The sequence below is a fragment of the Serratia sp. CC22-02 genome, from assembly GCF_900182895.1.
Lineage (GTDB): Bacteria > Pseudomonadota > Gammaproteobacteria > Enterobacterales > Enterobacteriaceae > Serratia > Serratia nevei.
The window spans coordinates 1-48,843 of record NZ_FXUD01000003.1; the positions used below are offsets into that span (position 1 = coordinate 1).

General features: G+C 59.5%; 35 protein-coding genes, 2 rRNA genes and 1 pseudogene. 30 read left to right on the plus strand and 8 right to left on the minus strand.

All coding sequences use genetic code 11. From position 1 onward, the window contains the following. Both QOL81_RS11940 and rrf read left to right on the plus strand, forming a co-directional pair. Positions 1-92: ribosomal RNA gene (locus QOL81_RS11940) — 23S ribosomal RNA — on the plus strand; the annotation flags it as partial. 99 nt (positions 93-191) lie between these two features. Continuing rightward, positions 192-307 (plus strand): 5S ribosomal RNA (gene rrf / locus QOL81_RS11945). A 445-nt stretch (positions 308-752) separates the two neighbouring features. Here the strand turns inward: rrf and actP are convergent. The 3 genes from actP to acs all read right to left on the minus strand — a co-directional run bounded on the left by actP (position 753) and on the right by acs (position 4,772). Next, positions 753-2,414: a cation/acetate symporter ActP gene (gene actP / locus QOL81_RS11950; protein WP_060425186.1), complete on the minus strand. Its 1,662-nt coding sequence runs from the start codon at positions 2,412-2,414 to the stop codon at positions 753-755. Continuing rightward, complete coding sequence (locus tag QOL81_RS11955) at positions 2,411-2,722, minus strand: DUF485 domain-containing protein (protein ID WP_004930047.1); 312 nt, start codon at positions 2,720-2,722, stop codon at positions 2,411-2,413. Before QOL81_RS11955 ends, actP begins: the two co-directional genes overlap by 4 nt. Positions 2,723-2,813: 91 nt before the next feature. Continuing rightward, positions 2,814-4,772: an acetate--CoA ligase gene (acs, locus tag QOL81_RS11960; RefSeq protein WP_283439834.1), complete on the minus strand. Its 1,959-nt coding sequence runs from the start codon at positions 4,770-4,772 to the stop codon at positions 2,814-2,816. A 900-nt stretch (positions 4,773-5,672) separates the two neighbouring features. On the opposite strand from acs, the gene gltP reads away from it, so the two are divergent. Together gltP and QOL81_RS11970 are read left to right on the plus strand one after the other, a co-directional pair. Next, on the plus strand, positions 5,673-6,989 hold the full coding sequence (gltP, locus tag QOL81_RS11965) for a glutamate/aspartate:proton symporter GltP (RefSeq protein ID WP_015376334.1): 1,317 nt from the start codon (positions 5,673-5,675) through the stop codon (positions 6,987-6,989). A 274-nt stretch (positions 6,990-7,263) separates the two neighbouring features. Then, positions 7,264-8,607, plus strand: coding sequence for a condensation domain-containing protein (locus tag QOL81_RS11970; RefSeq protein ID WP_102985592.1), 1,344 nt, complete (start codon positions 7,264-7,266; stop codon positions 8,605-8,607). Between the two features lie 42 nt (positions 8,608-8,649). Here the strand turns inward: QOL81_RS11970 and QOL81_RS11975 are convergent, their stop codons facing one another. Together QOL81_RS11975 and QOL81_RS11980 are read right to left on the minus strand one after the other, a co-directional pair. Beyond that, entirely contained in the window at positions 8,650-11,745 is a 3,096-nt protein-coding gene (locus QOL81_RS11975; RefSeq protein ID WP_283439835.1) for an amino acid adenylation domain-containing protein, read from the minus strand. A 64-nt stretch (positions 11,746-11,809) separates the two neighbouring features. Beyond that, positions 11,810-13,420, minus strand: coding sequence for a condensation domain-containing protein (locus QOL81_RS11980; protein WP_283439836.1), 1,611 nt, complete (start codon positions 13,418-13,420; stop codon positions 11,810-11,812). Between the two features lie 534 nt (positions 13,421-13,954). Here QOL81_RS11980 and QOL81_RS11985 point away from each other — a divergent pair. The 3 genes from QOL81_RS11985 to QOL81_RS11995 all read left to right on the plus strand — a co-directional run bounded on the left by QOL81_RS11985 (position 13,955) and on the right by QOL81_RS11995 (position 20,316). Then, positions 13,955-16,048: a TonB-dependent receptor gene (locus QOL81_RS11985; protein ID WP_025304960.1), complete on the plus strand. Its 2,094-nt coding sequence runs from the start codon at positions 13,955-13,957 to the stop codon at positions 16,046-16,048. Positions 16,049-16,126: 78 nt separating this feature from the next. After that, positions 16,127-19,036 carry a condensation domain-containing protein gene (locus QOL81_RS11990; protein WP_283439837.1) on the plus strand — a complete coding sequence of 970 codons (2,910 nt, stop codon included), beginning with the start codon at positions 16,127-16,129 and terminating at the stop codon, positions 19,034-19,036. Between the two features lie 47 nt (positions 19,037-19,083). Continuing rightward, positions 19,084-20,316 (plus strand): YncE family protein, encoded by a 1,233-nt coding sequence (locus QOL81_RS11995; RefSeq protein ID WP_283439838.1) that lies wholly within the window; start codon positions 19,084-19,086, stop codon positions 20,314-20,316. 58 nt (positions 20,317-20,374) lie between these two features. On the opposite strand, the gene QOL81_RS12000 is transcribed toward QOL81_RS11995, so the two are convergent. Beyond that, positions 20,375-22,657: a TonB-dependent siderophore receptor gene (locus tag QOL81_RS12000; protein ID WP_060425198.1), complete on the minus strand. Its 2,283-nt coding sequence runs from the start codon at positions 22,655-22,657 to the stop codon at positions 20,375-20,377. Positions 22,658-22,941: 284 nt separating this feature from the next. Here QOL81_RS12000 and fes point away from each other — a divergent pair, with 284 nt between their 5' ends. The 11 genes from fes (at position 22,942) to QOL81_RS12055 (ending at position 37,366) form a co-directional block, all read left to right on the plus strand. Further along, entirely contained in the window at positions 22,942-24,321 is a 1,380-nt protein-coding gene (fes, locus tag QOL81_RS12005; RefSeq protein ID WP_195892974.1) for an enterochelin esterase, read from the plus strand. Then, positions 24,296-24,502 (plus strand): MbtH family protein, encoded by a 207-nt coding sequence (locus QOL81_RS12010; RefSeq protein ID WP_048325765.1) that lies wholly within the window; start codon positions 24,296-24,298, stop codon positions 24,500-24,502. The genes fes and QOL81_RS12010 overlap by 26 nt, the downstream gene beginning before the upstream one ends. Positions 24,503-24,534: 32 nt before the next feature. Further along, a complete protein-coding gene (locus QOL81_RS12015; RefSeq protein WP_283439839.1) occupies positions 24,535-28,479 on the plus strand; it encodes an enterobactin synthase subunit F in 3,945 nt (1,314 codons plus the stop codon). Positions 28,480-28,655: 176 nt separating this feature from the next. Next, positions 28,656-29,912: an enterobactin transporter EntS gene (entS, locus tag QOL81_RS12020; RefSeq protein ID WP_047729313.1), complete on the plus strand. Its 1,257-nt coding sequence runs from the start codon at positions 28,656-28,658 to the stop codon at positions 29,910-29,912. 212 nt (positions 29,913-30,124) lie between these two features. Beyond that, positions 30,125-31,330: an isochorismate synthase gene (locus QOL81_RS12025; protein ID WP_283439840.1), complete on the plus strand. Its 1,206-nt coding sequence runs from the start codon at positions 30,125-30,127 to the stop codon at positions 31,328-31,330. Positions 31,331-31,337: 7 nt separating this feature from the next. Next, a complete protein-coding gene (locus QOL81_RS12030) occupies positions 31,338-32,966 on the plus strand; it encodes a (2,3-dihydroxybenzoyl)adenylate synthase (protein WP_060425206.1) in 1,629 nt (542 codons plus the stop codon). Positions 32,967-32,969: 3 nt separating this feature from the next. Then, positions 32,970-33,830 carry an isochorismatase gene (locus QOL81_RS12035; RefSeq protein WP_283439841.1) on the plus strand — a complete coding sequence of 287 codons (861 nt, stop codon included), beginning with the start codon at positions 32,970-32,972 and terminating at the stop codon, positions 33,828-33,830. A gap of 242 nt (positions 33,831-34,072) precedes the next feature. Then, positions 34,073-35,092: a 7-bladed beta-propeller protein YncE gene (yncE, locus tag QOL81_RS12040; RefSeq protein WP_502950665.1), complete on the plus strand. Its 1,020-nt coding sequence runs from the start codon at positions 34,073-34,075 to the stop codon at positions 35,090-35,092. Positions 35,093-35,213: 121 nt separating this feature from the next. Beyond that, positions 35,214-35,831 (plus strand): DUF2238 domain-containing protein, encoded by a 618-nt coding sequence (locus QOL81_RS12045; RefSeq protein WP_060425212.1) that lies wholly within the window; start codon positions 35,214-35,216, stop codon positions 35,829-35,831. 229 nt (positions 35,832-36,060) lie between these two features. Next, on the plus strand, positions 36,061-36,888 hold the full coding sequence (locus QOL81_RS12050; protein WP_283439843.1) for a transcriptional regulator: 828 nt from the start codon (positions 36,061-36,063) through the stop codon (positions 36,886-36,888). Then, on the plus strand, positions 36,869-37,366 hold the full coding sequence (locus tag QOL81_RS12055; protein ID WP_060425214.1) for a hypothetical protein: 498 nt from the start codon (positions 36,869-36,871) through the stop codon (positions 37,364-37,366). The genes QOL81_RS12050 and QOL81_RS12055 overlap by 20 nt, the downstream gene beginning before the upstream one ends. A 58-nt stretch (positions 37,367-37,424) precedes the next feature. Here QOL81_RS12055 and QOL81_RS12060 read toward each other — a convergent pair whose 3' ends face one another. Next, a complete protein-coding gene (locus tag QOL81_RS12060) occupies positions 37,425-38,177 on the minus strand; it encodes a winged helix-turn-helix domain-containing protein (protein WP_060425217.1) in 753 nt (250 codons plus the stop codon). 416 nt (positions 38,178-38,593) lie between these two features. On the opposite strand from QOL81_RS12060, the gene QOL81_RS12065 reads away from it, so the two are divergent. The 12 genes and pseudogenes from QOL81_RS12065 to QOL81_RS12120 all read left to right on the plus strand — a co-directional run bounded on the left by QOL81_RS12065 (position 38,594) and on the right by QOL81_RS12120 (position 48,350). Further along, on the plus strand, positions 38,594-39,145 hold the full coding sequence (locus QOL81_RS12065; protein ID WP_283439844.1) for a fimbrial protein: 552 nt from the start codon (positions 38,594-38,596) through the stop codon (positions 39,143-39,145). Between the two features lie 90 nt (positions 39,146-39,235). Then, complete coding sequence (locus QOL81_RS12070; protein WP_283439895.1) at positions 39,236-39,778, plus strand: fimbrial protein; 543 nt, start codon at positions 39,236-39,238, stop codon at positions 39,776-39,778. 46 nt (positions 39,779-39,824) lie between these two features. Further along, positions 39,825-42,365 (plus strand): outer membrane usher protein, encoded by a 2,541-nt coding sequence (locus QOL81_RS12075; RefSeq protein WP_283439845.1) that lies wholly within the window; start codon positions 39,825-39,827, stop codon positions 42,363-42,365. 14 nt (positions 42,366-42,379) lie between these two features. Beyond that, complete coding sequence (locus tag QOL81_RS12080) at positions 42,380-43,138, plus strand: fimbria/pilus periplasmic chaperone (protein ID WP_283439846.1); 759 nt, start codon at positions 42,380-42,382, stop codon at positions 43,136-43,138. Positions 43,139-43,185: 47 nt separating this feature from the next. Continuing rightward, a complete protein-coding gene (locus QOL81_RS12085; protein WP_283439847.1) occupies positions 43,186-43,710 on the plus strand; it encodes a fimbrial protein in 525 nt (174 codons plus the stop codon). A gap of 13 nt (positions 43,711-43,723) precedes the next feature. After that, positions 43,724-44,218: a fimbrial protein gene (locus QOL81_RS12090; RefSeq protein WP_283439848.1), complete on the plus strand. Its 495-nt coding sequence runs from the start codon at positions 43,724-43,726 to the stop codon at positions 44,216-44,218. A gap of 57 nt (positions 44,219-44,275) precedes the next feature. Further along, positions 44,276-44,821: a fimbrial protein gene (locus QOL81_RS12095; protein WP_283439849.1), complete on the plus strand. Its 546-nt coding sequence runs from the start codon at positions 44,276-44,278 to the stop codon at positions 44,819-44,821. An 80-nt stretch (positions 44,822-44,901) separates the two neighbouring features. Next, on the plus strand, positions 44,902-45,558 hold the full coding sequence (locus tag QOL81_RS12100) for a fimbrial protein (RefSeq protein WP_283439850.1): 657 nt from the start codon (positions 44,902-44,904) through the stop codon (positions 45,556-45,558). A gap of 483 nt (positions 45,559-46,041) precedes the next feature. Beyond that, positions 46,042-46,881 carry a hypothetical protein gene (locus QOL81_RS12105; protein ID WP_283439851.1) on the plus strand — a complete coding sequence of 280 codons (840 nt, stop codon included), beginning with the start codon at positions 46,042-46,044 and terminating at the stop codon, positions 46,879-46,881. 197 nt (positions 46,882-47,078) lie between these two features. Continuing rightward, positions 47,079-47,306, plus strand: a pseudogene (locus QOL81_RS25800) (DDE-type integrase/transposase/recombinase); the annotation flags it as partial. A 97-nt stretch (positions 47,307-47,403) separates the two neighbouring features. Next, the gene (locus QOL81_RS12115; protein WP_283439852.1) at positions 47,404-47,940 is read left to right on the plus strand and encodes a helix-turn-helix transcriptional regulator; all 537 of its coding nucleotides are present in this window, start codon (positions 47,404-47,406) and stop codon (positions 47,938-47,940) included. Positions 47,941-48,065: 125 nt separating this feature from the next. Next, complete coding sequence (locus tag QOL81_RS12120) at positions 48,066-48,350, plus strand: hypothetical protein (protein ID WP_283439853.1); 285 nt, start codon at positions 48,066-48,068, stop codon at positions 48,348-48,350. A gap of 230 nt (positions 48,351-48,580) precedes the next feature. Here QOL81_RS12120 and QOL81_RS12125 read toward each other — a convergent pair. Further along, positions 48,581-48,843: hypothetical protein (locus QOL81_RS12125; RefSeq protein WP_283439854.1), on the minus strand; the 263-nt coding region annotated here is incomplete at its 5' end.

A 48,843-nucleotide genomic window follows, 5' to 3' on the forward strand; every position in this document is an offset into this window, starting at 1 on the left:
AACGTTTAAGACTAAGACGTTGATAGGCTGGGTGTGTAAGTGCAGCGATGCATTGAGCTAACCAGTACTAATGATCCGTGAGGCTTAACCTTACAACACCGAAGGTGTTTTTAGAGAGATTTTCAGCGAAGTTCCGAGATTGGTTCTGATGGCGACACGAGAGTGGCGCGGTTGGAATGAAACAGAATTTGCCTGGCGGCAATAGCGCGGTGGTCCCACCTGATCCCATGCCGAACTCAGAAGTGAAACGCCGTAGCGCCGATGGTAGTGTGGGGTCTCCCCATGCGAGAGTAGGACACTGCCAGGCATCAAATAAAACAACAAGCCTCATGCGAAAGCATGGGGCTTTTTGTTTTGTCTGTTATCTGGCGTTCTGCACGAGCATGGGCATGCGAAAGGCCCGTCGGGAACGGGCCTTAACGCCGCGTGCGGCGGCCCCGGAGGGGAGAGTCTCAGGATGAGACGAATTGTGTAGGACAAATCCGCCGGGAGCGGATTTGAACGTTGCGAAGCAACGGCCCGAAGGGGGGCGGGCAGGACGCCCGCCATAAACTGCCAGGCATCAAACCAAGCCGAAAGCCCTGAACTGACGTTCAGGGCTTTTTGCTATGCGTAATTTGCTATGCGTAAAATGCAAAAAAGCGCAGCTACGCTGCGCTGCTTTTCCCTGCTTCTCTCCGATAAACAGCCAGAGAAAAGGCCCCGAAGGGCCTTTGATTAGGGTGTGTTTGCTTTTTTCACTTATTATTCGGTTAATGCGAGCTGCCTTGAGAGATGCCCAGCCCGGTTTGCGAACGGACAAACTGAGCCCGGAAGCGTTCCCGCTCCTGCTGCCCGGCCAGCGAGCCGTCGGTGATCGAGAATAGCCAGGTACCGACAAAGGCCACGATCATCGAGAACAGCGCCGGATATTCATACGGGTAAATCGGCTTTTCATGGCCGAGGATCTGCACCCAGATCGTCGGGCCGAGGATCATCAGAATCACCGCCGTCAGCAGGCCCAGCCAGCCGCCAATCATTGCGCCGCGAGTGGTCAAACGCGACCAGTACATCGACAGGATGATGATAGGGAAGTTACAGCTGGCGGCGATCGAGAACGCCAATCCGACCATAAAGGCGATGTTCTGCTTCTCGAACAAAATCCCCAGCGCGATAGCGACCAGGCCGAGCACCACGACGGTGATCTTGGAGACCTTCAGCTCATCGCGCTCGGTCGCCTTGCCGTTTTTCATCACGCTGGCGTACAGGTCGTGGGAAACGGCCGAGGCGCCGGCCAGCGTCAGGCCTGCAACGACCGCCAGAATGGTGGCGAAGGCCACCGCCGAGATAAAGCCGAGGAAGAAGTTGCCGCCAACGGCATTGGCCAGGTGCACCGCCGCCATGTTGGTGCCGCCCAGCAGCGCGCCGGTGGCGTCTTTGAACGCCGGATTGGCGCTGACCAGCAAGATGGCGCCGAAGCCGATGATAAAGGTCAGGATATAGAAGTAACCGATAAAACCGGTGGCGTAGAACACGCTCTTGCGCGCTTCTTTGGCGTCACTCACGGTGAAGAAGCGCATCAGGATGTGCGGCAGACCGGCGGTGCCGAACATCAGCGCCAGGCCGAGCGACAGCGCAGAAATCGGATCGGAGACCAGGCCGCCAGGGCTCATGATGGCGATGCCTTTCGGATGCACCTTCACCGCTTCGGCGAACAGGGTATTGAAGTCGAAGTTGACCGACTTCATCACCATCAGCGCCATAAAGCTGGCGCCGGCCAGCAGCAGCACCGCCTTGATGATTTGCACCCAGGTGGTGGCCAGCATGCCGCCGAACAGCACGTACAACACCATCAGGATACCGACCAGGATCACCGCCACGTGGTAGTTGAGCCCGAACAGCAGCTGGATCAGCTTGCCGGCGCCGACCATCTGCGCGATCAGATACAGCGCGACTACCACCAATGAGCCGCAGGCCGACAGGGTGCGGATCGGTTTCTGCTGCAGACGGTAAGAGGCAACATCGGCAAAGGTATAACGGCCGAGGTTGCGCAGGCGCTCCGCGATCAGGAACAGAATGATCGGCCAGCCGATGAGGAAGCCGATGGAATAGATCAGGCCATCATAACCCGAGGTGTAAACCAGGGCGGAGATGCCGAGGAACGAGGCGGCGGACATGAAGTCGCCGGCGATCGCCAGGCCGTTTTGCAGGCCGGTGATGCGCCCACCCGCGGTGTAGTAGTCCTGGCGGGAACGGGTGCGTTTGGACGCCCAGTAGGTGATGTACAGTGTGGCGCCGACAAACAGGATAAACATCACGATCGCCTGGATGTTCAGCGGCTGACGATGCACTTCGCCGCCGATGGCGTCGGCATGGGCCAGACCGGGCAGCAACAGCAACGCGGCGGCGGAAAGGGCGGAGCATAAACGCTTCATTGTTTCACCTCACGCAGGATTTCTGCGGTGAGGCGATCGAACTCGCCGTTGGCGCGAAACACGTAGATCCCGGTCAAGACGAAAGAGATCACGATCAGCCCGACGCCGACCGGGATCCCGCGGGTGATGGTCGATCCGGCGGCGATCGGCGTGCCGAGCCATTGCGGATCGAAGGCGATCAACAGAATAAAGCCGACGTACAGTGCCAGCGTAATCAGCGAAAGCAGCCAGGCGAACCGGCCGCGTTTTCTCACCAGCTCTTTAAAGCGCGGGTTTTCTTCAATCCCTTGATAAATGGTGTCATTCATCAGAGTGTCTCCAGTAGGTATTGATAGAGTACGCCGCGCCAGGGCCGCTCAACGGCGCGTTATCCGAATGAGCGGCCTGAAGCGGCGTAAATTATGACGGCACTTTCATTGATTGTTTTTCTTCCAACAGCTTGTCGACTACGGCCGGATCCGCCAGCGTGGAGGTATCCCCCAGGTTGCTGGTGTCGCCGGCGGCAATTTTGCGCAGGATACGCCGCATGATCTTGCCGGAGCGCGTTTTGGGCAGCGAATCTGTCCAGTGCAGCACGTCCGGCGTGGCGATCGGCCCTATCTCTTTACGCACCCAGTTGCGCACTTCGGTATAGAGCTCCGGCGTCGGTTCTTCGCCGTGATTCAGCGTGATGTAGGCGTAGATCGCCTGGCCTTTGATGTTGTGAGGAATGCCGACCACTGCCGCTTCGGCGATTTTCGGGTGCGATACCAGCGCAGACTCGATCTCGGCGGTGCCCAGACGGTGGCCGGAGACGTTCAGCACGTCGTCGACGCGGCCGGTGATCCAGTAGTAACCGTCCTCGTCGCGGCGGGCGCCGTCACCGCTGAAGTACATGCCTTTGAAGGTCGAGAAGTAGGTTTGCTCGAAGCGGTCATGATCGCCAAACAGGGTACGCGCCTGGCCCGGCCAGGAGTCGACGATCACCAGGTTGCCTTCGCAGGCGCCTTCCTGCGGTGTGCCGACGTTATCGACCAGCGCCGGCTGTACGCCGAAGAAAGGCCGCGTGGCGGAACCGGCCTTCAGCTCGGTGGCGCCCGGCAGCGGGGTAATCATGAAGCCGCCGGTTTCGGTTTGCCACCAGGTATCGACGATCGGGCACTTTGCGTTGCCTATCTTGTTGTAATACCACTCCCAGGCTTCCGGGTTGATCGGCTCGCCGACCGAGCCCATGATGCGCAGCGAATCGCGTCGGGTGCCCTCGATCGCCTTGTCGCCTTCGGCCATCAGGGCGCGAATGGCGGTCGGCGCGGTATACAGAATGTTGACCTGGTGTTTGTCGATCACCTGCGACAGGCGATTGACGCCTGGATAGTTAGGCACGCCTTCGAACATCAGCGTGGTGGCGCCGCAGGCCAGCGGGCCGTACAGCAGATAGCTGTGGCCGGTGACCCAGCCCACGTCGGCGGTGCACCAATAAATGTCGCCGTCGTGGTAGTCGAACACATACTTAAAGGTCATCGCAGCGTACACCAGGTAGCCGCCGGTGGTGTGCAGCACGCCTTTCGGCTTGCCGGTCGAGCCGGAGGTATACAGGATAAACAGCGGGTCCTCGGCGTTCACTTCTTCCGGCGGGCAGTCGGCGGAGACGCCCTGGGTAAGTTCATGCCACCACAGATCGCGCCCTTCCTGCCAGTAACCCGGTTTGCCGGTGCGTTGGAATACCACCACGTTGTCCACGCTGACCACGCCGGGATTTTTCAGCGCATCGTCGACGTTCTTTTTCAGCGGCACGGCGCGGCCGGCGCGCAGGCCTTCATCGGCGGTAATGACCAGTTTGGCGTTGGAGTCGATAATGCGTCCGGCGACCGCTTCCGGCGAGAAGCCGCCGAAGATCACCGAATGTACGGCGCCGATGCGCGCACAGGCCAGCATCGCGACCGCCGCTTCCGGCACCATCGGCATATAGATAGCCACCACGTCGCCTTTTTTCACGCCGAGCTTTTTCAGCACGTTGGCGAACTGGCAGACGTCATGGTGCAGCTGTTTGTAAGTCACGTTCTTGGATTGGGTCGGGTCATCGCCTTCCCAGATAATGGCGGTCTGGTCGCCGCGCTCAGTCAGATGGCGGTCCAGACAGTTGGCAGACAGGTTCAGCGTGCCGTCTTCAAACCAACGAATGCTGACGTGGCCGGGATCGAACGACGTGTTTTTAACTTTGGTATAGGGTTTGATCCAGTCCAGGATTTTGCCATGCTCACCCCAGAAAGCCTCTGGGTCTTGAACCGACTGTTGATAATACTGTTGGTATTGTGCCGGATTAATCAGGGCGCGCTCTGCAATTGCAGAAGGAATAGCGTGTTTATGCAGTTGGCTCATAGCTTTTCTCCTTGAAGTTGTTAATGATATGTCAACTGAAGGTTAAGTATAGTTTGCTACGATTCTTTGTTTCTTTTTTGCGCGGCAGATCACGCAACAAAGATATTGATTTGTAATAGTTCTGTCGCATTTGCAGGACGTATCTATCTCTTTGGCGTTTAATTCATCATAAACCCGCGTTTTTAGCCAAAAACACTTATCTAAAGAACAAAAAAGAATAAAAAAAGACGAGACTGTTTGCCTCGTGATTAATCGCGTGGGAAAGGCCTGCGTTATTTCACGCTATAAATCTTTTTGGATTATTTTTCGCTATTAATATTCGAAGTTGATATTAACGCGATATAACGATGGACGGCACGCCGTGAAATAACGTTTTATTAACCTTTAATTCCTGATGAAAGGTCGGGTGATATCCTAGGGGATTCACTCTGCGCCATCGCTCGATTTTTAAGCTAAATATAAAGCGGTGCTGCATTTATGGTCGAAAATGTCACTCGGTCAATTCTCATTTATTTGACTTTTACGTAACAAAATATAAACATTTGATGCGGATTAAATATGCAGAATGGGCGAAAAATAACGCATTTTAATGGCGTACAAAAAAACGTCGTCGGCGCGGTTATGTGCTTCATTGCATGAGAAATTATGTTTTTAATAACAAGCAATTATGCCATTTGAAATAGTAACGCGAAATTTTTGTTATTCGATTCAGCGCTCAACCCTGACAAATCAAGGCTTGCAGAGCATGCCGCCCGGATGATACAGATTTATACTGCGTCGCACCCAGGGCAGGTGAACGCTTCCACTGAATTAACATAAGCCTGTAATAAATGATTAAGTATTCTTTTCTCCGTGTTGCGACTTTGTACGGCGAAAAGAGTCTTTGAGGACTTTTTGGGTATGAAAAGTGTAAAAATTAGCCTGGCTTGGCAAATCCTGATCGCGTTGGTGCTGGGTATTATTGTTGGCGCGGTATTGCACAACCAGACAGAATCTCGTGAGTGGCTGGTCAGCAATATTCTCAGCCCGGCGGGTGATATCTTTATTCGCCTGATCAAGATGATTGTGGTACCGATCGTTATTTCCACGCTGATCGTCGGTATTGCCGGCGTGGGCGATGCGAAAAAGCTGGGCCGCATCGGATTGAAAACCATTATTTACTTCGAAGTGATCACCACCGTTGCCATCGTGGTGGGGTTGACGCTGGCCAACGTATTCCAACCCGGCCACGGCATCGATATGTCGACGCTGACCACGGTGGACATTTCGCAGTATGAGAAAACCACCGAACAGGTGCAAAGCGGTTCGCACAGTCTGGTGGCGACCATTCTGTCGCTGATCCCGTCGAACGTCTTCTCGTCGATGGCCAAGGGCGACATGCTGCCGATTATCTTCTTCTCGGTGCTGTTCGGTCTGGGGCTGTCGTCGTTGCCGAAAGAGACCAAAGAGCCGCTGCTGAAGGTGTTCAAGGCGGTGTCCGAGAGCATGTTCAAAGTCACCCACATGATCATGCGCTATGCGCCGATCGGGGTGTTTGGCCTGATTGCGGTCACGGTAGCCAACTTCGGTTTCGCCTCGCTGCTGCCGCTGGCCAAGCTGGTGGTGCTGGTGTACTTCGCCATCGCGTTCTTCGCCCTGGTGGTGCTGGGGGCTGTCGCCCGGCTGTGCAACCTGCGCATCTGGACGTTGATCCGTATCCTGAAAGACGAACTGATCCTGGCTTATTCCACCGCCAGCTCGGAAACGGTGCTGCCGCGCATCATCGAAAAGATGGAGGCCTACGGCGCGCCCAAGTCGATCACCAGCTTCGTGGTGCCGACCGGCTACTCCTTTAACCTGGATGGCTCGACGCTGTACCAGAGCATTGCCGCTATCTTTATCGCCCAGCTGTACGGCATCGAGCTGTCGTTGGGGCAGGAGATCGTGCTGGTGCTGACGCTGATGGTCACCTCGAAAGGGATCGCCGGCGTGCCGGGCGTCTCGTTCGTGGTGCTGCTGGCCACGCTGGGCAGCGTCGGCATTCCGTTGGAAGGCCTGGCGTTCATCGCCGGCGTGGACCGTATCCTGGATATGGCGCGCACCGCGCTGAACGTCGTGGGTAACGCGCTGGCGGTGCTGGTGATCGCCAAGTGGGAACACCAGTTCGATCGCAAGAAGGCGCTGGCCTACGAAACGGAGTTTCTGGCGCAGAAGGTGAAGCCGGCCAATCAGGCCTAATCACCGAGCGTCGCCGACGTTAAAAACGCCCCGGGCAGCGGTGCCGGGGCGTTTTGTTTTTAGCCGTCTTCTCTCCGCCACTTTCTTTTCTCCGTCCCCGCTGCGCGACTTGCATCCCCGCTTAACAGAATCTAAAGTGTTACCAAATTAATAGAAATGATAATAGATGTTATTATCATTTTCATTTGATGATGTATGGAGACACGCAAAAGCCGTTGAACGGCGGGTTACGCCCGTTCGGCGTCTTTATTCGGGCTTATCAAAGGTAGGTAACATGTCGGACACCGCTTTGGCCTCTGAATGGTTGCCGCTGGCGCCAGCGCAGCTTGATTTCTGGGAAGAACACACCTTGCACCCCGGGCAGACCCTGTCCACCGTCGCACACTGCACCGAACTGTGCGGCGCGGTAGAGGAAGAGACGCTCTGCCGGGCGATCGCCGCCACCCTCGCCGAGACGCAGGCGTTTGCCCTGCGCTTTGGCGAGCGGCATGGCGACTCTCCTCCGCCGTTACGGCACGATCCACAGCGTATACCGCCATTGCAACGCATCGATCTGCAAACGCACGGCGATCCCTGGCAGGCGGCGCAAAACCTGATGCGCGAAGATATCGCGCAGCGCCGGGCGCTGCACTGCGAGCCGTTAGCCGCCGCCTGGCTGATCAAGCTGGGGCCGGAGCGCTACCTCTGGTACGTACGTGCGCACCATATTCTGGTTGATGGTTTCGGTATGGCGCTAATTGAACACCGCTGCGCCGCGTTGTATGCACACTATCTGGGTGAAGGTAGCGCGGGCATGCCTCTGGGCGCCTTCGACGCCTTTCAACAGGCTGAGCTGGCCTACGCGGGTTCTGAGCGATGCGAGCGCGATCGGCGCTTTTGGCAGAGCTATCTGCCGCCGTCGCAGGCGCTGCCGACGGTGCGCAAGGGCGGTGAGGCCTATGGCGTGCGGCGTCTGAGCACCCACCACCGGCTGCCGGCGGCGGTATCGCAACGACTGGCGCAGCTGGCGGAGCGCAGCGGCATCAATTGGCCCGACTTGCTGGTGGCGCTGTCGGCGGCCTGGCTATTTCAGGTGATGCCCCGCGACACCCGGCAGGGCGAGGCGTTGCCGATGTGGATGCCAGCGATGAATCGCCGCGGGCAGGCCGCCACCAACGTGCCTTCGTTGGCGGTCAACACCCTGCCGCTGCTGGTGTCACCGCCGCAAGCGGAGACGCTGGGGGGCTTTCTCACCACTCTGACGCAGCAGCTGCGCGAGCTGCGCAGCCACGCCGGCTACCGCCTGCGCCAACTGGCCGCCGATCGCGGTGTGGATCCTGACTCGCGCTTCTTTATTTCCCCCTTCATCAACGTACAACCCTTCGATGCGCCTCGTTTTGTCGGCTGTAGCGGCACCCGCCGCGTATTGGCCGGCGGCTCGGGCGACGGTTTTAACCTGACTTATCGCGGCCGCACCGACGCCCGCGATCTGCAGGTGGATATCGATATTTATCTGGAGCAGTTCCCGACGGAGGATGCGCTGGACTATGGCGAGGCGCTGCAGGAATTCCTGTTGCGCGCGCTGCAGCGGGAAGCCTGGGAGCAGCCGCTGGCGGCCCTGACGGCGTTGCCCGCCTGATAAAATGCGGGCGGGGGATGTCCCCGCCCGAGTGGTGTGGTTTCAGTTGGCCAACAACGCCGCCACTTCGCGCGCGTTCTTGCACGGCAGGAGCGAACTGCTCACCAGCCGGGTACCGAAAGCGTCATTGAGGCGTTCCGCCACCTGTTTGATATGCGGCAGCTTCAGCCCCATGGCGATAAATGCCGTCTCTTCTCCCCATTCCGGGCGCGGTGCCACGCCGATCGCCTGCCAGTAAATGGTCAGGATCTCTGCGCTGCGCGCCAAAGGCGCGTTCGGCGGCGGGGCCGCACAGGCGTTCAGCGCCGGCGCGGTTTGCTGGTGGCTCAGGTCGGCACGGATGCGATGGCGGTCGGTTTTGCCGTTGGCGGACAGCGGCAGCGCCTCGGCATGGATAAAGCGTGTCGGAATATGGGTACAGGGCAGATAGCCGGTGGCGAAGGCGCGGATCTCGGACAGCGGCAGCGGTTTGCCGTCGCGGGTCAGATACAGGGCACCGAGCGCCGCCTCGTTGTTCTCTCCGCTGGGGTAATCCACCACCACCATGTCCTGGATCGCCGGATGGCGGCGCAGCACGTCTTCGATTTCCGGCAACGAGACGCGCACGCCGCGGATCTTCACATAGCCGTTCACCCGGGTGGCGAACATGATGTTGCCGTCCGCCCGGTAGTAGCCCTGATCGCCGGTGCGAAAAGCGCGCAGCGGTTGCCCATCCGGCCCTTCGAGGGTAACGAAATCGTGCTGCTTCAGCTCCCCCTGCTCCAGGTAGCCCAACGCCAGGTTGATCCCGGCGGTATGGATGCGGCCGACCACGCCAGCCGGGCAGTGGCTGCCGTCGTCATGGCAGATGAAGTAGCGGTTGGCCGGCAGCGGGCGGCCGTAAGGCACGGTGCCGTTCTCCTGCGGGGCGATCGGGTGCCAGATGCTCCAGATGGTGGTTTCGGTCGGTCCGCCGAGCGAGAACAGCGCGAGATCCGGGCGCAGGGTACGCAGGGTTTGTACCGTCGCCGGCTTGATGTAGTCGCCGCCTTGCGCCACCAGGCGCAGCGAACGCAGGCTGTCGGCCGTTTTGCAGGTGAGCAACATCTCCAGAATCGCGGGTACCGAACACCACAGGGTGACCCGATGCTTTTCTACCAGCTGGTTCCAGCTGATGGCGTCCTTTTCCTGATGCGGCGCCGGTAGCACCAGCGTAGCGCCGGCGCACAGCGAACCGAACAGATCGAACATCGACATGTCATGGTGCGGCGGCGTGACGGAAATGAAGACGTCGTCGGCGGTGACCGCCCAGCGCTGCTGGGTCTGGTGGACGACGTTGGCGGTGGCGCGGTTGTTGAGCACCACGCATTTGGGCTTACCGGTGGTACCGGAGGTATACAGGTAGTAGCTCGCGGCCTGGCTGGCGCTGCGTTCAACCAGCGTCTGCTCATCCGGCAGCGCAGGCGCGCGATCCGTCGGCGCCAGCAGGGTCGCCGGCGTCACGCCAATGGGCGTCTCCAGATCGCCGCCGTGCACCACCAGCGTCGGTCGGCAGTTCTCCAGCAGATAGGCGGTGCGTTCCGGCGGCGAGTTGATATCGACAGGCACCCAGATCACGCCCTGCAGGGCGCAGGCGAGGCTGAAGATGATCTGTTCCGGGCTGCGCGGCAGATACAGCGCGACCACGTTGCCCGGCTGCACGCCGCGGCTCTGCAGATTGGCGATCGCCGTGGCGATCCGCTGGCCCAGCTCGCGGTAGGTCAGCGTCTGTTCGCCGCAGATCAGCGCGTTGCCGCCGCCTTGCGCGCCGAACAGCCGCTCGGCCAGCTGTGCCAGATAAGGATAAGGTGCGTAATTCGCTTCGCTGTCGTTGTGGCGATAATGCGCCAGATCGATGAAGTCCCGCGGCGCGATCGCCAGGTCGGCCCGTTGGCAGCTGTGCAGGATGCGTCGCTGCAATGCCGCCAGCATGGCTTCTACCTGTTCACCGTGCAGCGCCTGCTCGGCGTAGTCCACGCACAGCTGCAGGTTTTTTTCGCTGTCCAGCGTCAGGCGAATGTCGATGGCGACCTGCGGCGTTTGGGTCAGGCCGTCGTGGAAGCGCACCGGCGCCTCGGCCGGCAGCGTCTCCCAGCCCAGGCAGTTGGTCAGGATCACCGGCAGCGCCGGGCCGCCCTGGCTTTGGCCGAGCAACTGCCGCGCCAGATCGACGCCGGAAAACGTCAGGTGGTCGAGCGCGCCGAGCACGTCGTCCTGCAAGGCTTGTGCGCGCTGGATAAAATCTTCGCCGTGGCGCGAATAGCGTACCGCTACGAAGCTGGAGGCGTTGCCCAGTGCACCGTCGGCGGCGGGGAATGCCACCGGCACGCCGACGCACAGCTCGCCGTCAGTGGTCCAGTGGGCCAGCGTATCGAGGATCAGCGCCGACAGCAGGCTGTTACGCAGCAGCGCATGTGGCGATCCCAGGCGGCCGAGCTGTTTTATCGTATCGCGCGGCAGCGTCAGGGTGGCGCGGCGATAGCGCGACGAGGTGAGATTGGCGAGCGGGGCGCGCCACGGTAACGCTGACGGGGTGGTGACATCCTGCAGCTTGTCGCGCCAGTAGGCGGCATCGGCCTGGCGCTGCGCCGCAGGTGCAGCAGGGGGCGGCAGCGCAGCGGCGGTCGGCGCCAGAGGGCGATCGTCAAACAGGCGCGCGATCACGGTGGAGATCCCCTGGCCGTCGAGGATCAACGCATCGAAGCTGGTGAGGATCAGCGTATCGTACGGCGATCCCGTCGGATCCTGCTGTTCCGCCCGTTGGATCACGGCGATGCGCCACAGCGGTTGGCTCGGATCGTGGCGCTGGTGGGAGTAACGCGCGCGCAGCTGTTCGACCTGGCGCTGCGCCGCTTCGCCATCAAGGGCGCGCAGATCGTGGCGATCCAGATGCAGCGTCACCTCCGGGCGTACGTGCTGCGTGCCGCGCTGCACATCGATGCAGGTGCGCAACGCCGGGTAATGCTGTACCAGCTCGGTCAGGCGCGCTTCAAGGCGCGGTACGTCCAGCTGCCGGGCGCGGTATTCGCGAAAGTCGTGCATCGCCACGCCGCCGAGCGGCCATCGATCGCTGCGGCCCAGAAGATAGGCCTGCTGCAGTGCGGTTAATGGTGTCTCCATGGTACTTCCCTATAGTCGCTAACCGATTAAAACGAGCCGGGCGCCGCGCGCCCGGAAACCGATCTCAGTGCTGCGGCGCCAGCGCGGCGAGCAGCGTTTTCGCATGCCTTCCTGCCTCGGGCGAGCGTTGGCAGATCAATGCCGCCAGCGCCGCAGGGGAGGAATGCGCCGCCAGATCCTGCGCCGTTAGCCCCGCCGCCAGATACTTGTTGAGCACCTTCAGCAGCGCGTTAACCCCGGCATCCGGCAAGGCCAAGCGGTGGATATCGTCGTGGTCGCGCAAGCCGGCCTCGGGGGCCACCCGCGCCAGCAGCCGATGCAGCACCTGGCGCACCGGCGCCTGCTGCGCCAGCGCGTCGGGCGTGCATTGCGCCAGCAGCTGCGACAGCGGGCGATCGAACGCCGCCGTTTGCCGCGCGGCCAGGTGCAGCAGCGCCCGGTAACAGGTCAGCAGGCGTGGCAGCACCTGCTCGGGGAACGCGTCGAGCCGCACGTCCCAGTTGATCAGAATGCCGTCGTCGACGTGGGCGACCTGCGCATCCAGTGCCACCTGCGGCCCCTGAGAGATGACCCAGCCGAGACGGCCGAAGGTGTCGGTGACCCGTTCGGAAAACAGCGTCTTGCCGCGGATGCCGAAACCGGCGGTAAACACCACCGGCGAAGGCTGCAGGCTGCCGTGCAGGCGCGACAGATCGCGCATCACGCTCACGCCGGGGTAATCCGCATGCTCGATCAGCTCCGCCAGCTGGGTCATCAGGCGCCGGCAGAAGGCGCTCAGGTTTTCCGTCGGGTTCAGCTCCACGCCGAGCAGCACCAGGTTAGAGAAATCGCCGATGAGGCGATGCGCGTCCTCCCGTTCGCTCTCGCGGTGGAACAGCGGCACGTTGAGCCGAAAGCGCGTCATGTTCCACCCCTGGCCGACGGCCAGGGCGAACAGTGCGAGAAACAGCGTCGAGAGCGAGGTGTGGTGCCGTTTGGCGACGTTCTCCAGCGCGCGGCTTTCCTCTGCGTCCAGCTGTATGGCCAGGCGATCGCTGCGGCAGCGGTCCGGCGTGCGCAGCAGGCGCGGCGCTGGTGGCACCTGCGCCAGACGCTCACGCCACCAACGCTGGCCGCGTTCGCGCCGCTGGCGCAGCGCCTCGTCGGCGTCACGTTGTGCGAGGTGATCGAAGTAGGCCGGCGGCGCGTCATGGGAGGGTACCGGTGGGCACTGGTGATAAAACGCCGTCAGATCTTCCATCAACAGGCGAAAGCTCATGGCATCGCCGGCGATCATATCGAGATCGACATGCAGGCGGCTGCGCCCTTCCGGCAACAGGCTCAGGCTGATATCGCAGGGCACGCCCTGTTCCAGCGGCAGCAGCTGGGTACTTTTTGCCTGGCGTTTGGCGGCGAGCGCGGCTGCCAGCGTCGCTGTATCGGCGTGCCGCCAGTCGTCGAGATGCAAGGTGTGCCGGGGGCCGGGAGGCGCGATCGTCTGCCGGCCATCATCGGTAATGCGCAGGCGTAACAGCGGATGACGCAGGTACAGCGCATCGACGGCCTGGCGCAGTCGGGCGAGATCCAGCTCGCCGCCGTCGAATTCCGCATACAGGTGGGCGGCCATGCCGCCGAGGGGAGGAGCGGACTGTCGGCCTACCCAATAGGCGGCCTGCATCGTGGTCAAAGCTTTCATCGGGTATCCATTTTGATTCAGCCAACGAGACTGCAAGAATATATCCAAATGTTAATAGGAATGAAAATTATTATTATTTAATCCATTTGACGCGAGGGTGCTATCTATAAGGGGTTTTAGCGAGGGCGGACGGGCGTATCGTTGGGTGTGAATAATTTATCTATATTATTCTTAGCATTGTAATGATTGCTTGTTATTGCAGCGCCTGTTTTACCTGCGAAAGTATAAGGTTTTCTGTCTGTTATCGCGGCTTTCCTCACACCTTTGTTGATAATGATTTGCATTAGAAAATGCAAAATATTATCATTCTTAACATTATTTTACGTTTTTATACAAGCCGCCGGCCGCTCCGCCGGCGGCTTGGCCGTGGACGGGGCCGCGCCCGTTCGGCCGCGCAAGGCATGGGTTTGCCGCAGGGATAAGCAACAGAAAGGTCGGGAAGGCCGGAGCGTCATGGTCTGTGTGAGTGTCGATGTAGGTTGTGTAAAAAAAATCAAATTTTGTGCACCTCTGGGATGAAAGGAGAAGACATCTATGGGCAAGCATTTTGCGGCTCAACGGCATGAAAGCGTAGGAAACGGGGAAAAAGCGGGGTTGAAAGCCATTGGGGCGTTTTCCTCCGTATTTTTAGGGGTATGTTCACTGGCGATCGGTAACGTCAACGCGGCGGAAACCAAGAGCAACGAAACCTACCAGGACGCGGAAACGCTGCTGGTCACCGGTGAGAAGATCAAACGTTCCATTTTCGACACCGGTTCCAGCGTGCAGGTGTTCGACAGCAACCGCATCGCCTCGATGCCCGACGCGGTGCAGATCCCCGATCTGCTGCGCATGACCCCCAACGTGGTGGATCTGGGCATCGGCAACGAACTGCCGACCGTGCGCGGCATCGACGGCTCTGGCCCGAACGTCGGCGCCAACGCCTTCCTCAGCGGCACCCGCCCGCGCCTCAATCTGTCGTTGGACGGCCGTTCGCTGACCTATAACGAACAGGCGTTCGGCCCGCAGTCGCTGTGGGATCTGGATCGCGTCGAAGTGTTCCTCGGCCCGCAAAGCTACATTCAGGGGCGTAACGCCATCGCCGGCGCCATCGTTATGGCCAGTAAAGATCCGACCTTCGAATGGGAAAGCGCCTTCAAGGGCGGGGCCGGCAACCAGCACTCTTCACAGCTGGCCGCCATGGCATCTGGCCCGCTGGTGGAAGATCAGCTGGCGTTCCGCGTCAGCGTCGATCGCCAGCGCCGCCGCAGCGAAGCCGATCTGCCGGCCTATGCGCCAGTGGGCGACCCGCGCGAAGTGGAAGCCACCACTGCCCGCGCCAAGCTGTTGTTCAACCCGGCCGGCCTGCGCGATCTGACCACCAAGCTGACCTTTAACCACTTCGGCAGCACCGCGCCACAGAACGAAAGCCTCAACCCGCAGCCGCACCCGACCAATCCGCGTCACGATCCGCGCCGCGCCGTGTTCAAAAGCAACATGAACAGCACCATCTGGGATCTGGCCTGGGAGGCCTCCGATGCGCTGACGTTTGAAAACCGCGTTATCTATACCGACTTCAATATCAATCGGCCGACCGCTTACAACATCCAATACGCCGAGATCGACGGCCAGGAAGTGCACGTAGAACCGGTGGTGCGCTTCGGCGGCGCGGACAGCCGCCTGCACGGGCTGGCGGGGCTGCGTTATTTCCACGGCACGCAGGATGAGTTCGTCAACATCTTCGGCGGATCGACCTTCAAAGATAAAACCGATACCCATTCGGCGTTCGCCGAGCTGACCTATGCGCTGACGCCGCAGGTGGACGTGACCGCCGCCAGCCGTCTGGAACGCGAGCACCGTCGCCGCGACGGCGGCAGCCAGGCGGTGCGCATCGACTTCGACGAAACCTACACGGTGTTCTTGCCGAAGCTGGACGTGGCCTGGAAACCGACGGATACCCAAACCTACGGCGCCAAGATCGCCCGCGGCTATAACGCCGGCGGCGGCGGCATCACGATCGGTACGCCGGTGGTCAGCTATACCTACGGTTCCGAGTATGTGTGGAACTACGAGCTGTACACCCGCCATCACCTGAAAGACGCCAACGTGGTGCTGACGGGTAACATCTTCTACAACGATTACAAGGATATGCAGCTGCCTTATTCGTTGGGTGAGAACTCCAGCGTGATCCGTAACGCCGACAAGGTGGAAACCTACGGCGCGGAAATCGGTGCCACCTGGCAGCCGCGTTGGGACTTCGAGCTGTTCGGCAACCTCGGCCTGCTGAAAACCGACATCAAGAAGTTCTCGGGCAGCGGCGTGGAAGGGCATGAGCTGGCGCGCGCACCGGCTTACACCGCCAACATGGGTGCTAAATATCAGTTCCTGAAAGGGTGGGAGCTGAGTAGCAACGTGGCATTTACCGACTCCTACTATTCGCAATACGACAACGACTCGCGCGGGCGCATCGGCTCCTATTGGACGGCCAACGCCCAGCTGGCTTACACCTTCGACTACGGTCGCGCCACGCTGTATGCGAAAAACCTGTTTGATTCAGACCGCCGCGAGATGGTCAGAAGCAACGACATCTACACGGCGACTCTTCAGCGAGGCCGCTTGGTCGGCGCAGCAGTTGAGCTGAATTTCTAACGCTATCGCGATGACGGGGGACGAATGTCCCCCTTTTTATGCGCTATCCCGGCACGGCCGGGCAAAGGAGATAACGCAGTGATCGGTGATTTTGACAGCATTCTGAGCGATGAAGAGGCCCAGCGGCTGGAGAGCGCGTTTCAGGCGCTGGGCGCGGCGTCGGCGGACGGCGAACGGCCGGTAAGCGAAGCCGAAGAGCGGGCGTGGTTCGCCCATCTGCAGCAGGGTGACGCACGCGGGCAGCGGGCGCTGGCCTGGCGCCTGACGGGGGACGTGGATATCGCCCGGCTGACGGCGGCGCTGCAGGCGCTGGTGCGGGAAACGCCTGGCGTGGACGTGCGCTACGTTTTTGATGACGAAAACGGTCTGGTGAAACGCCCCGCCGGCTCGGCGCCGTTGCCGGTGAGCCTGCGTCAGGTGGCGGACGAACAACACGCCATGGGTTGCCTGCTGCAGGCGCAGGCGGTGCCGTTTGAACTGGAAAACGAAGCGCCGCTGCGCTGCCTGCTGTTGCTCATGCCGGGCGATGACGTGATTTTGGGCGTGGTCTTGCATGACATCCTGGCGGAAACGCTGCCGTGGCGCCACCTGCCGGCGATGCTGTCCGCCCGTTATAACGGGGATGTGATGCCTCTGCCTTTCGCGGTGGCGCCGGTCGAGCTGGCGGAAACCCCGGAGCCGCAGCTGCCGTGGGTGCGCCAGGCCGTCTCGCTGCAGGATTACCGCAGCCCGGCGCAGCGCGCTGAAGCGTTGCCGCCGGTGGGCTCGCGCGTGGTCACGCGCATTGATCGCTCGCTGTTGCCCGCCAACGACACGCCGCGGGCCTTGCTGGCGGCGGTGGCGGCACGGTTTGCCGAGTTCGTCGCCGCGCAGGCCGGCGGCCAAGCGGTGCAGCTGTGCGTGCCGGCCGCAGAAACGGCGGAGTTCGTCGGCCTGGAGCTTGGCCTGACGGCGCCGCCGCTGATGCGCCTGACCGTGCAGCATGGCGAGAGCGACGTCGGGCAGCGGCTGCTGGCGCAGGCCGTGGCTGAACAGCCGGACTCGCAGCGAGCGCAGCTGCTGGTGGCCTGGCGCGACGATCTGGCCGCAGAGTGGCGGCTGGAAGGGGTTCACGCCGAACGCCTGTTGCTGCCGCCGCTGCATACGCCGTTTGAACTGGCGCTGCTGCTGGGCTTGCCCGAGGCGGAAGCGCTGACGCTGGAGCTGGTCACCGACCCGCGCCTGTCTCCCCATGTGGCGCCTTTCCTGCTGGAGCAGTTCAGCGCGTTCCTGGCCGGGCAGCGGATTGCCGTCGCCTTGCCGGCGGCTGAGGCCGCTTCTCCGGCGATGGCCGCGCCGGCGGCGAACGGCGACGCAGACGAAAGCGTTGCACCGCTGATTTTGCAGGAGTTCCGTGAGGCGCTGGTGGCGCCGGAAATGACCCTGGATGAAGACTTCTTCGATCGCGGCGGCCATTCGCTGGTCGCTACCCGGGTGATCGGCCGTTTGCTGAGCCTGCATCAGATCGAAATCAACATTAACGATCTGTTCAGCCATCCGACGGCGCGCGGGTTGGCGGGCTACGCCAAACGCCTGAACGTCGCGCAGCCGAATGCCGCGGTGGCCACCGCCGACGACCATGATCGCGCGCAGGCGCCGCTGTCGCTGGCGCAGGAATCGCTGTGGAAGGTGTATGAAGCCTTCGGCCATGACGAGATTTTCAACCTGCCGTTCTCTCTGCGCTTCTTCGATGCGGTGGATGAAACGGCGCTGCGTCAGGCGTTTATCGACGTCATGACTCGCCATACCGTGCTGCGTTCACGCTTCGTCGAGCAGCAGGGCGAAGTGGTGCAGGTGGTGGTGCCGGCCGCCGAACTCTCGGACTACTCGTGGTTCCGCTTCTCCCACGAGATGCCGGCGGGCAACGCCGCCGCCCTGTTGGCCGATGCCGGCCAGCACCGGTTCGATCTGGCCGCCGAGCTGCCGCTGCGCGCCACGCTGCTGCGCGATGCGGACAACGGCCAACAGCTGCTGTCGCTGTTGTTCCACCATGTGGTGCTGGATGAATGGTCGCTCAACCTGATGATGGATGAGCTGGGCGTCGCCTATCGCCATCGCGTCGTCGGCCAGGCGCCGCAGTGGAGCGGGCAACCGCCGCAGTTCCACACTTTCGCCCGGCAGCAGCGGGCCTCCGGGGTGCAGCAGCAACATCTGGACTACTGGCTCGACGCGCTGCGCGGCGCGCCGGTCGGCCAGCCGATCTTCCGGCAAGAGCCGTCCACCCATCCGGCGGTGCCGGCACCGGCGGACGTCAACGGCGGCTGGCTGGAGTTCGAGGTCGATCCTGCCGTGGCGGAAGGCCTGTATCAGCTCGCCCGCCGCAACAACGCTTCGCTGTTCAACGTAGTGTATGCCGGGATTACCTCGGCGCTGCGCCTGCTCGGCGGCCCGGCGGATCTGCTGGTGGGCACCTCGACCTCCGGCCGTAACGACGCCGAGTTCTTCGATACCGTCGGCTACTTCACTACCGTAGTGGTGCACCGCGTGCGCTTCGACGAGGGGCTGACGGTGGCCGGGTTGGTCAGCCAGGTGAAAAACACCATCAATGGCTCGCTGCCGTACACCGATATTCCGATCGATCTGGTGGAGGAAGGGCTGTTCGGCGTGGACGCCGACCGCAAGAACCACATGTTTGAAGTGTTTATCCAGATCCACAGCCGCATCAAGCTGAACGGCGAGTTCCGGCTGCAGGACGGCAGCGCGATCGCCTACCGTCAGGTGGAGCCGGAGAAAGCCGAATCGCTGCTCGGCCTGCAGTTTGAGGTGATGGAAGACGATCTGGCCGGGAAGAAATCCCTGCGGGTGATGATGACCTACCGCCAGGACCACTACAGCCGGGAGCAGGCCAATCTGATCGCCGACGGCGTTCAGCACGTCTTTACCCAGTTTGCGCAGCACATCGCTGGCGATATCGCTCTGGCGGCGCTGCCGCCCGGGCCGCAGGCATGACGTTGTTTCACTCTAACCGAAAGCATGATTTTCAAGGAGATAAAAGGATGTCTGGAACCCTAGCAACCCCGCGCGCGTTACTGTCGCTGCTGGTGGCGGCCTCTCTGGTGGTCGCCGGTGCCGCGCAGGCGGACGATGTCGGCATCAAACCGCAGGACATCAAGCGCGAGGCGCTGTCATCGACGGTGGTGGAGATGGCCTACAGCACCTCGCAACAGGCGCTGTTCGTCAGCGCGCCGGACTGGAAGGAAGAGGCGCGCTCCCGCGTGCTGCGGCTGGATCCCAACACCCTGGCGATCAAGGCGGAGATCCCGCTGCAGGTGAAAGGCTTCGGCGTGGCGCTGAACGATGCGGGCAATCGCCTGTACCTGACGCAGGCTTTCAACGGCGAAGTCGGGGTGGTGGACACCACCACCAACCACGCGCTGGGCAGCATCAAGCTGTTGGACAAAGCGGTGCTGGAGCAGGCTTACAAGCAGGCGGGCATCAGCGGCAAGCGTCTGGATTTCCTGTTGGCGGAGCTGAAGAAGTTTAAAATCACCGAGGACTACCTGTACCGCCTCCGCGAGATCAAATATGACGCGCAAAGCGGCCGTCTGTTCCTGCCGGGGCTGGGCTTCGGCGTCGACAGCGTGCTGTACGTGGTCGATACCAAGGCCGGCAAGCTGGAGAAAGTGATCCCGGGCTTTGGCTACAACGCGGTGGGCATCACGCTGGATGAGAAGGGCCGCCGGGTGTTCGTCTCCAACATGCAGGGGCAGGTGATCACCCTGAACGCCGACACGCTGGCGATCACCGCCACGCACGAAGTGCAGGCCGATCAGCTGCTGAATCTGGTGTATGACCCGGCAAGCAATCGCCTGTTGGGCGTCGATCAAGGCATCGATCGCGACGACTACCGCAACCATCATCTGGGGCACGACTACGTGAAACGCAGCAGCGGCCACCGGGTGTTTGCGCTGGATGCGGACAGCGGCAAGGTGCTGGCCAGCGAGCTGACGGATGAGGTGCCGATCGGCCTGCTGCTCGACGAGCGCAGCCAGCGGCTGTATGTCGCCAACCGCAAAGGCGTGCGCGTGGATCACGGCGCCGGCACGCTGACGGTGTTCGACGCCAAGACGCTCAAGCGCCTGCAAACCGTAGACCTGCCGCCGCACCCTAACAGCCTGGCGTTGGATCCGAAAGGCGACGCGCTGTTTGTGACGGTGAAAAACGACGGTGCCTCCACCAAGGCCGGCAAGCCGGAAAGCGTGGTGCGCATTCAGCTGCACACCCAGTAACGCAATGGAAAGATAAAAAAAGGGGCGCCGCGGCGCCCCTTTTCGTTGGGTCATGTCATCAGAAGTGGGTGTTGATGCTCATGTAGTAGGTACGGCCCGGTTCGTTGTAGGTGGCCGCGCCCGCGCCGGCGATGTTGATCGCGCCGGTAATCGGGTCGCCCACGTTCTGCGCGTTACCGGCGCGGAACTGGCGTTTGTCGAACAGGTTGTCGATGCCGGCGGTGACGCTGACGTTTTTGGTCAGGTCATAGGTCGCGCTGGCACCGACGACGGCATAAGGGCTGACCTCGCGGGTTTCGCCGCCGGTGGCCGGTTTACCCTGGTAGTTGTACTTCTTCGGCTTCTGACGGCCGTACCAGGTCAGGGTGGACTGCATCGACAGATCCTGCGTAGCCTGCCAGCTGAGGGTCGAGTTGACGGTGAACTTCGGGATCACCGACAGGTAATCGCCGGTGGTCTTGTTCTTGTTCTCGATCATGTAGGTGGCGTTGTTGCTCCAGGTGACGGTCTCGCTGACCGGCACGTTCAACGAGCCTTCCAGCCCCTGCACCACCGCTTTCGGTACGTTCTCCCACTGGTAGACCGCCGTGCCGGTGCTGCTGGTGGCGATGCGCGAGTTACCCGCTTCAATCTTGTTGTGGTAATCGTTGCGGAAGTAAGTCACGCCGGCCAGCCAGCCTTCGTTATGGAACTCCAGCCCGATCTCTTTGTTGACGCTGGTTTCCGCCTTCAGATCGTCGTTACCGAGCAGGTAGCAGCCGTTTCTGACATCGCTGCCCGCACACCCTTGGCCTTTGCTGTACAGCAGGTAGTTGCCGTTGGTCTGGTACAGGGTCGGTGCCTTGTAAGAACGCGCGATGCCCATTTTCAGCGTGAAGTAGTCGCCCAGTTCCTGCGACAGGTTCAGCGCCGGGCTCCAGTTGTTGCCGGATTCTGAATGCAGATCGTAACGCAGACCCGGCGTCAGCATGGTGGTGTCGGTCAGCTCAATGTTGTCTTCGGCGAACAGCGAGAAGATATGCGCGGAAGCGTAAGGACTGCGCGTGCCGTTGCCCATGCCGGGAATAGTGCCGCCCATCAGCGTTTGGCTGGTGGAGGTGCCGTCTTTCATCCGCTGTTGGGTCCACTCGGTACCCAGGGTGGCGGTCTGTGAAACGCCCAGCTCAAACGGCACGCTGACTTCGCTGTGCGCCAGGAAGTCGTCCAGCTTGGTGGTGCCGAAACCGGTATTTTTGGTGTCGAAGATGCCTTCGGTGCCGCCGGCCAGGCCTTCGTTCAGGCGGGTATTGCGGGTGCGCTCGAACTGCACGTAGTTGTTGGTGCTCACGCCGTTGTCCCAGGCGCCGCGGTGGGTCAGGCCGAAGGTTTCACGGTAGATGCGGTTAGTCTCTTTGCCGTAGTTGCTCTGCACCAGGGCATTGGTATTGGTGTTCTGGGTATCGCCGGAATACAGGTTGCCCTGACGGCCGTAGGCATACTCGAACTCCAATGACTGCAGATGGGCGAAGTCCCAATGCAGTAAGGCGTCGATGTTTTTATCGACCACCCCTTCGCGCCCGGCGGGCAGGCTGTTGGCGTAGGCGCCTACGCGTTCGGACTTGTGTGATTCGTTAATGTCCCAGGCGTCGGCCTGCGTTTTGCTGTAGCCGCCGAACAGGCGGAAGCTCAGGGAATCGCTCAGCGGGCCGGACAGGCTGAAGTCGGTGCGCTTGGTGGCGCCCTCCTGCTTGTGCTGCGGCACGTTGAAGTAGCCGTTCAGCGAGCCGTGCAGCGCATCGCCGGCCTTCTTGGTGATGATGTTGACCACGCCGCCCGCGGCGCCGTTGCCGTAGCGCGCGGCGGCCGGGCCGCGCAGCACTTCGATGCGTTCGATCATTTCCGGCGGCACCCAGGCGGTATCGCCGCGCGAGTCGCGCTCGCCGCGCCAGCCCTGACGCACCGAGTTGCGGCTGGAGGCCGGTTTGCCGTCGATCAGAATCAGGGTGTTTTCCGGGCCCATGCCGCGGATATCGATCTGGCGATTGTTGCCGCGCTGGCCGCTGGTGGAGTTGCCGGTCAGGTTAACCCCTGGCATGGTGCGGATCAGTTCGCTGATGTCGCGCGCCGGCGGGCGTTTTTTGATCTCTTCGGCGGTGATGGTGGACACCCCCGGCGCCTGCAGGTTCTGCCGGGCGGCGGTCACGACGATGGTGTCTTCGCCGCGCGGCTTTTTATCCGTGGTGCCGCTGTTTTCTTCCGTGGTGGTGGTGTCGGTCTGCTGCGCGGCGTTGGCGAACGCGGACGCGCCCAATCCCAAGCCGATAAGAGTGGCTAAAGAATAACGTGATAGCTTGCTTTTCATCTGAGTGTCCTACCTTGCTGCCATCCCTCGCCGAACGGGGGGAAGGGCGGTTGTAGTTTTTGTGTAGTCGGAAATAGAAAATCGGCTGCGGCAAGGGATGCCATTGATGTATCCCCGATCCCTGTCCGTTGCGCGCAATACCAGCACGATCTCCAAGCCTTACACACTATTGCAAATGCAAATTATTATCAATAGTATTTGGCGTACAGTGCGTTCGGGCGGTGGCCGGCGATAGGGAAAAGTCGACGTTCCCGGTGCCGCCAACTACAAAATGGGTAGGCGTTGTGAATACAGAACTACAGTCAGAAAGCAGCAGATTATTGGCCAGCAGCAATGCGGGCAGTCCAGGGTGGTGGTTGACGGTGGCACGACGCGGTACGCCATGGGTAGAACCGGCGGGTAACGGCCGTTGGCGAACCACCTTTTTCTGGCGCGATCCTCAGGGATGCGAATTGACCTCCGCCTACCGTCGCGTGTGGATCAACATCAACTGCCTGACCGACCATCATCAGCCGAATCCGCCGCAAAGCCTGCAGCGTTTGGCCGGCACCGACGTGTGGTACTGGCAGACCGAGCTGAGCGGCGCCTGGCGCGGCAGCTACTGCTTTATCCCCTGCTTTGACGAGCGGCCGCCGGCGTTCAGCGGCGACGATGCGCACACCAACATGCACAACCTGCGCCACTGGTGGCACCAGGTGTTCGCCAGCGCCACCCCCGATCTGCTCAACCCGTATCGCTCCTGGCAAAGCGCCAGCGGCCACAGCGTCTCCGGCCTGCACATGCCGGATGCGCCGCCGCAGCCGGTATGGCGCTCGTTCGACGAGTACGAGATCGCCAGCGGGCGCTGTACGCCACCGCTGCCGGCGCGTTTGCAGCGCCATACCTGGCAAAGCGAGCGCCTGGGCAACAGCCGCGACGTCTGGATCTACACCACCGGTGACAGCAAGCCGGCCGAGCGTCCGTTGGCTATTCTGCTCGACGGCCAGTTCTGGGCGAAGCAGATGCCGGTTTGGGAGCCGCTGATGCAGCTGACCCGTGAAGGGGCATTGCCGGAAGCGGTGTATGTGCTGATCGACATTATCGATCTGCCGCACCGGTCGCGCGAACTGACCTGCAAGGACGATTTCTGGCTGGCGGTGCAGGAAGAACTGATGCCGCAGCTGGCCGACTGGGCGCCGCACAGCGACAAACCGGCCGATACGGTGGTGGCGGGGCAAAGCTTTGGCGGCCTGGCTTCCCTGTATGCCGGCCTGCGCTGGCCGCAGCGCTTCGGCGCGGTGATCACTCAGTCTGGTTCCTACTGGTGGCCGCGGCGCGACATGCTGCAGTTGCCGAGCATTCCCGACGATGCCTGCTGGCTGATGCAGCAGGTGGAACGACACGGCCTGGGCAACCACGGCGCGCTGAAGGTATTTATGGAAGCCGGTTCGCAGGAAAAGCTGGTGCACCGGGTCAGCGGCGAAATGGCGGCGCGCCTGAGCGACGCCGGCCATCGGGTGCACTACCGGGTGGTGGAGGGCGGGCACGACGCGCTGTGCTGGCGCAGCGGCCTGACCGACGGGCTGCAGGCGGTCTGGGCTTCCGCTTTCGCCACCGCTTATCCGGCATCGGCGACGGCAACGGCTCGAGGAACACATGATGGAAAGCCTGAATCCGTTCGATGATCAACAGCAGCGCAGCCTGGTGCTGCGCAACGTACAACAACAATACAGTTTGTGGCCGGATTTCCGCGCCATTCCGTCCGAGTGGACGATCGTCTTCGGCCCGGCGGCGCGCACTGCGTGCGCCGAATGGCTGGAACAGCATTGGCAAGACATTCTGCCGGTCGCAGCACGCGAGGCGTGACCGGCGCCAGGTAATCACGGGAGCAATAAGCAGTGTCACACACCCCTAACTCTCTCAGCGGCCCGGCGCTTGCGGGCGAATGGCCGCTGGTCGCGGCGCAACCCGGCATCTGGGTCGCCGATCAAATTTCCCCGCATCGCAATGCCTACGCGGTGGCCCACGCCATCGAACTCAACGGCCCCATTGCCGTAGAGCCTCTGCTGCAGGCCATTACCCAGGGCCTGGGCGAGGTGGATATGCTGCGCCTGCGTTTTGCGGAACGCGACGGCGTGCCGGTGCAATGGCTGGACGACGCGCTGGCGGTGCACGAGCCGGAACTCGTCGATCTGACGACGTCGCCGGACCCCGAAGCCGCCGCGCGCGCGCTGATGGATATCGATCTGGCGAGCGATCTGCGCGCCGGCAGCGGCGCGCCGCTGTATCGCCATGTGGTGATGCGCCTCGCGGATGACCGCTGGTTCTGGTATCAGCGCTATCACCATCTGCTGGTGGACGGTTTCAGCTTCACCGCCATCGCTCGCCGCGTGGCGGCGATTTACACCCATCTTTGCCGCGGCGACGCGCTGGAACCGACGCCTTTCACGGCGTTCAGCGACGTGGTGGCGGAATACCAGGCTTACCGGGAGGCGCCGGCCTGGCAGCGCGACGCCGATTTCTGGCTCGAAAAAGCGCGGCAGCTGCCGCCGCCGGCGACCCTTTGCCCGCAGCCGCTGGCCGGGCAAACCCCCACGCCGCGCATCCACCGGCTGGAACAGCGCTGCGATCCGCAGGCCTTCGCCGAACTGGTGCAGTGCGGCGCGCAGCAGAAGCTGAACGCCGCCGATATGGCGGTGGCGCTGGTGGCGCTGTGGGTATCGCGCCTGAGTGGCCAACCGAGCTTCAGCGCCGGTTTTATCTTCATGCGCCGTACCGGATCGGCCGCCCTGTGCGCCGCCGGCCCGGTGATCAACGTGCTGCCGATGGAGATGCACCTCGAGCCGCAGGCCACGCTGTATGAGGCCGCCGCCCGCATCAGCCGCGAGCTGAAAACGGTGCGCCGCCATCAGCGCTACGACGCCGAACAGGTGCAGCGCGATCTGGGGCGCATCGGCGACGGCGAACCGCTGTACGGCACGGTCTTCAACTTCAAAATGTTCGATTACCAGCTGGACTTCGCCGGTATCGAAGGCATCACCCACGATCTGGCCTCCGGGCCGGTGCGCGATCTGGAGATTGCGCTGTTTATCGACGAGCACCATCACCTGAAGGTGGAACTGCTGGCCAACGCCGAGCGATACAGCCGCCAGGAACTGCAGGCGCACCTGCAGCGGCTGCCGCTGCTGCTGGCGCAGTTCGCCGCGCAGGCAACGTTGCCGATCGGCGAAGCCGATATGCTGACCGCCGACGATCACGCGCTGCTGGCGCGGGTCAACGACACGACGCACCCGGTACCGGCGACCACGCTGAGCCAGCTGCTGGCGCAGCAGGCGCAAACCACGCCAGACGCGCCGGCGCTGGCGGATGCGCATTTCAGCTTTACCTACCGCGAAACGCGCGAGCAGGTCACGGCGCTGGCGCGCGAGCTGGTGGCGCAGGGCGTGCGGCCGGGCGACATCGTGGCAGTGGCGTTGCCGCGTTCGGTGTTCCTGTCGCTGGCGTTGATGGCGATCGTGGAAGCGGGCGCCGCCTATCTGCCGCTGGACACCGGTTATCCGGACGAACGGCTGGCGATGATGCTGGAAGACGCCGCGCCGCGGCTGGTCATCACCAACCCGGCGCAGCAGGCGCGTTTCGCCGACAAGGGCGAAATCTTGCTGTATGACGCGCCACTGGCGGCCGATCACGCCGCCGGGGTGGCGATCGCGGGCCCGACGCCGGACCATGCGGCCTATATCATCTTTACCTCCGGCTCCACCGGGCGTCCGAAAGGCGTGCTGGTCGGCCATCAGGCGATCGTCAACCGCCTGCTGTGGATGCAGCAGCAGTATCCGCTGGGAGCGGACGACGCGGTGCTGCAGAAAACGCCGTGCAGTTTCGACGTCTCGGTGTGGGAATTCTTCTGGCCGCTGATGGTTGGCGCCCGGCTGGTGATGGCGCCACCGGAGGCGCATCGCGACCCGCAGCAGCTGCAACAGCTGATCGCACAACATCGCATTACCACGCTGCACTTCGTGCCGTCGATGCTGGCGGCTTTCGTGGCCGCCCTGGACGACGACGCGGCGGTGGCGAGCTGCGCCGCGCTGCGCCAGGTGTTCTGCAGCGGCGAAGCGCTGCCGGCGGAGCTGTGCCGCCTGTGGCAAAGCCGCACGGCGGTGCCGTTGCACAACCTCTACGGCCCGACCGAAGCGGCGGTGGACGTGACCTGGCATCCGGCCTACGGCGAGGCGCTGGCGAAGGTGACCGGCGCCAACGTGCCGATCGGGCTGCCGGTGTGGAATACCGGGCTGCGCATTCTTGACGCGCGCCTGCGGCCGGTGCCGCCGGGCGTGGCGGGCGATCTGTATCTGACCGGCGTGCAGCTGGCGCACGGCTACCTTGGCCGGCCGGATCTGACCGCCAGCCGCTTTGTCGCCGATCCGTTCGGCGAGGGCGGGCGCATGTACCGCACCGGCGACGTGGCGCGCTGGCTGCCGGACGGCGCGGTGGAATATTTGGGCCGCAGCGACGATCAGCTGAAGATCCGCGGGCAGCGTATCGAGCTGAGCGAAATCGACCACGCCTTGCTGTCGCTGCCGGGCGTGCGCCAGGCGGTGACGCACGCGCTGGTGCTGCAGGGCACACCGGTGGACGCCGGCGGCGATGCGCGCCAGCTGGTAGGCTATCTGGTGATGCAGCCTGGCGCGAACTGGGATGCGGAAGCCCTGCGCGCGGCGCTGGCCGACCGCCTGCCGCCGCACATGGTGCCGGTGGCGCTGGTGGAAATGAGCGATTTGCCGCTGAGCGCCAACGGCAAGCTGGATCGCAAGGCCTTGCCGCAGCCGCAGGGCGGTGAACGCAAGGCAGGACGGCCGCCGCAGGCCGGGCTGGAAAGCGAGATCGCGGCGGTGTTCGCCCGCTTGCTGCAGCGCGAGCAGGTGTTCGCCGACGACGATTTCTTCGCGCTCGGCGGCCATTCGCTGCTGGCGATGCGTCTGGCGGCAGAGCTGCGCCGCGATCTGGGCAAGGCGGTGTCCGTCGGCCAGGTGATGGTGGCGTCGCGCGTTGAGCAGTTGGCGGCCTTGCTGGCGGAAGATCGCACGCAGGAAGAGGCCGATCGCAGCGGATTCGACAGCGTATTGCCGCTGCGCGTCACCGAGGGGCCGACGCTGTTCTGTCTGCACCCGGCGTCCGGTTTCTCGTGGCAGTTCAGCGTATTGCCGCGCTATCTCGATCAGCACTGGTCGCTGGTCGGTATCCAGTCGCCGCGGCCGGACGGCCCGCTGGCGCTGAGCGAAGATATGGATCAGGTGGTGGATGCCCACCTGCAGACGGTGTTGCAGGTACAGCCGCACGGGCCGTACCACTTCATCGGCTACTCGCTGGGCGGCACGCTGGCGCAGGGCATCGCCGCCCGGCTGCAGGCGCGCGGTGAGCAGGTGGCATTCCTCGGCCTGCTGGATACCTATCCGCCGGAGACCCAAAACTGGGACGTGATGCTGGACGACAACGTGTTGAAGGAAGTGCAGCGCGAGCGCGAGCAGTTCCTGGCGGTGTCGCAGGATACGCTCGATCCGGCGCTGGGCGAGACGCGCACCGCGATGTTCGACAACATCGAAGCCAACTACGCCGATTCGGTGCGGTTGCTGTCGCACACGCGCACCGCCCGCTTCCGCGGTCAGGCGACGCTGTTCGTCGCCAAACGTACGTTGCAGGAAGGGATGGACGTGCAGCAGACCTGGTCGCAGTACGTCGATGCGCTGCAGGCGCACGAGCTGGACTGCGCGCATGTCGATATCGTTTCGCCGGCGTCGTTCAAAGTGCTGGGGCCGCTGCTGAACCGGATCTTGCGCACGCTGTAATCGCGCCCGTCATCTCGCCGCCAGGCACGGGGATTACCCCGCGTGTGGCGGCGTTTCTTGCGGTTGCTCACAGTTGAATATCAATGAGTTTTATTATCATTATTGATTTCGCCATCTGTGCTAGCATAGCGCCCCGCAACTGCAGAATCCCCGTTTAAAGATGTGGTGAACAACCGATGAGTAGCAAACCCTCCATCCTGCTTGATTTTAGCCTGCTGAAAACCAACCGGGCTTTCCGCGCGGTATTCTGCGCGCGCTTTATCTCCATTGTGGCGCTGGGGCTGATGGCGATCGCCATCCCGGTGCAGATCCAGGCGCTGACCGGTTCCACCCTGCAGGTCGGGCTGGCGGTGACGTTGGCCGGCGGCGGCATGTTCGCCGGGCTGCTGATGGGAGGCGTATTGGCCGATCGCTATGAGCGGCGCCGGCTGATCCTGTTCGCGCGTTCCACCTGCGGCGTCGGCTTCGTCGGCCTGTGCCTCAACGCCCTATTGCCGTCGCCTTCGCTGGCGGCCATTTATCTGCTGGCGGTGTGGGACGGCTTCTTCGGCGCGGTGGGGGTGACGGCGCTGCTGGCGGCCACGCCGGCGCTGGTGGGCCGCGAAAACATCGTGCAGGCAGGCGCCATCAGCATGCTGACGGTGCGCTTCGGCTCGATTCTTTCCCCGGCGATTGGCGGCCTGGTGATTGCCCATATGGGCATTGCCTGGAACTACGGCCTGGCGGCGTTTGGCACCCTGTTGACGCTGCTGCCGCTGCTGAGCCTGCCGCAGCTGATGCCGCCGCCGCAGCCGCGTGAACACCCGCTGCGCGCGTTGGCGGGCGGCTTCGCCTTCCTGTTCCAGAACAAGGTGATCGGCATGGTGGCGCTGATCGGCGCGCTGCTGACCATGGCCAGCGCGGTGCGCGTGCTGTACCCGGCGATGGCGGAGAGCTGGCACATCGACGCTGCCCACCTCGGCTATATGTACGCCGCCGTGCCGCTCGGCGCGGCCATCGGTGCGTTCACCAGCGGGCGCGTGGCGCACGTGGCGCGCCCCGGCTGGGTGATGCTGCTGACGGCGATCGCGGCGTTCGCCGCCATTGGCCTGTTCGGCCTGATGCCGTGGTACAGCCTGGCGTTGCTGTGCCTGGTGGCGTTCGGCTACCTGAGCGCGCTGAACTCGCTGCTGCAATACGGCCTGATCCAGAGCCTGACGCCGGACAACTTCCTCGGCCGCATCAACGGCCTGTGGACGGCGCAGAACGTGGTGGGCGATGCGCTGGGCGCATTATTGCTGGGGGCGATGGGCGCCTTCATGCTGCCGGCGATGAGCGCCAGCGGTTTCGGCTTCGGCGCGGCGGTGCTCGGCATCCTGTTGCTGTTCGCCATGACCGGTTTGCGCCAGGTGACGCTGCACAAACCGGAGCCGCAGCCCGCCACAGAAAAGTAGTCGAACGCGTTAAGACAACGCTGTGGGATCAAATAGCAATGCTTATCATCGGCATGCGTAAAACCCACAGCGTTTATGTCATGATTTCGAAATGAAAGAAGTGCTTACGTTTATTGACATAGCAAATATCGGCGAGTAATTTAGCGCGGAATTAACTCAAATGATAATCATTATTATATTGGTTATCACTTCAAATCCTTGAGGGCGAAGCGATGGATACTGCCGTGAACGACATCAATCGAAAGGAAATGCAGGAGCGCGAAGAACACCGGTTCGCCGCTGATTTTTCTCCGGCGTCGGGCTTCTTCTTTACCTCTCCTTTCCGCAGCTTGACCACCACCGGTTGTTTCAGCCGCATTCGCCTGCCGGCCGCAGACGGCGCCGACCTGAACGGCGAGTTCCAGCGCAGCGTACGGCAGGCGTTTGCCGAGGCCCGGCAGGCCGGTATCAAAAAACCGCTGCTGTGCGGCGCCATCCCGTTCGATACCCGGCAGCCTTCGGCGCTGTTTATTCCGCAGCAGAGCCGCTGGTTCGATCGCGCCGCCTTTATGGCCGGCGTTCGGCCGCCGGCGAACGGCCCTGAACTGGCCGGCGTGACGGAGCTGCCGCCGCAGCAGCCGTTTATGAACATGGTCAGCGACGCCGTCGACGCGATGAAGGCCGGCGAACTGGATAAAGTGGTGCTGTCGCGCCTGCTGGAGATCGAAACGCGCCAGCCGGTGGATCGCCATGCGCTGATGGCGCGCGTGATTGCCCAGAACCCGCACGGTTTCCATTTCCATGTGCCGCTGGAGCAGGGCGCGCTGTTGGGCGCCAGCCCGGAGCTGCTGCTACGCCAGGACGGCGGCCGTTTCTATTCCAACCCGCTGGCCGGTTCCGCCCGGCGCGAGGCCGACCCGCAGCGCGATCGCGAAGTGGGGGAGCGGCTGATGGCCTCGGCGAAAGATCGCCACGAGCATCGCATCGTCACCGAAAGCATGCGTGACGTGCTGGCCGGCCGCTGCCGCTACCTGAACGTGCCGCACACCCCTGAATTGTTGACTACCACGACGCTGTGGCATCTCTCCACGCCGATCGACGGCGAGGCGGCGTCTCCAGACGAAAATGCCCTGTCGCTGGCCTGCCTGCTGCACCCGACGCCGGCGCTGTGCGGCATGCCGACGGCCGAGGCGCACGCCCTGATCGGCAAGCTGGAGCCGTTCGATCGCGGCCTGTTCGGCGGCATCGTCGGCTGGTGCGACGACGAAGGCAACGGCGAGTGGGTAGTGACTATCCGCTGTGGCACCGTTGACGGCAACCGGGTGCGGCTGTTCGCCGGCGCCGGCATCGTGGAAGACTCTTCACCCAAATCTGAATGGCATGAAACAGGCACCAAACTCAGCACCATTCTGCGTGCCTTTGGTATGAATCAAGGATAACGACAAGATGAGCATTGCCTTTACCCCCTGGCCGGCGGAGTTCGCCAGCCGCTATCGCGAACGCGGCTACTGGACTGACAAGCCGCTGACCGAGATCCTCGATCGCCAGGCCAACAACGACGCCCCGGCGATTATCGACGCCCAGGGCAGCCTGACCTACCGCGAGCTGCAGCAGCGCGCCGATCGTCTGGCGGCCGCTCTGCTGCGCCGCGGCGTGAAATCCGGCGACACCGCGTTGGTCCAGCTGGGCAACGTGGCGGAGTTTTATATCGTGTTCTTCGCGCTGCTGAAAATTGGCGTGGCGCCGGTCAACGCGCTGTTCAGCCATCAGCGCAGCGAGCTGAACGCCTATGCCGAGCAGATCAAACCGGCGCTGCTGATCGCCGATCGCCAGCACGGGCTGTTTGCCGACGATCAATTCCTGAACGCCTTCCGCGATGCGCATCCTTCGCTGCGGGTTGTGGCGCTGCGCAGCCAGCCCGAGGGTGAACTGGCGCTAGCCGCCTGGCTGGACGAAGCGAGCGACGGTTTCGTCGCGCAGCCTTCCGCGGCCGATCAGGTGGCGTTCTTCCAGCTTTCCGGCGGCAGCACCGGTACGCCGAAGCTGATCCCGCGCACCCACAATGATTACTACTACAGCATTCGCCGCAGCGTGGAGATCTGCCGTTTCGACGCGCAGACCCGCTATCTGTGCGCGCTGCCGGTGGCGCACAACTACCCGATGAGTTCGCCGGGCGTGCTGGGCGTGTTTTATGGCGCCGGGCTGGTGGTGTTCGCCGCCGATCCGGACGCCGGGCAGTGCTTCCGCCTGATCGAACAGCACCAAATCAACGTGACGGCGCTGGTACCGCCGGCGGTCACGCTGTGGCTGCAGGCGATCGAAGAGTGGGGCGGCAATGCCCAGCTCGCCAGCCTGAAACTGCTGCAGGTGGGCGGCGCCAAGCTGGGCGAAACGCTGGCGGCACGCATTCAGAACGAAATCGGCTGCCAACTGCAGCAGGTGTTCGGCATGGCGGAAGGGCTGGTGAACTACACCCGGCTGGACGACGACGAACGCCACATCCTGACGACGCAAGGGCGGCCGATGTCGCCGGACGACGAAGTATGGGTGGCGGATGACGACGGCAATCCGTTGCCGGCGGGCGAGGTCGGGCGGTTGATGACGCGCGGGCCTTATACCTTCCGCGGTTACTACCAGAGCCCGGCGCACAACGCCGACGCCTTCGATGCCGACGGTTTCTACTGCTCCGGCGATCTGATCAGCATCAGCGAAGACGGCTACATCACCGTGCAGGGGCGGCAGAAAGATCAGATCAACCGCGGCGGAGAGAAGATCGCCGCCGAGGAGATCGAGAACCTGCTGCTGCGTCATCCGGACGTGATCAACGCCGCGCTGGTGTCGATGCCGGACGCGCTGATGGGGGAGAAGAGCTGCGCCTATATCATCGCCAACGCGCCGCTGAAGCCGGTGGTGCTGCGTCGCCACCTGCGCGAGCAGGGCGTGGCGGACTTCAAACTGCCGGATCGCTTTATTCAGGTGGACAGCCTGCCGCTGACCCCGGTCGGCAAAGTGGACAAAAAACGGCTGCGCCAGCAGCTCGACGCGCAACTACAGACTCAGGCTCAGGGAGATTAATCGATGGCCATTCCAAAACTTAATGATTACGCGCTGCCGACGGCGGACGAACTGCCGCAAAATAAAGTCACCTGGCAGGTAGAACCGCAGCGCGCCGCGCTGCTGATCCACGATATGCAGCAGTATTTCCTCAATTTCTGGGGCGAAGACAGTGCGCTGATTAAACAGGTGGTGGAGAACATCGCCAACCTGCGCCGCTACTGCAAACAGCAGGGCATTCCGGTGTTCTATACCGCGCAGCCGAACCAGCAGAGCGATGAAGATCGCGCGCTGTTGAACGACATGTGGGGGCCGGGCCTGAACAAACACCCTGAGCAGCAGGCGGTGACCGCCGCGCTGGCGCCGGACGAAGACGACACGGTGCTGGTGAAATGGCGCTACAGCGCCTTCCACCGCTCGCCGCTGCAGGAGATCCTGCAGGAGTCCGGCCGCGATCAGCTGATTATCTGCGGCGTGTATGCGCACATCGGCTGCCTGACCACCGCCATCGACGCCTTCATGCGCAACATCCAGCCGTTCATGGTGGCCGACGGCCTGGCGGACTTCTCGCGCGACGAACACCTGATGGCGCTGCGTTACACCGCCGGCCGCTGCGGCCGGGTGGTGACCACCGCGTCTCTGTTGCCGGCTGCCGGCATCGCCAGCATCGATGCACTGCGTCAGCAGATCCTGCCGCTGCTTGACGAAGACAGCGAAGACATGGGCAACGATGAGAACCTGATCGATTACGGCCTGGATTCGGTGCGCATCATGGAGCTGGCGACCCGCTGGCGCAAGATCCGCGGCGACATCGACTTTATCGCGCTGGCGCGCAACCCGACCATCGACAGCTGGTGGGCGCTGCTTTCCGAAGAGAAAGTCTGATTTTAATAACGATAATGCGGCGGCCGTCTGGTTTGACATAAAACGCCGCTCTTTTGAGCCATATCCAAAATAATTGCAGTTGCATCAAGGCGGCAAGAACGTGAGTTCCCAGGAGCTTACTCCGGTAAGTGACTGGGGCGAGCGAGCGCAGCCAACGCCGATGTAGCTGCAAGTATGAAGGATATAAGGAGATTACGATGAATACTTTGATAACCAAGGGAAAACGTGCGGCATTTCCGCTGATGCTGCTGTCCACGCTGCTGTTCTCCAACTCGTTGCTGGCGCAGACCGCGCCGGAAGTGCTGCGCAAGCCGGTTGGCAAGGGCGCCTATGAAATGGCCTACAGCCCGAGCGAGAACGCGCTGTACCTGGCGACGTCGCAGAGCCGCAAGCTGGACAAGGGCGGCATCGTTTACCGTCTGGATCCGACCACGCTGGACGTGACCCAAATTATCCATAACGACATCAAGCCGTTCGGCGCCGCCGTCAACGCCAAGACCGGCACGCTGTTCTTCGGCAACACCGTCAATAACTCGGTGACCGCCATCGACGCCAAGACCGGCGACGTGAAAGGCCGCCTGGTGCTGGACGCGCGCAAGCGTTCCGAGACCGTCAAGCCGCTGGCGCCGCGCGAACTGGTAGCGGATGCCGACAGCGATACCCTGTACATCACCGGGCTGGGTGAATCCAGCGTGGTGTGGGTGGTGGACGGTAAGGATCTGACCCTGCGCGCCACCGTGACCGACACCGGCAAATATGGCACCGGCCTGGCGCTGGACACCGCCGCCAAGCGCCTGTACGTCACCAACGCCGACGGCGAGCTGGTGACCATCGACACCCAATCCAACAAGGTGCTGTCGCGCAAGAAGCTGGATGAGTCCAAAGAGCACTTCTTCCTGAACATCAGCCTGGATACCGCTACCCATCGCGCGTTCATCACCGATTCCAAGCAGCCGCAGGTGCTGGTGGTGGATACCCGCAACGGCAACGTTCTGAGCAAGATCGACGTGCCGGAATCGCTGGCGGTGCTGTTCAACCCGGCGCGCAATGAAGTTTACGTCACCCATCGCCAGGCGGGTGAAGTGAGCGTAATCGACGCCAAGAGCTACAAGGTGCTGAACACCATCAAGACGCCGACCCATCCGAACAGCCTGGCGCTGTCGCCGGACGGCCAGACGCTGTACGTCAGCGTCAAGCAGGCTTCCAGCCGCGAGAAAGAAGCCACCGCGCCGGACGACGTGATCCGCGTAGCGCTGAAATAATCCCACGCAGGGTAAGCGCACATCGAACAGGCGAAGCGGCGACGCTCCGCCTGTTTTTTTTCGCCCCAGGATCTGCGGTATAAAGAGTGCATTGATCCGTTAACCCGAAGGAACGTTGGTTATGCCCGCCTCGCGCACCCCGCTGTTGTTGTCCATTATCACCCTGCTGCTGCTGGCCGCGCTGATCCACAGCGGCATCCGCCCTTACGATCGCACCACCTGGCTGATGGAGGTGGCGCCGGTATTGATCGCCTTGCCGCTGCTGTGGCTGACCCATCGCCGTTATCCGCTGACGCCGCTGCTCTATACGCTGATTTTCTTCCATGCGCTGATCCTGATTTTCGGCGGCATGTACAGTTACGCCCGCGTGCCGCTGGGGTTTGAGGTGCAGCAGTGGCTGGATCTTGGCCGCAACCCGTACGACAAACTGGGGCATTTTTTCCAGGGGCTGGTGCCGGCGCTGGTGGCGCGCGAGATCCTGCTGCGCGGCGGCTATGTGCAGGGGCGCAAGATGCTGGGCTTTGTGGTTTGCTGCATCGCGCTGGCCATCAGCGCCGTTTACGAGCTGATCGAGTGGTGGGCGGCGCTGGCGCTGGGCCAGGGTGCCGACGAGTTTCTCGGCACCCAGGGCGATCCGTGGGATACCCAGTCCGACATGTTCTGCGCGCTGCTCGGGGCGCTATGCGGTTTGCTGCTGTTCGCCGGCTGGCAAGACCGGCAAATTCGCCGCCTGCGCTGAGTATTTTCCGACGTTGATCAGGCCCGCCTTATGGCGGGTTTTTTTATTTATGCTCAGTTTGTTAATCCACTTTATGCGTGCATTGAATTAGAAAAAGGCTGCAAAATTCACTCTGTGAATTGTATGGCGTGATTGAATATGTATTTGTTTTTATTGTATTTTATTCTTTTTGTTAAGAATTTTCTTATCATTTGCGCTATGCTAATATTGCCACGTTTGATAGGGGCTAATGGGCGTTAACCAGTTTATCGCGCAGGGAATTATGAGATATATAATTAATAATAATATTAAATATCATGAAGATAGATCGGAGCTGATCTCGCTGCATGACGACATTCCGCCGATTGCGCTGACGGCCACGCTGAACCGCCTGCTTTCCGCCCTGGTGCGCAACAATAATCTGGTGCTTTCCCGCGAAACGCTGCTGATGCAGGTGTGGGAGGCGCATGGCCAGGTCGCTTCCGGCAACAACCTCAACAACACCATCTCGATTCTGCGCAAAGCGTTCTCTTCGCTCGGCGAGGAAGAGATCATCGTCACCCTGCCGCGGCAGGGGTTTATGTTTACCGCTCGCGAGCTGAAGACGGCGGACAGTTTGGCAACAGCGTTGCCGACAAGCGAAGAACAGCCTGCCCCGGCCCCAGTGGCATCATCTTCCGCTGTGCCGGGGCGGTGGAACAGATTGAAAGTTCTCGCATTGAGTGTGCTGTTGATCGTGGCGATGATTGGGAGCATTTGGGCCTGGCAAGATTCCGGCTATCCGGCAATTAGCACCACCACGGTGGGGAAAATTGGCCAGTGTGAGGTGAAATTTATCACTTCCTACCACAAGGTCGGCCCTAATCAGGTGGATTTAGCGCATCTGCAACAGATGCTGGATCAAAAAAATCATATCAAATGCAGTGAGCCGGCGACCATCTTCTATTACGACACCCCGTCAATAACGCCAAACACGACAGGGCAGGTCAGAGCCTCTTATTTCTATTATTGTCCGTCGGGAAAAATGGCGACGGGCGAAGTGCAATGCGAGAACTTCTATGAAAGCACGGGGCTGTAGTTTTTTCCGTACCTATTGCTACGGCCTGTTGGCCGCTCTGGCGTTGGTTTGCTGCGGTGTCTCCGTCTACCTGCTGTTTTTAAAGCCTCAGGTGCCGGAATGCCGGGCGGTGTTGTGGATGAGCAACCAGCAGGGCGACAAGACGCTGCGGCGCGCTCTGCTGATCAGCGTGCTGCCCGACGGCGCGCGGCGCGCGGTGGTGCGAATCAACGGCAGTTTGTTTGATAACGAGGTGAGGTATAACATCGATCGGGCGCTTGAGCTGGATTATCGCCGGCAGGGGGGCAACTATATATTCAATGTGGTCAGTAATACCCGGATGCCGCAAGACACGCTGAAATCCCCTGAGTTAAATCTGCGCCTGCCGCTGGAAGGGCGGCGATATCATCTGCACATTGAACAGGTGGATAAGCACCACTTTCTTTTCGTGAACAACTACGGGCCGATGTTCGTCTGCGCCACGGCATCTGGCGGATAGCCCCCGGTGACACCGGGGGCCGTTTATCTGCGGACCCTGGGGATAAATGGCAAAAGTATTAAGGCTGTTTATTGTCGATATAATTGTTGATGCACGGGCTGTTACCCGAACGCGGGCAAAACGTGAGCCACTGTTCAGTGTTCTCGGTACCTTCATTGCGAATGTTGTCGTAGTAATAGACATCCGCTCGTTTTTGGCAGCTGAACCCGGCGCGCCGTATCACCTGCTTAATATAATCCACATTGCCGCTGCCCAGCCTCATACTGTATATCTGGCAATTCTCATAGCTGCCTAATGGGTAGACGTTGATACGCGTGCTGTTTTGGTAAAGGATAACGATCGCAAAAGGCACCAGGCAGGCGGCGGCGATCATCAGCAGACGTTGTAATAAGCGGCGAAGATTGACGGCCGTATTATTTGACGATGCAACCGTCGCTGATTCTGCAATATTACTCTCTTTATTATCAGTCTCTTTCTCTCCATCAGTTCTATGAATACTCAACGCGCTAAATTTAAACCCCTGTCGAGGATAGGTAACGATAATTTCTTCTATGCCGAACTGTGCCAGCGATTTACGTAAGCCGGACACATAATTATTCAGGTTATTACTTGAAGCTTTTAGCCCATGCTCGACCCAAACATCATTAATCAGCCGCTCACGTAGCAGAAGCTGATGATTATTTCTGATGAATAACGATAGCAGTCGGCTGGTCGGTTTAAGTAAAGCTACTTTATTGTTGGCATTATCAATATGCGCCAGCGTACCTTCTTCCTCATTGTAGAGGATACTGTTGTTGATGATAAAAATCATTTTTATAACCTGCAACTTTCCTGTCGAGAGATTATTCTGAGACTTGAAATGGCTTTTTTCAATCCTTCGCAATGCTTGTAAATCGGATTTTTCTCTATATCGCTATTAATGAGGTATTTAGTCTGTTACTTGCTAAGTTTTTAAAAATAAATATCGATAATTAAAAGGTATTTATCAGTATTAAAATCTATTTGTATCCTATATTTTTTATAAAAATCCTGTGTTTTTGTATTTTAACGACATAACATTTTATTTTTTGGTTTTGCGGTGTAACTTTGTTCCCACTGATACGGAGCGCAAAAACGCGGCGTATTAGCCACGTAAATCATGCTCGCGAATATATCTGGAGCATTGATTACGTGACTCTTATGGATTTAATTGACTCCACTGCTTACTAAGGAATGTAAGGGATTTCTATGAAACTGAATAAAATTATGCTGGCCGCAGTGATGGCTCTGGGTGTTTCCTCTGTGGCGCACGCAGCAGATCAGGGCCACGGTAAAGTGACCTTCAGCGGTTCTATTATCGATGCACCATGCTCGATCGCCCCTGATTCTCTGGACCAAACCGTCGAGCTGGGCGCTATCTCTAACGTGGCGCTGAAAGAAGGCGGTAAATCAACTCCGCGCAACTTCCAGATCAAACTGGAGAACTGCGATCTGATCACTGAAACCAAAGACGGCAAGACCAAGAATAACACCGTTGCTCTGACCTTCTCCGGTTCAGCCTCTGCAGTGGATGCAAAACTGCTGGGCATTACCGGTACTGCCAAGGGTGCGGGCATCGCGATCACCGATGGCGCGGGCAACAACATCGAGCTAGGCAAGCCTTCCAATGCGCGTGAACTGCAAAACGGCAGCAACACCTTGAGCTTTGCCGCTTATCTGCAGGGTGCCACTGCCTCTACCACGGCAATCGTCCCGGGCGAATTCCAGTCCGTTGCCGACTTTACCCTGGCTTACCAGTAATCGTTATCTGACGAACTGCGTGTGATTATCGGGCATGTGGGGCAACCCGCATGCCATTTACCGAAAACCGTTATTTATCAAGGGATGGAAATGGAGTTTCGGGTTAAAGGAATAAAGGCGATTTGCCTATTGCTGTTGCTGATTTGCTTTGCGGGAAAGGCTATTTCTGCCGTGCAAGGGCAGGGGCGCGTCAATATGCAAGGGGCCATTATCGATACTGCCTGCGCCATCGCGACGGAGAGCCGTGAGCAAATTATCGCGATGGGCATAACCCCGGTAGCGGACATTGTTCGGGACGGAAGAGGAAAAGAGGTGCCCTTCAGTATTGAACTAATTAATTGCGTGCTGGAGCGTGCGGACAACAATTTGCCGGATTGGCGGCAATTCCAGGTGACGTTCGATGGTCACAATGACGGGGGGATGTTTAGCGTTAATGGCGATGTTTCCGGTCTGGCGATAAGAATAACTGACTCGACGGGAAATATCGCACGCCCGGGCATGCCGTTACCGGCGCTTGATATTTTGCCGGGAAATTATCGGCTGAATTTTTCAATGTCGCTGGTAAGCAATAAACAAGTGTTGAAGGCGGGAAGTTATTTTTCATCGGTACGTTTCAAAATGGATTATTACTGAGGCGAACGATGTTTTAGGGAAAGTTAATCGATAGAAGGTTATGGATATGATGTTTCTTCCTGCGGATAAGCCGTTTCGTTTGCATATTTTGAGCGCCTGCGTGGCTTTGGTGCTGGGCGGCCTGATGGTCGACGCCAGCGCGGTGGAAGAAATTCAGTTCAACACCGACGTGCTGGATGTGAACGACCGTAAAAATATCGATTTGAGCCAGTTTTCCCGCGGTGGTTACATCATGCCTGGCCGTTACAGCATGGTGGTGCACCTGAACAAGAACGATCTGCCGGAGCAGCAGGTGCCGTTCTACGCCCCGGACGACGATCCGAACGGCAGCCGTGCCTGCCTGTCGCCGCCGCTGGTGGCTTTGCTGGGGCTGAAGGAGGGGCTGATGAAGCAGCTGACCTGGTGGCACCAGAATGAATGCCTGGACGAAGCCAGCCTGAAGGGGATGGAGGTGCGTGGCGATCTGGCGACGTCATCGTTGTATCTCAGTATTCCACAGGCGTATCTGGAGTATACCTCGGAGGACTGGGATCCGCCGTCGCGCTGGGACGAAGGCGTGCCCGGCCTGCTGCTGGACTACAGCGTTAACGGCCAGACGCAAAAAAACCTGCAGGGCGGCGGCAACAGCGCCAGCCTCGGCGGTAACGGCACGGTGGGTGGCAACCTCGGCGCCTGGCGTCTGCGCGCCGACTGGCAGGGGCAGTTGAACCGCGTCTCGGGCGGTGGGCAGGGCAGCACCACGCAGCGTCTGGACTGGAGCCGTTACTACGCCTACCGGGCGCTGCCGGCGCTGCGCTCAAAATTGACGTTGGGCGAGGACTATCTGGACTCCGGGCTGTTCGACAGCTTCCGTTTCGGCGGTATGAGCCTGCGCTCCGACGACAACATGCTGCCGCCTAACCTGCGCGGCTATGCGCCGGAGGTGGTGGGCGTCGCGAAGAGTAACGCCAAGGTGACCATCAGCCAGCAGGGCCGGGTGCTGTACGAGACCCAGGTGGCGGCGGGCCCGTTCCGCATTCAGGACATTAACGATGCGGTGTCCGGCGAACTGGATGTGCGAGTGGAAGAGCAGGACGGTAGCGTGCAGGCGTTCAAGATGAACACCGCCAGCATTCCTTATCTGACGCGGCCCGGCTCGGTGCGTTACAAACTGGCGCTCGGCCAGCCTTCGGATATGGATCATCGCTATCGCGGGCCGATGTTCGGCACCGGCGAGTTTTCCTGGGGGGTGAGCAACGGCTGGTCGCTGTACGGCGGTGCGCTGCTGGGCGGCGACTATAACGCGCTGGCGCTCGGCATCGGCCGCGACCTGATGCTGCTGGGGGCGCTGTCGTTCGACGTGACCCAGTCGCGCGCCAAATTGCCGCAGGAGGATGAGGCGTTGAGCGGCGGTTCGTACCGCGTCAGCTACTCGAAGACCTTCGATGAGCTGGACAGCCAGGTGACCTTCGCCGGTTACCGCTTCTCGGAGCAGAACTTTATGAGCATGAGCGAATACCTGGATGCACGCGAATATGGGCGGCGCTTTGGCAACAGCAAAGAGATGTACACCATCAGCTATAACCAGCAGCTGCGCGAGCTGGGGCTGAGTGCGTACCTCAACTATAACCACCAGACCTATTGGGATCGCCCGGCCAACGACCGCTACAACCTGACGATGGCGCGCTATTTCGATATCGGCCGGTTTAAAAGCCTTAGCCTGTCGCTGTCGGCCTATCGCAACCGCTACAACGGCGTGAACGACGACGGCATGTACCTGTCGCTGTCGGTGCCTTGGGGCGGTGGCACCCTGAGCTATAACGCGGCGCTGAACCGCAACGACATCACCAACCGGGTAGGGTACTACGACCGGATTGATGAACGCAGCAACTATCAGATCAGCACCGGCAATGCGCGTAGCGGGGTCAATATGAGCGGCTATTACAACCGCGACGGCGACGCGGCGCGCGTGAGCGCCAACGCCAGCTATCAGCAGGATCGCTACCGCGCGATGGGGTTCTCCGCGCAGGGCGGTATGACGCTGACGGCGGAAGGCGGAGCGCTGCACCGTATCGGCATGCCGGGCGGCACCCGGTTGCTGTTGGATACCGAAGGGGTAGCTGGGGTGCCGGTGCGCGGCTACGGCAGCACCGTGGCAACCAACCGCTGGGGCAAGGCGGTGGTGGCGGACGTCAACAGCTACTACCGCAACAAGGCGAGCATCGATCTGAACGCGCTGGGCGATAACGCCGAGGCCACCAAATCGGTGGTGCAGGCGACGTTGACCGAAGGCGCCATCGGCTACCGCAAGTTTGCGGTGATCGCCGGGGAGAAGGCGATGGCGGTGATCAAACTGGCGGACGGCGGCGAACCGCCGTTCGGCGCCACGGTGCTGAATGCGCGTAAACAAGAGACCGGCATCGTCAACGACGGCGGCAGCGTCTACCTGAGCGGCATCAACGCCGGGGAGACTATGACTGTGCACTGGAGCGGCACGGCGCAGTGCCGGGTACAGATGCCGACGCCATTGCCGCAAGATATGCTGAGTACGAATTTACTGCTGCCGTGCCATGCGCTGAGCGCGGGCGACGGCGGCAACGAACACTGAATTGAGGAGTATTTATGATGAACACACGTCACGTTTTCAGTCTGTTGGCCACCACCTCTCTGCTGGCCGGCGCGTTGAGCCCGGTAGCGAATGCCGCTATCGCGCTGGATCGCACCCGCGTGATTTTCGACGGCAGCGTGCAGTCGGTGAGCCTGAGCGTCAGCAACCAGAACAAGCAGCTGCCATACCTGGCGCAAGGCTGGCTGGAGGACGAGCAGGGCAACAAGATCCAGAGCCCGCTGACGGTATTGCCGCCGGTGCAACGCATCGAGCCGGGCAAGCCGAGCCAGGTGAAGATCCAGGCGCTGCCTGCGGCGAAGCTGCTGCCGCAGGACCGGGAATCGCTGTACTACTTCAATCTGCGCGAGATCCCGCCGAAGAGCAACAAGCCGAACTCGCTGCAGATCGCCCTGCAGACGCGTATCAAGCTGTTCTACCGCCCGCCGGCGATCGCCCCCGAACGCAACGCGGCGCCGTGGCAGGAGCAGCTGACGCTGACCAAGCAGGGCGATAAGTATGTGGTGAACAACCCAACGCCGTACTACGTCACCATTGTGGATGCCGCCAGCCGTAAAGACGCGGTGAGCCCGCAGAACTTTGAACCGTTTATGGTGCCGCCGAAGGGCAGCCTGCCGCTGACGGTCAGCGCGGGGAGCGTCGGCGGCAGCCCGGTGCTGACTTACATCAACGACTACGGCGGCCGGCCGCAACTGACCTTCAGCTGCAGCGGCAACAGCTGCACGGTGGTGCCGGAGAGAAATGCTCCTAAGTGAATTAATTCGGCCAATCAGCAAAGAGATAGCGGTTTTTTGAGCCAACCATGAATAGATTTATAGGAAAAGGGAAGAAAGTGATGCGGTTAGCAAAATTAAAAAGCATTCTTTTCCTGAGCGGGACTTCTTGGCTTTTATTCGCCGAGCCGGTGACAGGGGCTTCGACCATGACAGTCAAGGTGGCTGTTTTTGCTCCGCCCTGCGTGCTTAACGATAATAAGGCGATCGAAGTCAACTTTGGTGACGAAGTGATGACAACTCGAATCGATGGCAGTAATTACCGAACCTCGCTGGAGTATTCCTTCACTTGTAGCCACCCGCAAAAAAATAGCATGAGGTTGTTGGTAGGCGGGACATCTTTTGGTATAGACAACAATTTACTCCGGACTAGTGTTAACGGCTTGGGAATTGCTTTTTTGAAAGACTCTTCACGTATCGCGTTAAATAGCTGGCAAAATTTCACGTATCCCAAGTTATCTAGATTAGAGGCAGTGTTGGTTAAACAAACTGATGTGACTCTGATTACTGGGGTTTTTACGGCATCTGCCACGTTGCGCGTTGATTATCAATGAACCTGGAGAGTGTATGAAACCGAGTTCAGCCATAATTTTGTTATGCGCAATGATGATATTTTTCCCCACTACACAAGCTGCAGAGCAAGTGGATATCCTAATCAGGGGCATTTTACGTGCACCACCACCTTGTAGGATAAATGATGGCGGCGTTGTGGCTGTGGACTTCGGTCAACGTGTAGGTGTCAACAAGGTCGACGGTATTAACTATCGTCAAGCGGTAAATTACCGTATTAATTGCGATTCAACGGAAACGCGACCGTGGAAAATGTCTCTTACCCTCAAAGGGAACGCGACTGATTTTGATAAGGCAGCGATACAAACTGATAACGGAAATCTAGGCATTCGCATTTATCAGGATAATGTGCCGTTTACGCTCAATAGTAGCATCAAAATCGATCCAGCCAATCCACCACGTTTGGAGGCGGTACCGATAGCAAAACCCGGAGAGAAATTGTCGGGAGGAGCATTTGCTGCAACGGCGATATTGCAAGCGGATTACCTCTAGTTTGGCAGTGTTAATTACGGACAGTCACGTGAAATGTTCGTAGGGAGGGGAACAGATATGGGTTTGAAAAGAAGAACTCACACGTGGCTAAATGTGTTGGGAGCGCTGTTATTAACAGGGGGAAGCGTATTTTGTTCAACGGCGGACAACATGCGTTTTAGTGGTGCACTCGTGGCAGAGCCATGTACTTTACGTCCTGGCGACGAAAACATTCGGCTGGAATTTGGTTCAGTGATTGATAAATACCTCTATACATATGGTCGTACCCTTGGAAAAGCGTTCAGTCTCGTGCTGCAGGATTGTGATGTGAGCTTAGGGAAAACGGTAAAGGTGACCTTTAACGGGGCTGAAAGCAAGGCTTTGCCTGGGCTACTAGTACCCGATGGTGGTAGTCAGGTTAAAGGTATCGCGTTGGGAATCGAAACAATAGCGGGCTTACCCGTCCCATTAAACAAATCCAGCCATGGTTTTACATTGACCAAAGGAAACAATAGTGTGCAACTACAGGTGTATGTCCAGGGTGAACCGGAGGCAATAGCACAAAGGAGTATTGGCCTCGGCACCTTTTCTGGCGTTGCGACTTTCAGTTTGGAATATGAATAGATTCCATTGTAAGGGGCGTTAGTGATTTGTTTCCTAATTCAAGGGGGCTGTACTGAGTATAAATAGTATAAGGATAAAACATGATAAGGGAAAAGGTTAGCGTGTATGGCCGGGAGTATCAGTTCGGTATGCTGCGTTATTACGCGGCGGTGGGTGGGCTGATACTTATGATGCCTCTTAGTCTCGTGACTCTATTCTGGTTGTTGCCTGATGCGAAAGCAATGGACAACTGGCAAGTCGATGGCGTCAATGGTGTATTGTATGTCCGAGGTGCATTAACCGAAAGTGCCTGTCGGTTGGAGATGGACAGCGCCAGGCAGGATATCTGGCTGGGTGAAATTTCCACAGGGCAACTTGAACGACCGGGAGAACGTGCTATACCGGCCGTGGTGAAATTGCGTTTACGTGATTGTCTGCGTACATCGGCTAGAAACAGAGACAAGCGTTCAGGCATGCTCAGTTGGTCGCAGGCACAACCATCCGTACGGGTAAGCTTCCGGGCTGTGGCGGATGCAGATAACCCACAATTGGTGAAAGTACTGGGCGTGAAGGGCGTGGGCCTGCGAATGTTGGATGTTCACGATGAGGATGTGCGCCTGGGGAGCCGCGGTAAACCTCTCTGGCTGTCGCCGGGAGATAATGTGCTGAACTATCGTATCGCGGCAGAACGCACCGTAGCTCCTTTACAAGCGGGAAGTTATCAATCGACGATCGATTTTCATCTGAGTTACGACTGACTGGTTGAAGTGACATCCGAAAAATAGAGCGTTACTCCTAGGTCTGGGTAGGCGTTTTGGATTTTGGAGGGTTACTCTCGGTCACGAGTTGATGTGGATTTCAACTTGAGGGGGGCGATAAAGTGGTAGGGTGAACTATCTGCAAACTATCAATCACTGAATATATAGTGTATGGAACGAGTAACTCTGGCGAATAAAGCAATTAATATTCCCAACTTACAGTGATGCGAGCTAGAACTGTTAGGTAAAGAGGTGGGGATAGCATTAAAAAGACACCTATTAGAAATTCTAGCATCCTGAATAGGTGACAGAATTTCCATTCTTGAAGCAAGAAGGTATATGTCATTTATTTTGTTTTTTCAGAGGTTGGTTTTGTCAGTGAAAACGAAATGCTGCTGAGATTAGCGATAATAAAAAAGAGTAATGTCGGCTTTTGATTTCCAATGGCTAATATTACTATGAAAACCGCAAGGATATAGAGAAATGAGTGCATTTATACTCCGCGTTGCCTTTTTATTTATTATAACCCCACTCTCTATGGCATATGGTTACGAATCTTGGGTGGGGCCAAATACACCGTATCTGGTAGGTAGTGTTTACGAGATACGTTACGATTACGCAATTTCAGATAACGGCCTATCTCCCGCACAAAATGCCATTATTCCAAATTGTTACAACAGTGACTGTGTGTTTGCTCCAATACCCCGAACAGGATTGGGACCTAGCGCAAATTTATGTGATAGTGGCGGCGTATGTATTGGGAGTGCTGTGAAAGACGGAGTTAGAATACGAGCGGGTACCACATGGAGAGAAGCATTTGAATTATTTATAAAAAAATACGGTCAGTCTGGTACTTTCTCTTTTTCCAACTGGCTGTCACCTAAATATATTAATCAAGTAGCATGGGAGAAAATGTGTGTCGGGTTTGCAGCAATTCCCTCAGTTGGTATTAACATTTCTGTGCTCGCTCCAGATGCCTCGTGTGGCTCAGTACCAAAACCCACTCTTCAGTGCACTGTCAACATTCCTGGGGCCTTAGATCTCGGAGCAGTCACCGCGGGAATCACTGACGCAGCGGGTAACACCTCGGGAAATGTCGAATGCAATAGCACTGCAACACTAACCGGGAGTCTATTGAACAACCCAAAAATAGATGGGTATGACGTGGTGATAGAAATCAATAATCGAATAATGGAGCGTTCTGCTATTACGATCGGCACGGGGATGAGTGTACCTCTAAGGATAAAAGCGACCATCCGTGGCACTCTGAACAACACCGGTAACTACTCATCTGATGCAGTGCTACAAATCTCATATTATTGAATAGTTGGATATTTACCTATAATTCCAAATATCTAATTGGTAAGTGCGCAGCAGAATCTAGGTTGCCATAGCCATGAAGAAAAACAGAGTACAGACTGTATATGGTTATATAGCGCCACGCGGCTCTCTAGGGCGGCTGTCATTGATAGCACTGCCTGAATTGATTGTTTTTAAGCCCAGCCTGGCAGAGTTGACCGTATCTGACCGTGGTTATCGATCTCTTGCCACATAATGTGGTGGGCTGGTTGATGAAACTTACTCTCTCAAGCGTGCTGGCTGTGGATACGCTGCTGATTGCTGTCTGGTATAAGCCAGCAGAAAACGCCATTGTGCACAGTGATCAGGGGCTTCAGTATGGTAGTGGTGAATGGCTGCGGTTCTGCTGGCCCAATAACCTGGCACCAGGCATGTACAGTCGTGGTAACCGCTAGGATAATGCCGTGGAACGAAACGTTCTTCAGTTATCTTATTTAAATCTTATCCGGTAACGTGGTTTTTAATTATTTATCTGAAGGGGAAATAATGAAACCGATAAATATCATCATCGATGACGAGAATCGCTATTTCGCCGCCGGCTTGCGGCTAATCATTGCAAAATATGCTCAGCAGCATAATAAAATCGCCTGTTTTCTGGCTGTGGATAGCGGTGAACGACCTGACATTGTGCTGACCTCTCAAGCCAGACGCGTCCGGCGTTGGGGGGCTTGTGCGGGGGCATATATTGTTACCATCAAAGAAAGGCAAAACGTTGTCACTAGGCGAGCAAGCCGGGTGTTGTATCGCAGCGATGACGTGAAATACCTCTTTACGCTGCTGACGGACACCTTAGCCAATCCGGGTCCGGTATGTCGGTTTGCCAGCCAGGCGCTGACACCGCGGGAGCGGCAGGTTATCGGCTATTTGCGGCGCGGGTTGGATCAATCCCAAACCGCCAGAGTATTGGGCGTTAGCGTCAAAACGATTCACAGCCATAAACGGTCGATAATGAGCAAAATGATGCTGGACCGACCTCATGACTTTATCTATTGGTTGCTCTCACATGAGGGAGAATATTCCTAACCGCGATGAGGGATGTTCCGTTTATTATTTTTTCTATATCTTTTTTAAGTTCACATAAACAATAAAATTCATTTTGTGAATGTTTTTTTGTTATTAATTCATTACTAATATTCCAGGAGCTGCTCATGGGGAAAACAGTTGTTTCATTGATTCTCGCCTGCTCGATGCTGGTGACTTACGCGCACGCCGGTTTCAACGGTAACCAAGGTGTGTCGGGAAACGAAGGGACCGGGAGCGGCGCCGGCAACAGCAATGTCGGCGTATGTATTAACGGCAACGGCCAAAATGCGGGGCAGTGTGCAGGAGAAAGCAACGGCGCCGCCAAACCGAAAGAAAAAGACAAAAGCGAGACGTTGAAGTCCATTTGTTCTTCACCCTTTATGAAAAAGTATGCCGCTATTTGCCAGTAGTCATTGCTCATATTAACAAGCAGGGATGCCTCCCTGCTTTTTTTGTGATCCTGGTCGGAGAGGGCTATGGATTCAGTTCTAAAGATAACCCTAGGGAATAATACCGATCCGGTATCTGGTTAGGTGGTTTTTTAGAAATAAAGCGCGTCAATAAGCGTTACCAAAGGAAGGTGCAGTGAGTTTATTTTTTCTGGCGATATTACTGTTTTGCCTGAGTGTGTTTTCATTTTTTATGCATGCGAAACGTATGAGAAAAAGGCGTTTAACGCTACAAGGAGAGATGGTCGATAGAACGATGCGACGGTGGTTACGAGGCTAATTGCAATCATCAGGAGTCGCTTGATGACGAGTCCTTGCCCTGAAAAGCAAAAACCCGCCATAGGCGGGTTCTCTAAATAGGGCGACCGGACTCGGACAACCGGCGCTGGCGCCGGGTTGAACAGCGCTTTAGCGCTGGCCCGCAGGGTGAGGCCTTTGGCCGAATAATCGAACG

Coding starts and splice junctions, on each gene's coding strand:
- actP (WP_060425186.1), bottom strand. CDS start 2,414: ATGAAGCGTTTATGCTCCGCCCTTTCCGCCGCCGCGTTGCTGTTGCTG.
- QOL81_RS11955 (WP_004930047.1), bottom strand. CDS start 2,722: ATGAATGACACCATTTATCAAGGGATTGAAGAAAACCCGCGCTTTAAA.
- acs (WP_283439834.1), bottom strand. CDS start 4,772: ATGAGCCAACTGCATAAACACGCTATTCCTTCTGCAATTGCAGAGCGC.
- gltP (WP_015376334.1), top strand. CDS start 5,673: ATGAAAAGTGTAAAAATTAGCCTGGCTTGGCAAATCCTGATCGCGTTG.
- QOL81_RS11970 (WP_102985592.1), top strand. CDS start 7,264: ATGTCGGACACCGCTTTGGCCTCTGAATGGTTGCCGCTGGCGCCAGCG.
- QOL81_RS11975 (WP_283439835.1), bottom strand. CDS start 11,745: ATGGAGACACCATTAACCGCACTGCAGCAGGCCTATCTTCTGGGCCGC.
- QOL81_RS11980 (WP_283439836.1), bottom strand. CDS start 13,420: ATGAAAGCTTTGACCACGATGCAGGCCGCCTATTGGGTAGGCCGACAG.
- QOL81_RS11985 (WP_025304960.1), top strand. CDS start 13,955: ATGGGCAAGCATTTTGCGGCTCAACGGCATGAAAGCGTAGGAAACGGG.
- QOL81_RS11995 (WP_283439838.1), top strand. CDS start 19,084: ATGTCTGGAACCCTAGCAACCCCGCGCGCGTTACTGTCGCTGCTGGTG.
- QOL81_RS12000 (WP_060425198.1), bottom strand. CDS start 22,657: ATGAAAAGCAAGCTATCACGTTATTCTTTAGCCACTCTTATCGGCTTG.
- QOL81_RS12010 (WP_048325765.1), top strand. CDS start 24,296: ATGGAAAGCCTGAATCCGTTCGATGATCAACAGCAGCGCAGCCTGGTG.
- entS (WP_047729313.1), top strand. CDS start 28,656: ATGAGTAGCAAACCCTCCATCCTGCTTGATTTTAGCCTGCTGAAAACC.
- QOL81_RS12025 (WP_283439840.1), top strand. CDS start 30,125: ATGGATACTGCCGTGAACGACATCAATCGAAAGGAAATGCAGGAGCGC.
- QOL81_RS12030 (WP_060425206.1), top strand. CDS start 31,338: ATGAGCATTGCCTTTACCCCCTGGCCGGCGGAGTTCGCCAGCCGCTAT.
- QOL81_RS12035 (WP_283439841.1), top strand. CDS start 32,970: ATGGCCATTCCAAAACTTAATGATTACGCGCTGCCGACGGCGGACGAA.
- yncE (WP_502950665.1), top strand. CDS start 34,073: ATGCTGCTGTCCACGCTGCTGTTCTCCAACTCGTTGCTGGCGCAGACC.
- QOL81_RS12045 (WP_060425212.1), top strand. CDS start 35,214: ATGCCCGCCTCGCGCACCCCGCTGTTGTTGTCCATTATCACCCTGCTG.
- QOL81_RS12050 (WP_283439843.1), top strand. CDS start 36,061: ATGGGCGTTAACCAGTTTATCGCGCAGGGAATTATGAGATATATAATT.
- QOL81_RS12055 (WP_060425214.1), top strand. CDS start 36,869: ATGAAAGCACGGGGCTGTAGTTTTTTCCGTACCTATTGCTACGGCCTG.
- QOL81_RS12060 (WP_060425217.1), bottom strand. CDS start 38,177: ATGATTTTTATCATCAACAACAGTATCCTCTACAATGAGGAAGAAGGT.
- QOL81_RS12065 (WP_283439844.1), top strand. CDS start 38,594: ATGAAACTGAATAAAATTATGCTGGCCGCAGTGATGGCTCTGGGTGTT.
- QOL81_RS12070 (WP_283439895.1), top strand. CDS start 39,236: ATGGAGTTTCGGGTTAAAGGAATAAAGGCGATTTGCCTATTGCTGTTG.
- QOL81_RS12075 (WP_283439845.1), top strand. CDS start 39,825: ATGATGTTTCTTCCTGCGGATAAGCCGTTTCGTTTGCATATTTTGAGC.
- QOL81_RS12080 (WP_283439846.1), top strand. CDS start 42,380: ATGATGAACACACGTCACGTTTTCAGTCTGTTGGCCACCACCTCTCTG.
- QOL81_RS12085 (WP_283439847.1), top strand. CDS start 43,186: ATGAATAGATTTATAGGAAAAGGGAAGAAAGTGATGCGGTTAGCAAAA.
- QOL81_RS12090 (WP_283439848.1), top strand. CDS start 43,724: ATGAAACCGAGTTCAGCCATAATTTTGTTATGCGCAATGATGATATTT.
- QOL81_RS12095 (WP_283439849.1), top strand. CDS start 44,276: ATGGGTTTGAAAAGAAGAACTCACACGTGGCTAAATGTGTTGGGAGCG.
- QOL81_RS12100 (WP_283439850.1), top strand. CDS start 44,902: ATGATAAGGGAAAAGGTTAGCGTGTATGGCCGGGAGTATCAGTTCGGT.
- QOL81_RS12105 (WP_283439851.1), top strand. CDS start 46,042: ATGAGTGCATTTATACTCCGCGTTGCCTTTTTATTTATTATAACCCCA.
- QOL81_RS12115 (WP_283439852.1), top strand. CDS start 47,404: ATGAAACCGATAAATATCATCATCGATGACGAGAATCGCTATTTCGCC.
- QOL81_RS12120 (WP_283439853.1), top strand. CDS start 48,066: ATGGGGAAAACAGTTGTTTCATTGATTCTCGCCTGCTCGATGCTGGTG.